Origin of the sequence: Flavobacterium limi (assembly GCF_010645075.1) — a bacterium.
Lineage (GTDB): Bacteria > Bacteroidota > Bacteroidia > Flavobacteriales > Flavobacteriaceae > Flavobacterium > Flavobacterium limi.
Map to the genome: position 1 here is coordinate 1 of NZ_JAADZV010000007.1, position 57,671 is coordinate 57,671.

Here is a 57,671-nt window from a genome sequence, read left to right on the forward strand (position 1 = left end):
GAAAATCTCTTCTCTCTCAATTCTTATCTCTTGTCAGTATTTCGATGAACGCCTTCGCTGTTGCGGGTGCAAAAGTACACAACAATTCCAGTTATGCAACACTTTTTTCAAACTATTTTTACCTTTTTTTTACCCTTTCTCTTAACTCACTGGTAACGCATTCTTTACAAAACAAAGTTTTTTTGATTCGAGTAGGGTTTTTCTTCTTTTGATCGGTTTTCCTCCAGTTTCTGCATCTATTGCACTGCTAATTTTATCGAGTTTTCATCCTGCTTAACTTTTTACAAGTGGTTTTTCTGCGCCATAATTCCGTGCTTCACCTCAAAATCCTCCTGAAAACAGCTCCAATAACCCCAATAGAAGCGCAAATCCTTTTGTTTTTTCTTTGAAAAGCAAAACATTGAAGCAAATAGCGGGAAATAGCTTCTGAATAAGGATAAAAAGGCTTCGTCTTCGCTCAACCGAACATTTATAGCATCATTTATTACTATATATATGTATATCAAAAATAAACCCGGCAGACTTTTAAATCCTGCCGGGTTAATATATAATATCCTATATTGAAATTAATCGAAACGAATCGCTTTGACTGGAGAAATCTTGGTTATGATATAGGACGGAATTAACAGAACTAAAAAGCAGATCGTGATAGTCAACAAATTTAACAAAGCAACATACACCCAATTTATATAAACCGGAGCCTGGTTCACATAATAATTTTCAGGATTCAACTGTACAATACCGAATTGTTGCTGAATAAGCAATATTGAAATTCCAATTAGGTTACCCCAAAAAAGCCCTCTCACGATAAGATAGAATGCATTGTACAAAAATATTTTTCGCACTGTCCAGTTATTACCACCTAACGCCTTTAAAATTCCTATCATTTGCGTTCGCTCTAATATAAGTACCAATAAAGCCACAACCATATTAATAGTTGCTACTAAAATCATAACTGCTAAAATGATGATGATGTTAAAATCGAAAAGCTGCAACCAATCGAAAATATAACTATATTTTTCAATTATCGTTTTTGTATCAAGGCTTGATGATGTTTGCTCGTAGATTTGATCCCCAGTTGTCTTGATGTTTTTGAAATCTTTCACAAAAACTTCAAAAGCCCCCACCTGATCCGGAGCCCATTTATTGATACGCTGAATATGACGAATATCTCCTATAATATAAGTAGCGTCAAAATTCTGAAAACCTGAATTAAAAATACCTGTAATTTTGAATCGACGACTATTTGGCAGCTTTCCCTGTTCTTCTTTAATAAAGAAAGTGTTAAAACTATCTCCTAATTTTAAATTTAACCGATTAGCCAGAAATCTGGAAATTATAACTTCTTCGTTTACAGATTTAGAAAAATTGGGTAATTTTCCTTCAACCAGGTATTCTTTAAGATTATTCCAATCATAATCAGTCCCTACTCCTTTAAAAATAATACCCTCGAAAGCATTTTCAGTTCTAATGATTCCGGCTTTTGTAGCAATTACTTGGATATGACTTACCTCTGAAACCGATTTAAAGTTTGGATAAAAATCCTGTTTTTTTGAAACCGGAATCAACGTTACTTCAGAATTATTATTGTCATAATTAGAAATAATAATCTGACCATTAAAAGCTGAAACTTTTTCACGTATTTTTTGCTGCAGGCCAATTCCGGTTGCGACAGAAACCAACATCATAATAATACCGATAGCAATAGCCGAAATAGCGATTTTTATGATAGGAGCAGAAATACTGCTTTTATAATCTTTTGCAGTAATAAGTCTTTTAGCTATGAAATATTCTAAATTCAATTTATAATTATCTTATTGATTTATTAAACATGTATAATATTCAAAAATACATTTAAAAAAACGAAAAAAATTGTTACTAAAAACAATTCGGATTATTTAAGTTTATTACAAAGGCATTTTCTTTTTCATTTCTTCCACTATATTATAAGCCGCAGGACAAATTGCGACATTCTTTAAAGTCAAGTCTGCAATTTGATAAAACTTTTTTCTATCAGTATGCGGAAATTCCCTGCATGCTTTAGGACGAACATCATAAATCATACAATAATTTTCAGCATCCAGAAAAGTGCAGGGAACACTTTTTAAAACATAATCCTTGTCTTCATCAATTCGAAGATACTGATCAATGAATTGCTGTGGTTTTTGCCTAAAAGATTTCGAAATTCTCTCAATATCGGCTAAGGTAAACAGTGGGCCTGTTGTTTTACAACAATTGGCACATTGCAGACAATCTGTTTTTTTAAATTCGGCATCATGCAAATCCTGCATCATGTAATCTAAATTTTTAGGCTGTTTCTTTTTCAGCTTATCAAAATACTTTTTGTTTTCGATATGCTTATCTTTGGCTAATTTATTTAAGCTATTTAAAATTTGTTTCAAGTTTAATTATTAAAATGATTCGCAAAATTAAACAACTTTAGACTTGAAACCTTACACTTTGAATTAAATTACCATGAAAGATCTTTTTGGAAAAGCCATGTTTGATTTTCAAACGAACAATTCACCTGAAGATATTATTACTGAAACTTCAATTTCCGAAGAAGATGAAATGAGTGCCGAATATTTATTTCGTTCCTATAATGAAATGCCAAAATTAGAGCAAAAAGCACTGCAATTGTCATTTGGAAAAACTTTGGACGTCGGCTGCGGAGCAGGAAGTCATAGTTTATCACTGCAAAACGATCGCAATTTAGATGTTACATCCATCGACATTTCAGAAAAAGCAATTGAAACCTGCAAGTTAAGAGGGGTAAAAAAAGCAAAAGTTCAAAACATATTGGATTTTGAAGAAGAAAAATTCGACACTATACTGCTATTAATGAATGGCACAGGAATCTTTGGAAAACTTAAAAATTGTAACAGCTATTTATCAAAATTAAAATCGCTATTAAATCCAGGAGGCCAGATATTAATAGATAGTTCTGACATTATATACATGTTTGACGAAGACGAAGATGGCGGAAAATGGATTCCATCTGATAAAAATTATTATGGAGAACTCGTTTTTACCATTTCCTATAAAGGAGAAAAAGAAGAACCTTTTGACTGGTTATATTTAGATTATAATACATTACAAAATGCAGCCGTTGCCAATGGATTAAAATGCGAACTTATTTTAGAAGGAGAGCATTATGATTATTTAGCCAAACTTACAATTTAATCCTAAAAAGTTTACACTTTACACAACTTGTAATAAAAACAAAAACTCTTCGGCATGAAGAGTTTTTGTTTTGTATATCCCATCCTATCTAGGGAATATTCAAATATTTATGTGTCTGTAAAGAAACTCTCCATTTTGGATTATTCATAACATAATCTACGATTAAAGGAGTCATTTCTTCCTTTTTGCTCCATTCCGGCTGTAGAAATAAAATTGCGCTGTTATTTACCAATTCCGCCTGTTCTTCAGCAAAAATAAAATCATGTTTATTATGAATAATTACTTTTAGCTCATCTGCATTCTCATAAACGGTTTGTGTTGGGAGCTTGTTTTTTTTAGGAGACAAACAAATCCAATCCCATGTACCTGATAAAGGGTAAGCACCAGATGTCTCTATATGTACTTTTAATTTTTTATCCTTCAATTTACCTGTAAGCATACTCATATCCCATGTTAAAGGTTCACCTCCTGTAATCACAACTGTATCAGCATAAGCTGATGCATTTTTTACAATTACATCAATATTTGTAGGCGGATGTAACTCTGCATTCCAGCTTTCTTTCACATCACACCAGTGGCAACCAACATCACATCCTCCAATTCTGATGAAGTAAGCAGCGGTACCAGTATGAAATCCTTCTCCCTGAATAGTATAAAACTCCTCCATCAAAGGTAACATGGCTCCTTTATTTACTTCTAATTGTATTTCTTTTGATAACATTATTTTATTTTAAAGTGCAAAGATAGTCAATTAAATACGGAACAAAAAAACCGACAGTTCATCAACGAACTGCCGGTCTAAATATTTAATTAAAAACTTTATATTATTTTAAAGCTTTTACAGATTGAGAAGCGTAGGTATTAGCTGGATCTAAAGCTAATGTTTTATTGAAATATTCAATAGCTTTAGCCTTATCTGTATTAGCATAAGCAGCTCCTATTGCGTTGTAAGACTCAATAATTTTCTTTGCAGTAGCCGGTTTTGCCATTTCTTCAGCACCTTTAGCCGTAATTTTAGTAACATACTCGGTGTAATTTTTGATAATCAAATCATCTTTATCCAACAAGCTGTTGATTCTGGCTTTATAAATATAAGCCTCATCATAAGTCGGAGAAGCTACTAAAATCTTATCAAAAGTAGCATCTGCATTTTGCAACGCAGCTACATCACGGGTTTCAGCAGTCTTACCAGCATTTCCATAATAAACAGAAATACCATAATAAACTGCATCATCTAAATAATTCTTAGATTCAGCATTATTAGCACCAAGCTGGAATATAGCAGCGGCCTGAGTATATTGTTTTTTGCTAAACAAAGCTTTTCCAAAATCAGCAAGTTCTTCTACAACTAAAGGTTCTAATTCAATTGCTTTTTTAATATCTGCAAAACCTGCATCAAAAGCAGCCTGATCTACAACACCTTCAGCATTTGTGCCCTTTTTGATTTTTGATAAGCCTAAATATAAATAATCTCTGCCAATTACTTTATTTGTCGGTACTTTCATAAAATCTTCAATAGACTTAATTGCAACATCAGGATTTCCGTTTTCATAAGCAGCATATCCTAAATATCTAAAAATTCTAGGATTTACTTTATTCTCTGCAATCATTTTATTCGCAACTTCTTCAAGTTTTTTATAATCTTTAACTAAGATTAAGAAATCAGCATGACGCATTTTAGAATCTAAAGAATAATCCGTCAGACTTAAATACTTTTCATAGTTTGTAATTGCGTTTTGCAAATTAACTTTTGCAGTAGAAGGTTTATTTCTTGCCCATTTGTAATATGTTTCAGCCAACTCTCTGTAAACAGGACCGTAATTTGCATTCAAAGCAATAACTTCATTAAATGATTTAATTGCCTCGTCGTAAGACTTAGCACCTTTTAATAAGACTCCTAATTGCATTTTTGCTCTTAAAAGTGTCGGATCAGCTGAAAATGCATCACGATATGCTTTATAAGCATCATTCTGATTATTTGCGCCGTAATAAGCATCACCAATTGCTAGAAGAGCCGTAGCATTTTGTGGTTCAATAGCCAAAGCACGCTGTAAAACAGTAATAGCATTAGTATAATCTGGATTTTCAGAATTTATATATGCTCTCCCGATGTAGATAAATTCTTCCACGTCTTTACGTTTCATATCTTTTGTTGCTAAACCGAAGTTTGCCTGAGCAGCAGCAGTATTTTTCTGATCCAGATCAAGCTGCCCCAATCCGATATAATTCAAATTCTTGTTATCTGATGCTTCTAATCCGTTTAGGTAATAAATTTTAGCTGAATCAACAACGCTTTCATTTAAGTATATATTCCCTAAAACAAAGTTAGCTTCACCATCCGAAGGTTTAGCTTTTATGATTGATTTCAGTAAAGACTTTGCCTTCTGAAATTGTTCTGCATCAATTGCTTTTTTAGCTTCTTTGATATCTTGCGCTTTTACAACAGAAGCTGAAGCAACTAAGGCAAGACTTAAAATTTTAAATTTGTTCATCTTTATTGTAATTAATTTATTCTTTATTATTTATTGTATTCCTGATCTGCAACTTTCTGCCAGGTGTTTTAACAGGCATTAAACCAGATTTTAAAACAATTCGCTGGCCTATGTCTCCGGCTATGAATGATGCAAATCCCATTCCTAAACCAGTGTATCCCTGACAATTGATGATATACAATTCACGTGCCAAAGGATATTTCTGTTCTGCGATGTCATTTTGTGTAGGACTAAAATACTCATTACTGTTTAGACCTTTAACACTCAAAACATTTAAATTATGAATTATATCCTGCATTTCCGGCGAAGGCTGTGACAGCCAATTAACTCCAACCACACCAATCATGCCGTCATTTTCAGCTACAAACTTAATTACTTCTTCATTTGTTTTGAATGAAAAAACACCATCAGCCGGTATGTCCTTAACTTTAGCTAAATCCTTCATGAATCGCACTGTACTTGAGTTTGGATTATCAAATACCAATCCTTTTATTCGGGGATTTGGTTCGCCTTTCATAAAATCAATTACAGTCTGTAACGCAATCAGGGTATCATTATTGCTTTTGTTGGAAATAAAAGCAATAGCATCTGTAGCAAATGGAGTAACTCTTGGATTAATCTTTAATTTTACAAACTTATCTTTTTCAGCCTGAGTTAAATCTCTTGCAGTAATCACAACTTTTGTTTTCTTATTCAATAAATCATTAATTAACTCCGCTTCTGACTTCGTTTTAATTGAAACTTTGGCATCATAATATGTACCTTCAAATACAGCGACCTGATCCTCAACAATTGGTTTTACAGTTTCATCAACAGTAACCTCAATCGATCCTTTTAAAATTGTTTCTTTATTTGAATCGCTTTTACTTTTTTGGTTACACATTGCAAACAACAAAATAAAAACGACTAAACCCAAACTTTTAACATTCTTTAACATGCTTACTCCGTATTAGAATTTATTAATCTTAAAAATCGTATCGCTGAGTACACTATTAATAATATACCAAAGGCATATCTATATACAGGATCCATGTTTAAGGATAATTTATCCCAAAACATAATTATCAAACCCAGTACAAGATAAATCAAAAAAAACAATATTCCTAAAACAAGAAGAAATCGCTGTTTGAGCGATTTCTTCTTAATATTATCAAGTATATTCTTCAACATTACTCTGCAGATTGAATTGTAATAGGCAGAGAGTAAAGTACTCTTACTTTTTTACCGTTTTGTTCGCCAGGAGTCCATTTCGGGCATTTTTTAAGAACCCTGATAGCTTCTGCTCCGGTTCCGTAACCGATATCTCTTAAAACTTTAATATCTGTTAATGAACCATCTTTTTCAACTACAAACGTAACATAAACTTTACCTTTTAAACCTTCTTCTTCCGGAGTTTTGTAATTGTTTCCTACGAATTTGTAGAATTTTTCCATACCACCAGGGAAATCAGGTTTTACTTCGATACCTGCTGTGTTATATACGTTGTTGTCTTCCTGTACGATTTCAGCAACCGGACCTTTACCTACTGGTTCATCTACAGTTAAAACTGCATCAGGGTCTCCTTTGATAGTTTCAGAACCGATTTTCTTTTCTTTAAGATCCACAATTTTTGGTGGCTCTTCCGTAATCTCTTCCGTTTTAGCCACTACAGGCTTCACAAACTTCACCTGATCCACTTTTGGTGGGGGAGGTGGCGGAGGTGGTAAATTAGGTTTTACCGGCTCCTTTGGCTTTGGAGGTAATTTTACCGTCGTAATTTTAATATCATTATCCACTACCTCTTCTTCAGAATTCGGCAAAAGACTCGCAATAAGAGGAGCTGCAACAGCTAAGCTAAAAACTATCGAACCAATGATAAGTGATCTTACCGTAGTTTTCGTATTTGATTTTCTTAACTCATATGCACCATATATCTTATTACGTCCTTCGAATACGATATCAAGCCATTGATTTTTTATAATATCTAATTTCATATTTCTTGATTATTAGGTTATTGACAAAATAAAATTGCTCTTATTTTTTCTCTAACAATTCTGTTTCCTTAGGTGTAAAATCATTAACAATTGCATAAGTCCCAACACCTGTAATAGCCATTTCATCTAAAATGTCTACTAAGTTTTTGTACTTAGATTTTTTACCTGGCTTGATGATTACGATAATTCCTTTATCTTTATTGCCAGTATACTCGATTACTGACTTTTTACGAGCCAATAATTCTTTACGAATACCACCCTTTCCATAATCGATATCTTTCGGGCCTGCAATAGGAGTTTCTAATAATCCCATGTAATAGACAAGTTTATTATTCTCACCCATCATAATAGTCATAGTACGTTTCTCATCAACTTTTATTCCATCGTCAGGTTTTTTTTCATCTTTATCTGGCAAACCTAAACTCATCGATTGAGGTTTTGACAACGTCGTGGTCAACATAAAGAATGTGATCAATAAGAATGCCAAATCCACCATTGCCGTTAAATCGACTTTAGAATTTTGCTTTTTACTTCTTACTTTGCCACCTTTCCCGCCGCCACCGTCGCCGGTATTTAATTCAGCCATTTTAGTGTATCTTTTTTAAATTAAAAATCTTTCCCTCTCATACCTGTAACTAAGTTAAAGGTATTGACTTTTTGATCTTGTAAGATATCCATAATCTTTTTGATTTGTGGATAATCTTCTTTCGCATCTCCTTTTATTGCAATCTGCAACTCCTTATCATCTAAATCAATAGCTGCTCGTCTTGAAACCAAAAGCCATTCTTTAAGCTGGTTGTTCAAAGAATCGATTGGAATACCCGGTTGATTTGCTTTGCTTCTGTCTGCAGCTTTCATATCAATGATTTGCTTCAAACTTGCCAATGGCACACCAAAATCGTCCATCAACGAAAATTTCGTTTTGTCCTCTTCTGAAAAAGCAACGCCTAATTTCGCACCCATTCCTTCAAGAGTTTTTTTACGTAACTCTCTTCCTTTTATATCAAAAAACACTTTGCTTTTCCCGTCTTTTCCTTTACCTATTGAAATAATAGCCAAATCAGAATCCGGCAATTTAGTTTGTACAGTAGATGAAGGTGTATCAACTGGAAGTGCTTCAGGCACTTTGGCAGTAGCGGTCAAAATAAAGAACGTAAGCAAAAGGAACGCAACATCACACATGGCAGTCATATCTGTCGATGTTGACTTTTTTTTCATTTTTATTTTAGCCATTCTCTTTTTATTTTATTTTGATAATTAATTCTAATTATTACTATCAAAAATTAATTATTGTCTTAAACTTCCTCTGAATTTTCTGTAAGTATTAACGATAGTAGTACCAGCCTCATCGATAGAGTAAGTTAAATCGTCAATTTTAGCAGTAAAGAAGTTGTAAGCAATGATCGCCAATACAGAAGTAGAGATACCTGTTGCAGTATTGATAAGAGCCTCAGAGATACCTGTTGCAAGAGCAGCCTGATCTGGAGTTCCAGCAGAAGCTAACGCACCAAACGCTTTAATCATACCTGATACAGTTCCTAATAATCCTCCTAAAGTTCCTAATGATACTAAAGTAGAGATGATAGTCATGTTTTTCTCTAACATTGGCATTTCTAATGAAGTTGCCTCTTCGATTTCTTTGTGGATTACTTCAGAAGCTTCTTCACTGTTGAAACCTTCTTTTTTAACGTCCTGATATTTAATTAAAGCTGATTTAATTGCATTTGCAACTGAACCTTGTTGTTTGTCACATGAAGCGATAGCAGCCTCAATGTTTCCTTCTTTAATGCTTCCTTGTACATTTTTCATAAAAGCATCCAGATTAGCTTTACCAGCAGCTTTTGAGATAACAAAAAATCTTTCAATAGAAAAAACAACAACCATTAAAAACATACCTAATAATATCGGTACAATGAAACCTCCTTTATATACCATCCCTAAAGTATTCAATGGATGACCTGTTTCTGCGTTTCCGCCTTCAAAGTTAGCAGGAGCTCCCATAACGAATTTCCAGATTAACCAACCAACAAAAACACATGCTACAATAATGATTCCTGAAACCATCCCTCCTCCATTTGAAGTGCTTTCTTTTTTAACTTTAACGTTTGCCATTTTTTTTAATTTTAATAGTTTTAAATAATTTTTATTTTTAGTTATATTTAACTTGTAGGGTAGCAAATTTATACGTTTAGTTTAAATAAAAAAACTTTTTTTAATTTAATTGAAGGAAATTTAACTTGATTTTAAAAAAGTTCTCATTAAATTGCTCACATCATTTTTTTAATAAAACAAAAAAAAGGTCAATTTGTGCAAAAATTACAACGTTTTAGTAAATATTCAAATATTCCTTTGTCATCTTCTTAAAATGTTGCGAAATTATTTTTTACATTATTTTCAGTAAAAAACACGCTTTTCCTGTTAAAAAAAACCAAGAAAAAGCATTATAAACCGAAGCAAAATTCTTATAATCACCTAAATTACAAACAAAAAATGAACAGAAAAGACAGTTTTATAGAGGATATAAACAAAGGATATTCCTTTAAGGGTGACAGCATTATTTTAGGTGGCGCAATTCTGGACGGAGAAGCAGTAGGCGAAACTCATGTAAAGGTACCCTTAAAAACCTTAAATCGTCACGGACTCATTGCAGGCGCTACCGGTACGGGTAAAACAAAAACTATTCAGGTTTTTTCAGAGCAGCTTTCAAATGCAGGAATTCCTGTCCTGATGATGGACATAAAAGGTGATTTTAGTGGTATTGCAAAAGAAGGAAAAGAAGAAGCTTTTATTACTGAACGCCATTCCAAAATAAATATACCTTATAATATATCTGCTTTTCCTGTAGAATTAATGTCACTATCCAAACAAAATGGTGTGCGACTACGTGCAACAGTTTCTGAATTTGGACCTGTACTGTTTTCAAGAATTTTAGACCTTAATGATACTCAGGCGGGTGTTGTAGCTGTGATCTTTAAATACTGTGATGACAAAAAAATGCCTTTGCTGGATTTAAAAGACATCAAAAAAGTCATCAACTACATTACTGAAGAAGGTAAAGAAGAAATTGAAGAAAGCTACGGCAAAATTTCTACTTCTACTACAGGAACTATTTTGAGAAAAATCATTGAACTGGAGCAGCAGGGAGGCGATTTGTTTTTTGGGGAATTGTCTTTTGAAATTGATGATTTAATGCGAATCGATGAAAACGGAAAAGGGTATGTAAACATCATCCGATTGATGGATATTCAGGATAAACCAAAGTTGTTTTCCACTTTCATGTTAAGCTTATTAGCCGAAATTTACCAGCAAATGCCCGAAAAAGGAGATGCTGACCAACCGGAATTGATTATTTTTATTGACGAAGCTCATTTAATTTTTAACGAAGCCAGCAAAGTATTGCTGGAACAAATTGAAACTATTGTAAAACTGATCCGCTCAAAGGGTATTGGCGTTTATTTCATCACTCAAAACCCAATGGATGTTCCGAGCGGTGTTTTGGCACAATTAGGATTAAAAATTCAGCACGCGCTCAGGGCTTTTACAGCAAACGACCGCCAGGCGATCAAAAAAACGGCTGATAATTACCCAACATCTGATTATTACAAAACTGATGAACTGCTTACCAGTTTAGGAATTGGAGAAGCCTTAGTTACGGCATTAAACGAAAAAGGTGTTCCAACGCCTCTTGTAGCCACTATGATGCGGGCACCTCAAAGCCGAATGGATATTTTGACTTCTGATGAAATTGAGGAAATAAACGGTAAATCCAAATTAGTTAAAAAATACAGTGAAGAAGTCGATCGTGAGAGTGCCTACGAAATTCTGAACAAAAAAATTGAAGAAGCAACTCAGGCAGCAGCCGAACAAGAAGAACAAACTCCGGCAAAATCATCAAAATCTGAACCGAGTACAACAGAAGTAGTAACAAAATCTGTTCTTAAAGTCGTTACAAGTGCTACTTTTATAAGAGGTGTTTTTGGAGTTCTGTCAAAATTCTTAAAAAAATAAATTTATCAATGCCAATATCAAAAATCAAACTCAATGTCAAAATTGAAATTGATTTTTGATATTGTAATTTGTTATTGCGATTATATATTCAGCAATTCCAATATTTTATTTTCAACTTCAGGAGTATTCCAGATATTTTCGATATTCTCCATTCGTAATACTTCTTCCATAATTCCGTTTTGAAAATCTCCGATTGCTAAAGCTTCTGCATACGGACGATCGCTAAAAGTTACCCTACTGTAAAGCGGAATCCATTTATCAGGATGTTTATCTGAAAATAGTTTTTCTATTTTCTTCTGCAGTAAAAATTTTTCATCGGCAGTTTTAGTGCTCATTTCCATGAAATTTCGGTATGAAAGTTCTGCAATTGCATCTGCATTTGGCTTACGCGAAATCTGATATTCTGAGAAAATTGTTTTCCAGTCATTTCCGTATTTTTCAATCATTTCGTTTAAAACCGTAATATCTTCAAAACCGGCATTCATTCCTTGTCCGTAAAACGGAACAATTGCGTGACAAGCATCACCAATCAAAGCAATTTTATTTTCATAAGTCCATGGAAAACATTTCATGGTAACCAAAGTACTTGTTGGATTTTTAAGGAAATCTTCTGCCAGCTTCGGAATTATCTCAATGGAATCCGGAAAGTTTTTCTCGAAGAAATCTTCCACCATTTTTCGGTCTTTTAATGAGTCAAACGAGTTTTCCCCTTCAAAAGGCATGAATAATGTACAGGTAAAACTTCCATCTAAATTAGGCAGCGCAATCAGCATATATTCACCTCTTGGCCAGATGTGAAAAGAATTCTTATCCAATTTATGCGAACCATCTGCATTTGCCGGAATATTCAGTTCCTTGTAACCCATATTCAAAAATTCCTGAGAATAATTGAACATGCTCTGACGCTGCATTCTGTGACGGATTCTCGAAAAAGCACCATCAGCACCAAAAACCATATCATATTTTTTCTCTTCCCACTCGCCTCTTTCCGTTTCTCCAATATGCAAAGTAGCATCACTTAAAGTTACATCCCATATTTTCTGGTCAAAAAGAAATTCAGCTCCAGCTTCTTCGGCAAGATCAATCATCTTTCGGTTTAAAGTTCCTCTGGAAATCGAATAAATCGACTCTCCTTCCTGCCCATAGTTCTGAAAATTGAGTTTATCGACCAAATGAATGGCGCGTTTGTCCATCGGAATAGCGATTTCACGAACCGAATCACCAACCCCAACTGCATCCAGCGCTTTCCAGCCCCGATTGGACATTGCCAGATTAATCGAACGCCCCGAAAAATTTATTTTGCGGATATCAGGACTACGATCATAAACATGAACAGTGTGACCTGCTTTTTTAAGATAAATTGCCAAAAGCGATCCGACCAATCCAGAACCTACAACGGCAATTTTTAGTGAAGTTTGCATCAAGGAAAATCTAAATATAAGTGCGTAAAAATAAGTAATAAATACACAAGACCTTACAAATAACCCAAATATTTATCTTTAAAAGTCTTTATTTATGTGGCATGACCCCGATATCCCGAAGTCTCGGGGTCGGGGTCGGGCTTTCGGCTATATCTTTTACTCCGTTTCTCTCCGTAAAAGGATACCGCCTCAATCCCTCATGCGCATTAGTTTTCATCACAGTATTTGGTTTGAACTTTGATGGAAAATATTTCGTCAAATGCAAATAAATCGTCGAACAATTTAATCACATTTTTGAATTCAATAAAAAACCGTAATTTTAAAATCAACTTACTGATTATCGATTCATTAAAAAATTCAATCAGCAATCAAAAAAACACATATCAAATTAAAAAATAAAAAAATGAAAGTCCATACTACAAATTATCAAAACACTTTTATTGAAGTTGCTGAAGACTGTCCTTCAACGACAGGAGAAATTCCGCCACTAAAAGGCAAAAATAAAACAATAGCCAATATTGAATTTGAAATGATCAGCAAAAGCCCTTACAAATACTCTTCAGACGATGTTTTGTTTCAGGTGTTTGCAGAAAAAAATGATTTGACAAAATCAGATTATAAGAACGCCAGGGAACAATTCTTCTCAAAAGGACAAGCATGCCTCAGAGCCTCACCCTTAACAAAACGTTACGGCTGGGGAATACATAATGATGAAAACGGAAAAATCGCGCTTTATGGCATGGAAACTCCGGAATATGAGAAACATTCTAAGGATGAAAATCTTAAAATCGTAAAAGCAATGCGAAGCTCAAAAAAGTAACTCCAAAACAAAGACATAACTATTGTATTGTTTATGCTACTCAATCTGACAGCACATTTTTTAATTTTGTACTGTCGGATTTTTTATTTCAAACTCATTATTCCAATTTAATTTTGCAACAAAAAAATACTATTTTAGCACGAACCGAATCAATCAAATTTGCAATTTAAATAACCTATGAAAAATTTTACAAAGCGCTCTCTTTTTATTTTATTGACACTTGTATTTATACCTTATATAGGTATTTCTCAAAAATATTCAACAGCGGTGCAAATGCCAACCCAGCAAAATGCAATTATCGTCAATGATATCATTGAAGCAGCCCATTATAAAACATATTTTGTTGATTATTGCCTAAATAAAATAAACGAAACAGCTAACAAGGAAAAATGGAATGAACAAAAAACACTGCAGATAACGGAAACCATTAACTTTAAAAACTTCAGGGATGCCGTTTATAATTTATTTGCCTTTCATGACGAGATAGAATTAGAAACACTTTTGAAAACATATAAAAAAGACAAAATATATCAGACGACGAATATTATGACTACCAATAAGGCGCTTAATATTAATCTTGATATTTATGCCAGGGATATTGTGATGGGGAAGTATATTTCAAAATAAAGCAACAAAGATAAAAAGAGACAAAGGTTCAAAGGCTTTAAAACCGTTGAACCTTTGTATTATAATCGAAACTAGTTGGCTTTTGGTTTAAAAACCAATTTTGTCGAAGTTTTTAGAATTTCATCCTTATTCAATTTCATTTTTCTGAATTTCCCGGCATTATACATTCCTGCCTGATCGTCGTAATGCTTACTGAACGGATTTCCGGATTGTCCTGTTGGAATAATACTCCAACTGTTTTCAATATCTGAAAAATCTATAATTCTCCGTGTTGACGGACCGCCTTTTACATAATATCTGCCTTCATTGTTATATCCAAAAAACAAATTATTGATTACTTCATTTGATCCGGATGATGCAAAAGGCCCAACGTTAAATAAACCCCGAAGTGCTGCTACTTTCCCCAATGGATGTTCGTGCTCAACTGTGTGTACTTCACCCCATTTCCAGTCAGAAATTGTGATCCCTAGTTGTTCCTGAAGAGATGCAATAGTTTGATGAAATGATTTTGAAACAATATCTTTTCTGGTTTCTTTTACATTTTTCGTTTTGATGTTGTCCCACCAAACTGAATTCTCATTTTTAATCTGTCTGGCAATAACCTGCTTTCCAAGTGAAATTCCTGTAAACAAATTAAAGTTATCCTCACCCATTTCGTCTTCAAACGTATTTTTAAGATAAAGATAAATCCATTTGTTGTAAATCGTTGGTGCAACATCTTCAACATTGGTGGTTCCTTTCCATGATTTCAAAACTTTAATTGCTTCTTTTTCTTCTTTCAAAACATAATTCAAATCAATATTGGCAATTAAATGTTTAAGTACGTCAACAGCGACATCAGACGTATTATCGTTGATCATTTTACTCATCGATTCTTTATCCCAATCCGATTTAGGATTTATTAATTCTGAAATTCTTTTAGCACGGTCTTCCGGCAGGTAATATCCCGGATACAGATAACCGTCAACTGCTTCCGGCTGATTATTGGCAGAATACACATACCCCCATTTTGGATTTTCAGAAGACGGGTTTTTTGAAAAATCCAAATATTCTACAATATCATCTTTTCCTGTTGAACCGTCCAAAATCAAATGTGAATTCACTCCTTGATTATGCTTATAGAGCATTCCGGATGCCCACCAGGCGACATTTCCTTTGGCATCACCATACATTACATTTAATCCGGGAGAAGCTACTAATTGTACTGATTTTTTAAAATCATCTTTATTTTTTGCATGCGAAAGTCCATAAACAGCATCCAGAATCTGGATAGGTTGTTGTGTAAAAATCCATGACATCGCTATTGGATTTTTACTTTTCAAACGTTCCAGCAAACCATTCATAATAGGTCCATGACGGCTTGATTTGACTGTCAGGAGCACATGAGAGCTATCTTTTACTTTGATTGTTTTTTTTCTGGATTCATATTTCGCAAACCCTTTAGGTGTTTGATATTGAGTTATATCTCCTTCCCTATTTTTTTCCTGATAAAAATCAATATCATCATTCATAAACATTGTCAATCCATAAGCATATTCACGATTATGAGCAAGTAAAGGAAAAGGAGTGCCAGCCAGATAACAGCCATACAATTCATGAGTGGGAGTTATCAAATGTGCTTCATACCATGTCCCTGGCTGCGAAAAGCTAATATGCGGATCATTTGCAAAAATCACTTTCCCGTTTTTGGTTTTATTAGGACCAAGAACCCAACTATTGCTTCCTACAAATGGCGGAACCGGGGACTTATCTAACAAAAGGGCAACCGATTTAGCAATAGCTGTATACTCTTCAATATTTTCTTTTGAGCTTTTAATTTGCGTGGTATTGAATTCGCCTTCAATCCCTAAGTCTTTCAAATATTCAATACCATATTTATTCCGGATTTCTGTCAGCAATGGATCAGTCTTTTGCGCCATTGCAAAACTAAAAGCCATATATCCAAAAATATTATAAACGTCCTTAATGGTGAACTTTTCTTTTTTAACTCCAACTAAAGTAAATTCAATTGGCGTAACTCCATCTTCAAGATATTGATTTATGCCATCTAAATATGCTAATGTCAATTGATAACTTGGGCTGTTTTTATCCAATTTTGCGATGGCTCTTGCCGAAGCTTCTTCGATACCTATTCCGGAAAAAAACATATCATTTTTTAAAGCTACCGATCCGAAAATTTCTGACAACCTCCCCGGAGCAATCCTCCGCATCAATTCCATCTGCCACAATCTTTCCTGCGCATGAACGTAGCCCAAAGCAGTCATGGCATCTTTTTCTGAATTGGCATAAATATGAGGAACACCAAAATCATCAAAATATACAGTAGTTTCTTTTTGAAGATTCTTTAATTTGATTTCACCTTCATACTTGGGCTTCAAATGAAAAATATAGGCCCATAAAGCGATTCCCAAAAGAACAATCACTACTAATAAAACCAAAAGGATTTTTTTAATTCTTTTCATATTTAAAAAAGATCAACAAATAAATGATTTTACAATAATATAACTTAAAGTAATAATCATATAAGAAACATTATTTTTTAAAACCTAAATTTATGCATTTAAAACCAATACGATAAATGTCAATCTACAAAAAAATAGTTATCGGCTTAATTTCTGTGCTCCTTGTTGGAATATTTCTCAACATTGGTCTTAATTACTGGATTAAAAAGCAGCTTCCAATCATTATTCATGAGAAAAACAACACACCTTATAATATCAATTATGAAAAAATTGAAGTATCATTATGGACCAGAAATATTTATGCACAGACATTATTAGTAAATCCGAAAAACGCACCGAAAGACAGTAAAAACGGGATTTTTTCAAAAATTGAATCTATTACAATTAAACATTTTAATATTTGGGATTTAGCTTTTAATGATATCATTCAGGCCAAAAGTATCATTATTAATAAGCCCCGCGTTATTTTATACAAAAAAGGTGAAAAGCTTATCAATGACCGTAAAAACATTAACAAACAAATAATTGATCCATTCAGAAAGATAGTTTCGGTTTCGAATATTTATCTGAATGACGGAACGGTTGATGTTGTGTCTCTGGACACTGAAAAACCAATTTTCAGCATTAAAAAAATCATATTAAAACTCGAAGGAATTTTAATCACTGATGCCACACTGAAAGAAAAAATCCCAATTAAATATAAAACTTATGCATTGGTTATTGATAGCTTGTTTTACAGACCGAGTGCTTTTTATCATATTAATATTGGCAAAATAAGTACTGAAAAAAACTTCTTAAAAATCAATAATTTTTCTAATCTTCCTCAATTAAACCGACGTGATTTTACAAAGCAATTAGAAAAAGAAAAAGACATTTACACCTTGAAATTTGATTCGGCACAGGTGGCAAAAATGGACTGGGGATTTAAAAATGACCGCTTTTTCTTCAAGGCAAATTCGGTTGTAATCAATCATTTTGATGCCAATATTTATCGTGGTAAAATGCCTAAAGATGATTTAAGCAAAAAATATCTTTACAATCATTTATTACGAAACATTAAGTTTCCGCTTCAAATTGACACCTTACAGGTTTTAAAATCAAAATTGGTTTATGAAGAAGAAATTGATTTCTCTAAAGGTCCAGGGATTTTAAATTTCGATAAATTTAATTTACAGGCAACAAATCTGCGAAGTGGCTTTGGGTTAAAAAAAACAAACGATGTTAAGATTAAAGTGAATTGTATTTTTATGAAAACTTCGCCGTTAAATGTCGATTGGCGTTTTAATGTTCTGGACAAAAAAGACAGCTTTCATATTCAGGGCGTTATTTCAAATTTTGATGTAAGAGCGATGGGCAGATTCAGCAAGCCTTATATGAACGCTTCATTTACCGGAGTCTTTCATAAATATCGTTTTAATTTTTACGGAAATGATAATGTATCCAAAGGTAATGCTTCATTGGATTATGACGATCTTAAAGTAAAATTATACAAAAAGAAAAAGCCTGAAAAGGAAGCAAAACTAAAATCTGCAATAGCTAATTTGCTGGTTAAAAATGATTCTAAAGACAAAACCAAAACAACTGATGTCGAAGTCGAACGCATTCAGGAAAAATCATTCTACAACTTTTTGTGGCGAAATATAGCCGAATCCTTAAAGAAAATATTGATTTAGACTAATCAATTTCGAACCTGACAATTATCAGGTTTTTAAACAAAATATTTTTTTTCATTTGCCTTTATTTTAATTGAAAACAAATGAAAAAAACACCTTTACATACTTTCCATATTCCGGTTATGGGGCTCGCTTATACTATTGATAGCCCCATTCGTGTGGCGCAATATGGTATTTCTTCTGTGATTTCGATTGCCGATGATGATTTAATTGAGAAGATGCGTCATTTTTACAGTACTAAATTCAATCTTCCGTATGAAGAAATAACCCAGAAATTCCATGATTATCGTGCCAAAAGAATTACGTCTTACCTGAATCTGGTTGATAAAATTGTAAAACAAAAATTTGAAAGTTTTAAAACCGAAATAGCAGAAAGCAAAACAGTATTAGAGAATTTCATATCGATGCTGCCTAATACTTCAGACATCAAAAAAGGTTTTCAGAATCTGCTTGAAGACGGAATTTCATTCAAGGAAAATATTCAAAATTACATCGAGTCACATCTTTTTCCCGGAGAAATTGACGTTAATATCATGACCAAACTAGACAAAGATAATTTTGTCAAAAACGAACAGCTTCCAACAGAATTTAATGATGCTCATGCTGCTTTAAGAGGTTTTGCCAACAGCAATCTTGAATCTTCTGTGGTGCTTTCTGCCGGAATGAATCCCAGACTTTATAGTTATTTTGAGAATTTCAGTGATTTTTTTCCTGATGAAAATAATCAGCTTAGAAAAAAAATCATTTTGAAAGTAAGCGATTTTCGATCAGCTATGATTCAGGGGAACTTTTTAGCAAAAAAAGGACTATGGGTTTCAGAATACCGTATCGAATCCGGTTTAAATTGTGGCGGACATGCCTTTGCTACTGAGGGGCTTTTATTGGGTGTGATTTTAGAAGAATTCAAGCAGAAGAAAGAACAATTAGTCCAATCGGCTTATGACTTAATGATTAAAGCTTTACAGCTAAAGAACCTGCCTTTTCCTAAAAATCCTTTACCTCTGAAAATTACAGTCCAGGGCGGTGTTGGAACTGCAGAAGAACATGAATTTTTATTAGAAGAATACAATGTTGATTCGGTAGGCTGGGGTTCACCCTTTTTATTGGTTCCCGAAGCCACTTCTGTAGATCAGGCGACTCGAAATTTGCTGATCAATGCCAAAGAAAATGATTTTTACCTGAGTAATATTTCACCATTAGGAGTTCCTTTTAATACTTTGAGAGGAACAACCAATGAATTTTTAAAGCAAAAACGCATTCAGGAAAATAAAGCCGGAAGTTCCTGCCCAAAGAAGTTTTTAGCCTTGAGCAAAGAATACGATCCACACGGAATTTGTACAGCATCCAAAAAATATCAGGATATAAAACTGGAAGAATTAGAAAATATAAAAAATACTTTATCGATTCAGGAAATTGAAAAAAGTAAAATTAAAATAACTGAAAAATCATGTTTATGTGTTGGTTTAGCTAATGCTTCTTATCTTGAAAATGACATCCAAATAAAAGGACAGTCACAAGGAGTTGTTATTTGCCCCGGCCCTAATATGGCTTATTATGACCATGTAGTTTCTTTAAAAGAAATGATCCAGCATATTTACGGATATAAATCTATTTTACGAACTGCAGAACGTCCTTCTATTTTCATAAAGGAATTAAAGCTCTATATCGATTATTTTAGAAATGAGATTGAAAATATTTCTGAAATGACGGCTTCACAACTTAAAAAATGGAATGCTTTTAAAGCCAATCTTTTTGATGGAATAGCTTATTACCAGAATTTATTAGACTCAACACCCTATTTTAAAACACAGATGGACATAATAAAACAACAGCTTGAATTTTATAAAACAAGATTAACTGAAATTAAAATTTAAAAATCAAAACCCCGAACTCAATTTAATTCGGGGTTTTTACATTTTGCAAATTATATCAAAAATCTATTCTTTTTTCTTTTTACTGCCGTCAATAATAGCCCCTGTTCCGGCTCCTACTCCAGCTCCGGCCAAACCACCAATAATAGCACCTTCACCTTTTTTCTTACTCACTGCAGCTCCGGTTATTGCTCCAACTCCAGCACCAATAACAGCACCTTTTGCTGTTGAACTCCAGCCTTTCTTTTTAGCAGGAGCAGCTGTAGTTGTTCCGTCTTGCTGATGTACTACCACCACTTTTTGAGCTTCTGCTTTCTGAGCCTCTGCCTTTGCTTTTTCTTTTTCTTCTTCCAGATTAGCCATTTCAGTTTTCATTGAATCAATGACTCTTTGTTTATTAATTTCAACTTTCATTGAATCAATACTGGCTTGTTTGGCTTTATCTATAGCCTCCTTATTTTGATTTTGACAAGAAGCTAAAAGTATCGTTGCTAATAAAACATATAAGCCTTTCATGATTGTAGTTTTTGAATTATACTCTACAAAGTACCGAAGATCTTGCTTGATTGTTATTACAAGATTTTTTAAAAAGTTTATAAAATTAAAAGTTTGCCATTTTAAAATTTTTATTTTCCTAAAATGCCCTTTTTCAGAATTTGTCCGAAATCATACATATCTTCAAAAGAACAATATAGTGGAACAGGTGCTAAACGAATTACATTTGGTTCACGCCAGTCCGTAATCACTCCGCTTTTCATCAAATAATCAAATAAACTTCTTCCTTCTCCGTGTAAAAAAACAGACAATTGAGAAGCTCTTTCTTCAGGATTGGATGGTGTAATAATTTCGAAAGTACTATCAACTTCTTTGTCTATTTCGTGAAGAATAAATTCTAAATAAGAGGTAATTTTATCTCTTTTGGCGATTAAAGCGTCCATTCCGACTTCAGCAAACATTTCTACCGAAGCTAAATAAGGCGCTAAAGAAAGAACCGGAAGATTACTGATTTGCCAGCCGTCTGCGCCATGAACAGGATCAAATGTCGGTTCCATTTTAAAACGGCGTTCTTTGTTGTGTCCCCACCAGCCGGCAAACCTTGGCAAATCAGCATTGTGATGTTTTTCGTGAACAAAACAGCCAGAAGCATTTCCCGGCCCTGAATTCATGTACTTATAACTACACCAGGCGGCAAAATCAACATTCCAGTCGTGAAGTTCTAATTTGATGTTTCCTGCTGCGTGTGCTAAATCCCATCCTACTTTGGCACCTGCTTTTTGTCCGGCGGCAGTAATGGTTTTAATATCAAAAACCTGCCCGGTATAATAATTTACACCTCCAATTAAAACTAAAGCCAGTTCATCACCCACTTCTTCGATTTTAGCTAAAACATCTTCCAGACGAATATTGTGTTCGCCTTCGCGGCGTTTAATTTCTACAATAGCCTCTTCGGGTTTATATCCATGAAAATGAACCTGACTCTGAAACATATACTGATCAGAAGGGAAAGCTTTTTCTTCGCATATAATTTTATAACGGGTTGCTGTAGGCTGATAAAAAGACACCATCAATAAATGAAGATTTACTGTCAAAGTATTCATCACCGTAACTTCTGAAGGACGGGCACCAACAATTTTACTCAAAGGTTCAGGAAATCTCTCCTGATAATCCCACCATGGTTTTTCAGCATAGAAATGACCTTCTACCGCAAGATCTGCCCAGTCATTCATTATTTCATCAATATAAGCTTTGGTTCTTTTGGGCTGTAATCCTAAAGAATTTCCCGTAAAATAAATAACCCGTTTGTCATTTACTTTAGGAAAAATAAACTGATCTTTATAATGATTCAGTACGTCTTCTACATCGAGTTGTTTTGCGAATTCGCGTGTATTTTGAAAAGTCATTGTTTTTTGTTTTGATTGCTAAAATAACAAATTTTGTTTGTTTTGTTTCAAGTTCAGGTTTCAAGTTGCCGGCAGCACATGAAACCTGAAACTTGAAACATTTATAAAAACAAAAACCCGACAAGTCTTGAAACTTGTCGGGTCTTTTTATATGATAAATTCTAATTATAGAATCAACATTGCATCTCCGTAAGAATAGAATTTGTATCCTTCTTTAATTGCTTCATCGTAAGCTTTTTTCATTAAATCATGTCCGCAAAAAGCAGAAATCATCATTAATAATGTTGATTTTGGAGTATGGAAGTTTGTAATCATACAGTTAGCAATACTGAAATCGTGAGGAGGGAAAATGAATTTATTTGTCCAGCCTTCGTAAGGATTCAAAGTATTTGCAGAAGAAACAGAACTTTCAATTGCACGCATAGAAGTTGTTCCTACAGCACAAATACGTTTTTTCTTTGCTTTTCCTTCGTTTACAATATCACAAGCTTCCTGAGTTATGATTAATTCCTCAGAATCCATTTTATGTTTCGATAAATCTTCAACTTCAACCGGATTAAAAGTACCAAGACCAACGTGAAGTGTTACCTCAGCAAAATTTACTCCTTTGATTTCCAGTTTTTTCAAAAGGTGTTTTGAGAAGTGTAAACCTGCAGTTGGCGCTGCTACAGCTCCTTCTTCTTTTGCATAAATAGTCTGGTATCTGTCTGCATCTTCCGGAGTTACCTCGCGGTTGATATATTTAGGAATTGGAGTTTCTCCAAGCTCTGTCAGTTTATTTCTGAATTCTTCATAAGAACCATCATATAAAAAACGTAAAGTTCTTCCGCGGGAAGTTGTGTTATCAATTACCTCAGCAACTAATGAATCGTCATCACCAAAATATAGTTTGTTACCAATTCTGATTTTACGTGCCGGATCAACCAAAACGTCCCAAAGACGTTGTTCTGAATTTAACTCTCTCAACAAGAAAACTTCAATTCTTGCTCCGGTTTTTTCTTTATTCCCGTACAAACGTGCAGGGAAAACTTTTGTATTATTAAGAATTAAAACGTCTCCGTCATCAAAATAATTGATAACATCTTTAAACATTTTATGTTCGATAGTGTTCTTTTTACGGTCAATTACCATTAAACGAGATTCATCTCTGTTTTCTGCCGGGAATTCCGCTAAAAGTTCTTTTGGTAAGTTGAAATTGAAGTGTGATAATTTCATATTGGAATATAAGATTTTAAAATATCTATTTTAGATTTATGTACCTAAAAATTTAAATCGCCTGCAAATATACGATTGTGAGATAGGCGTTGTCAAGTGTTTTGACGTTTATTTTCAAAAGTCGCTGATTTAGTGAGATTTCTGCAACATTAAATAACGTTTTTTTTACCATATAAGTTCATTTAATTTGAATTCCTGAAAATTAGCGAGTGCTTTTATTTGGCTAAAGCCGAAAAACTAATCATAAAAAAAACCTCCGGTTAAAACTGGAGGCTATTGAATTATGCTCATTTCATTTAAATGAACTTATATCACTTATATGGTTAAAATTTTTTACAATTCTGATATTTCAAAGTTTAATTCTCTTAAATCATTCCAGAAATCCGGGTATGATTTTGAAACTACTTCGGCATCATCAATAATAATTGGTACTTTTAATGCTAAAGGTGCGAATGCCATTGCCATACGATGATCGTTATAAGTAGCAATTCTCACATTATGATTAATGTTTTGAGAAGTATTTAAAGTTAAACTATCATTGGTAACAGAAATATCTGCGCCCAATTTTGTCAATTCGATTTTTAAAGCTTCCAGGCGATCTGTTTCTTTAATTTTTAAGGTATGAAGCCCTGTTAAATGGCAACCAATTCCTAGGCCTAAACAAGTTACCACAATTGTTTGTGCGATATCAGGCGTATTATTCAGATCAAAATTTACTGTCTCTAATTTAAAATCAGGCTGTTTTACCAGCATCATTTTATTTCCTTCGTAAGTAGTTTTGACACCCATTTTTTCATAAATAGAAACCAAAGCAGAATCTCCCTGCAAACTATTTTCTTTATAACTGCTCAAAGTTATGGATGCAGCGTCTGCCAAAGCAACCAGACTAAAGAAGTAAGAAGCCGAACTCCAGTCAGATTCTACGACCATTTCTTTTGAAACAACAGCTTCTTTTGGATACACTTTAATTACGTTTCCTTCAAAACTGGTTTGAATATCCAGATCATTCAGCAAAGCCAAAGTCATTTTAATATATGGAATTGATGTAATTTCTCCCTCTAAAGTTAATTCTAAACCATTCTCTAATTTTGAGGCTACTAATAAAAGAGCAGAAATATACTGACTGCTAACATTTGCCGCCAGACTTACTTTTGAAGCTGTTACTTTTTTTCCTTTAATTCTTATCGGTGGGTATCCTTCTTCTTTTTCATATGAAATTTCAACACCTAACTGCGTCAAAGCTTCAACCAAAATTTTTATTGGGCGTTCCTGCATTCTGCCTGAACCTGTCATTACAACTTCGCGTCCTTCGTTTACAGCAAAATACGCTGTTAAAAAACGCATTGCTGTCCCCGCATGATGAATGTCTACAATCTCGTCATTACCGACAAGGGCTTTTTGCATTACTTCGCTATCATCAGAGTTGGAAGTATTAGCAAGGGTTATATTTGGAAAAAGCGCTTTTAAGAGCAATAAACGATTGGTTTCGCTTTTTGATCCTGTAACAGCAATCTGACCTTGTAAATTTTTATAATTGGTTTGAAGTAATAAATTCATTTTTATAATTATAAGTTGTAATTATGAATTATGAATGATTAAAAACGTAATTCAGACGCGCAATTTACCACTCCCTATTCATAATTCAAAATTCAAAACTCATAATTCAAAACTTATGAGTGATATTTCACAATTATTTCAGTTTATCATTGTTTTTGTGACGATCTTTATCCCTAACCGATTTTAAATCCATTTTTTTATCAAAAGCTGCCTGTAAATCGATACCTGTTTGATTGGCCAGACATAAAACCACAAAAACAACATCAGCAAGTTCTTCGCCCAAATCTTTGTTTTTATCACTTTCTTTTTCAGATTGTTCTCCGTATCTGCGGGCAATAATCCGGGCCACTTCACCTACTTCTTCTGTAAGCTGGGCCATATTGGTTAACTCATTAAAATAGCGTACACCATGCTCTTTTATCCAGGTGTCAACATCCAATTGTGCATTTTTCAAATCCATCGTTAAATTTTTTTAAGAACAATTTTCTCATTTTGACTGACGATTATCTTCTGAAAAAACTCTTTCAGCATCTCATAATCTTCTGCTGCAAAAATAGGTTTGTTTATTTCTTTTATAACCTGAATCATGATTTTATTTTCATTAGAAGCTGCATTCATCAAGAAGGATGCTTCTTTATTTTCAAGCGAAATTCTTTTAGGCTTAGGTAAAGATTCTACTACATAGCCTTCCGGCATTTCAAAAGAAATATTATATACATACTGATGTGGATAGCCAAAATAAATAGATGCTTGTCTTTGCTCCTGTACAAATGGGTTCGTAGTGTCTGTATAAAAAAGTAATGGTCTTAAATATATTTTACCATTTATGATATCATATGGACTATTTAATGTAAAACTAAAGTTTTCAATAACTGGTTTTGATAAATCCTCTTTTTTGTTTTCTATTGTATACTCTTCGACTTCACTTTTATTCAAATCATTTTCTAATTTCTCAAGGTAAGAATCTTCGCTTTTGCCTGAATTTATTTCCCGAAAATTAAAAGCGGAATAATCTGATCTCTTTATTCTCAACTGACCCTCAATTTTTTTTAAAGCAGGATTTATAACTGCAGTTAAGTTATAGTTGTCTTTGGATAGCACAGAAGTAATCATTTCGACTTCTTCTGATGAACCATCTTCTTTGATAAGTCTTCCTTTCCAGTTTAAAAGATTTAACGGCAACACATTTGGCGCTGTAAGCTTATTTGTTGCATCAAGTAATATTTTCTTTCCGCCAATTTCAGCCTCGGCAATGACATAATTAAAAACAGTTCGGTTTGGAAAAACAGGCGTACCATTTTCTAGTGTACTTACTAGAACCGGATCTGCATTGATCCCGGCATTTTTGAGCATTGCAATCAGAATGAAATTTATTTCAGCAACATTACCGGTTTTGGTTTCGTAAGCTTTTTTAACGCCTTTGTCCACATAATAGCCCTTTTCCTTGTTCCAGTTCATTTTATTCTGCACAAACTTAAAAATTACATTTAGGCGTTCTTCATGAGAATCTACATTTTGTAATAGCGCTTTTAAATCATTTAAAAAATAATCCTTTAGTTTGAGCTCCTCTCCGAAATCTTTATTTTTATAAATCGTAGTTGCAACACCTTCCCATGTGTTTGTATAGTCTACAACCGGCATATCAGGAAATCTTTTTCTTTCTAACTCGTTTTGTATCGAACCCCTGTAGTTTTCTATATTATCAACAAATTTTTCATTTCTGAGTGCAGGAATACCCTGAAAGGTATAAAGACTATTAATCTCTTTATAACCACTTGCATATACCTGCCTGCTGTCAACAAGTTCAGCACTAGTATGAATTTTTGTAGATCCTATCAGTAATGTCTTATAAAGAAAGAACTCCGGAATTTCAGTTTTGTATTCAAAAAAATTAACTGGTATATCATATTGAAAATCAAAATCAGGAAGCCTGACAATATTTTCTGACCTCAGGATATATTTAAACTCTATAACGGAGCCTGCTTTTACGTTCGGCAGCGTTATCGTTTCCTGATTCCAGTATTTGTTTATTTTATTCTTAAAATGTCCTTCGCTGTCTAATTTCGTTTTTATAATTGTTCCGTTTTCCAAATTATAGGTCACAGCGTTTGAAAATTTAACGCTGTCATCACCCAGGTTTTCATATCCTACATAATAGGAAACTTTTTGATTTGCCCAGCTTAAACCTTCAGTCTTGTAAATTTTTATTCTGAATTCATATACATTATTAGCCGTAAAACCTCTCTCGGACGAATAGGTAAAAAAAGTTTTTCCCCGTTTAAATAAAATTGCTGCTGCTGCAGCAGTATCTTTTGGATGTACCTTTTCTTCTAATTCAGCAACCGTTACTTTTCCTAACTCGTAATTTTGAGCTTTGACAGCAATAGAAGTAAGAATTACAACTATTGAAATAATTGTCGTCTGCAATTTCATTTTTTAAATTTTCTTTAAAACAATTTTCTCGCTTTCTTTCGCAATCATTGCTTTATAATAATCTTTGAGCATTTCGTATTGCTGTGTTGATACAATTGCTTCATTAATCTGATGTGAAATAACCATTTGAAGCGTATTTTCGTTAGCAGCAATATTAAATTTGAAAGATCCTAAGTTATCTTGCATGGTCATTGCAGCTGGGGCAGGGAGTGTTTCGACTGCATAGCCATCAGGGATTTTAATTGTGATATTATATTTGTCCATAAATGGAAATCCAAAATCAACCGGATATTCTCTTGTTTCCTGATTAAATGGATTCTTTTCATTCGAAAAGAACAACATTGGACTAACATATATTTTACCCCCTATTATTTCACATAAATTATTTCCCGTAAAAGAATAAGTTTCTATAATAGGTTTCAAAATTTCTTTTTCGTTTGTCTTTGAATAGTCGCTAATTTCTATTTTGTTATTTTGGTTTTCCAGTTTTTCCAGATATTCATCTTCTTTTGTACTAAAAATATTCTTTCTTGTGATCATGGCATTATAATCTGTACATTGTCTTCTTGCCTGTCCTGTAACTTTGCCTTCAGGATCAATATTATAAGTCAAAAAAACAATATCATTAGACGCCTTCTTAGGCATTAGGTCAATTTCTTCAGAAGTTCCGTCCTTTCTTATTAATCTCCCCTGCCAGTTTAAAGTTCTAAGCGGTAAAACATTTGGAATAGAAAATTTTTCCGATGCATCTAATAATATATAGCCGTTTTCAGTTTCAACAGCTGCAATTACATAGTTATAAGCTGTTCTGTTAGGGAATAATGCTACCCCGTTTGATCTTGTACTAACCAAAACCGGATTTGCAGTTAAACCTGAATGACGTAACATTGCTGTAAGCATTAAATTTATCTCGGCAATATTTCCTGATTTTTCCTGATAGGCTTTACGTACTCCTTTATCGCAGCTGTAACCATAGTATTCATTCCATTTTACATTTGATTTAACATGATTTAAAATAATTAACATTTTCTCTTCAGGGCTTGTTACTCCTGCAAGTAATGCTTTCAAATCATCTTCAAAATATCCTGTCTTATTCAATTCAGGGCCAAAATCATCGTATTCATAAATGGTCTTTGCTACTGAATTCCAATCTGTAGAAAAAGTTTTAATCTGGCTATTAGGAAACTTCACCATTGAGAGTTCCTGTTCCATGCTCGAGGTATAATTATTTATATTATTAACGAAAGACTCTTCTTTCATTCCAGGCAAATCTTCTGCAATATATATCGTTTGTGTTTCAAGATAATCAACATTATCAGTAGAATATGTTGTGTGAGTACTAAGCCCGCCGGATCTTTCTTTGTTTGTAAATAAAATTGACCTTGATTGCTTATTTACTGTTACCTTGGGAAAAATATACCCCTTTTGTCTTGATGAAAAAGTATAGTATTCCGGAATATAAGTTACATACTCCGAATAATTCACCGGAATACTGGTTTGAAAAGCCCAGTCGCGCATCATTGTGATGTTAGATGTCCTGATTGTATAACTGTATTCTAATACCGAACCTTCTTTTACGTTTGGCATTGTAATTTTTTTTCTTGCCCTGTACTTATTCACTTCTTCGTTAAAAATTCCATCACTTTTTAGTTTGGTTTTTTCAATTTTTCCGTTGACTAAATTAAAAGTACACACATCCGAAAAATCAACTTTTTCTCTCGAATCATTGCTTCCATTGTAATATGTCACACTTTGGTTTGCCCAGTCATAGCCTTCTTTTTTGTACACTTTGATACGTGCTTCAACATGAGTAATTAAAACAAATCCTTCTTGCTGATTATAATCTATTGTAGCTGATCCTTTTTTATATAATATCGCTGCCGCCGCAGATGAATCTTTTGGATGCTTTTTCTGTTCTAATTCTGCAACAGATACTTTTCCTAATTTAAATTCCTGTGCAGTTGTTTGGTTAAGAATAAAAAGCACAAGTAAGAAACTGAAAAATTTAATACATTTCATTTGGTTTGTTTTGAGGAATTTGGTTATTGATTAATTCTTGGTTAGTATAATTTTGGCATTATCGTTTCTTGATATCTGCTCCATGAAAAGACGATACTCATCGTATTCCTTATTCGAGTATTTCCCCTTATTTAAAAACATAGAGCGTTTGTAAGTAAGTTTATTATTTTCCTTTCTGATGATTTCAGTCTTATATTCTCCAAATTTTCCTTTTAATTCAAAGTCTGAAGGCAAAAATTCAATTGAGAAACCCACAGGAAGATTAATCTCAATTTCATCTGTATCTAAATAACCGCGTTGAATCTGAAATGGATTTTTACGACTTCGGATACGCTTCACATTGCTTTTGCTTTGATTAAATGCGTCTACCGGAAAAATCATTTTATTGGCTGAAATCACACCATAATTCGCAGCACTTACATACACATCTTCGGTAAAACGAATATTTTGCTTATCATTTGTAAAAGTTATTTTCCCTAATTTTAAGTTATTGATATTACTCCAATATTCTTTATAATGTGCTTCTTTTTCTGTAGGCTGTAAAGTTTCAGTCCTGGACTTTGAACTGTATTGGGAACCCTCAGACGCTATTGAAAGATGACCGGAAAGATTGCCATTTTCATCAATACTATAGTTTCCTTTATCTATTTGAGTATTTCCTTTGTCCTCATATATTTTAGTTCTGACAATTACGCCTCCTTCAGGTTTAACGACCAAAACATCCCTGTCGTCTGTAAAAGTTCCCTGATAACCAAATGGATCGTCCTGACTTGTACACTCTAAAAAGGTATATTTATCATCATGTGGAATTGCCAATATCATATGATTTCCCTGCATCGAAACAAAATCAGACTGAATATTAGACTTGTAACGATCACCATATAAAATGGTATTATACGAAGGAACATCAACTGCCTGCAAAAGTGCTTTAGTATAATTGGACAATGCTTTGCAGTCTCCATATCCCAAACGGTCAACATCACTTGCCAGCATAGGTTTCCATCCCCCAATACCTATAGCAATATTCACATATCTTGATTTTTTCTGTACATAATCATATATAATTTTTGCCTTTTCGACAGGGTCTTTTTCATTTCCGACAAGTGCTTTTATTTTAGTTTTAGTTTCTTCTGGCAACTCAGTAGTTCCTGTTAGGATTTTATCGCCATACCATTTGCCAAAATCTTCCCATGTTGTTGCTGTTCCGTCTACTCCTTCTAAGTGAAATTTTTCAAGGCCCATCATTATTCTTGGATAAAGATCACGTGAAGACGGACTAAGATCTTCAGTTTTTCGGGCTAAAATATTAAAAGCCTCGTAACTTAATCCGGTATCTGTATCAATCGTTTTTTTAATATTAAATCCTGAAAAATGAAACTCCTTCTTTTTAAACCCAAGGTTGTTAGGAAAAGTAACGTTCAATACACATTTTTCTACACTTAAATAATACCCTCCTAAAAAATACCATTGTGGTATAAATGCGGTATTTGACGTTTCAGTTTCACTGTTATAAACAATAGTAAAAGGATATCCAACTGGAGTATAATCTAAATACAGGACACGATTATCTGAGAAAAGAGTACTGCCGCTTACCGCACTTTGGTCTCTGAAATCTTTTCGTTTAATCTTTTTAATTTCGGTACCAAACGCATCATAAACAATAGCTTCGATATTTTTTATTGAGGTTGTTTTATCATAGTGCTGATAAGCATCAATATCGCTTAATCCTTTTTCATTAAAAACAGATATCACTCTTTGTATTTTGATATTCATGTTTTTTTGCGAAACAATAGCAATATCCATCTGATCTAATCGCACAACCGCATCTGCATTTTCTTTAAGACTGTCTTTAATTGCAGTAATTGGGTAAGTGTTTTTCTGAGCTGAAGAAACAAGAGTAAACAAAAAGAAAAGTAAGGCGAAACAAGGTATTTTCATTAGTAGGTATTTTCGTCAAATATATATTATTTTCCGAAACACCTTAACAAATGTTTAATAATTTTATTCTCTATTTTTACTATCCATTACAATCGTTACAGGACCATCATTTAACAAACTGACTTTCATATCTGCACCAAAAATTCCGGTTTGTATTTTTTTATGAAATTCCTTTTCTACAGACCTCACGAAATTTTCATACAACGGAATTGCAAAGTCTGGTTTTGAAGCTTTTATATAAGATGGCCGGTTCCCTTTTTTAGTAGAAGCGTGAAGTGTAAACTGACTTACCACAATGATATCACCATCAATATCCTGAACCGAGCAGTTCATGATATCATTTTCGTCTCCAAAAATTCTCATTTTAATTATTTTACCAGCAAGCCAGTCGATATCTTCCTGCGTATCTGCATCTTCGATTCCAACTAAAACCAATAATCCTTTTTGGATATCTGCAATTTTTGTTCCTTCAACGGTTACTGATGCTTGTGAAACTCTTTGAATAACTACTTTCATTAAAATTGTGTACTAGATTAGATGCACTGCTGTGCATCTCTACATTTGGAATTTGGATTTTTATCGACAAAAAATATTGGAATCTATTTCCTCGTTTCATCACTTGCTGCACGGTCTTCTCCATAATTATCAGTGCGGTAATGTTCTTCGTCGCCTTCGAGGATCTTAAGATAACTGTTGTAACGTGACCAGGCTATTTCATCTTTTTCCAAGGCTGCTTTGATTGCGCAATGCGGTTCCTCTTTGTGTAAACAGTTGTTAAACTTACACTGATCTTTCAATTTGAAAAATTCAGGAAAATAGCCGCTTATTTCTGTTGGTTCCATATCCACGATTCCGAAACCTTTAATTCCCGGTGTATCAATAATTCGGGCATTAAATGACAAATCATACATTTCTGCAAAAGTAGTCGTATGCTGGCCTTGTTTGCTTTGTTCTGAAATTACTGTAGTTTTAAGATGAAGACTTGGCTCCATTGCATTAACCAAAGTTGATTTACCAACTCCGGAATGTCCGGAAAACATACTCACTTTACCAACCATCATTTCTTTTAGTTTATCAACTCCTTTATTTTCTGTAGAAGAAATTCGGAGACATTTATATCCAATTTCAGAATAAATGTGCTGTAAGTAGAGCTGGTCATCTAAAGTCTGCTCATTTAAAGTATCGATTTTATTAAATATTAGAATAGCTTCGATTCCATAGGCCTCAGCCGTAACCAGAAAACGATCTATAAAACTTGTAGTGGTTGGCGGATTATCAATTGTAATCAAAAGAAAAACCTGATCGATATTCGACGCAATAATATGAATCTGTTTTGACAAATTTACCGACTTACGTACGATATAATTCTTTCTTTCATGAATAGTATGAATGGTTCCGGTTACAGCATCTGAAGTTTCTTCCAATTCATAATCGACAATATCGCCTACAGCAATAGGATTGGTACTTTTGATTCCTTTCATCCTGAACTTCCCTTTCATACGGCATTCGATAAAATCACCTTGTTCAGATTTTACGGTATACCAGCTTCCTGTAGATTTATATACGGTTCCTGTCATTCAACTTTTAGATTACTTTTTTAGATTTAGATTCCTCTTAAAACTAAAAATTTTAAAAGGCAAAATTACGTTTTTAGAATTGAACCACGCAACTTCACCTTTTAAATTTGAAATCTATCCTTTGAATTTGATATTCTTACCAAATAATTTCAGCTAACACATCATTCTCCTTTACTTTCCCAAGTTGAATTGTTTTTAAAACTTTAGTCGTTTTTCCGGCTTTAGTTGTATAAATTTCTACCATAATTGTCGCCGGACCATTTTCTGTTAATTGTGTCTCTCCAAAATAATTGGTTTTAATTTGGTATTTCCCTTTGATTGCATTTCGAATCAAATACTGCTCTGGTCCGTAACCCTGCGTAAAATCTTTTGAAAATCTGGCACCTGCCTCAGTGCTGGTATGACTGTAATAACATTCTTCTCCATTTGGTTCAATTACATGAAGATCTAAATCTACATCCATCTGATTCCAGTTCATGATGATTCTAATATCTATTGGCATTTTATCAAGATATTTTTTATCCAGTTTTCCGGTTTTCAAACCTGTATGTTCTGTAATCATTCTGTTTATATCCATCAGAATAATATCTTCAACCCCTTGATATTGCCCACTCATTTCTCCGTAATAATTTACTTCCAAAGCTTTAATTAATTCATCAAAAGCTTCCTGGTATTTTCCGGCGTCTTCCAAAGCCAGGGCATAATCCCTTAAACTCTGTGGTTCATGAGCTCTCCATTTTACCACTTGTTTGGCAGTAAATACAGCATCATCATAATCCTGCCATTGACGTAAAGTATAAGTCAAGGTTTTGTAAAGTTGATGATTTTCCAATCCTAAATCGCCAATATTACTGATCACATGCAATGCTTTTTTGACATCGCCCTGATTGTAAAAAAAGTGTGCTACATCAAAATAAAAACTCGGGTTTCTCTCCTGTGATTTTCTTAATTCCAAATACAAATCGTATTGTTTTTCTTTTGGTGCCGATGCCAAAGCTTTTAAGTATAATCTGTCTGGATTCCAATTAGTGGAATTATTTACAGTGTCCACTCGTGAGAAAGCATTTGTAATGTTCTCCCTACCATAATTCAATTCATTACCTGATAAATTCGCACTATTTGAAAGCTTCTCAGAAGAAATAGTATCTGATGCTCCAACCGTCATTTTTGCTTTCGTAAGATACCCTTCAACAACTTCACTACCAATTTTTTTATCTTTTAAATCTACATTTTTTGGTGCATCTTCAGTAACTTCTTCCGATTTCGCCACAACAGGTGCAATAAATTTAACCATATCAACTTGTGATGGTGGCGGAGTATTATATACATTATTATCTTCTTGTACTATCTCTCTCACTGGCCCTGAGCCAACAGGCTCATCAACAGTCAAAACTGCATCCGGATCACTTTTGATTGTTTCATAAGCTGCACGTTTCTCTTTCTTAGACTTTGATAAAACTTTTGGAGGCACATATTTTTTATCTTCTTTCCACCAGGAATTTAATGCTGCAAAATAACTGTCTACATTATACCAATTATTTTTTTGCTTTGCTAAAGCCCTGTCTTGCTCCTGTTTTTTTATTCTGTCAAATTCTGCACGTAATTCTGCCGGAGGAATGATATCATACGAAATATAATCCTGAAGATTTTCTAAAACAATCAGCGATGTATTCTTGGTAATGATTCCATATTTCTTCCCTAAAGTTTCAATTTCCTGAGCATTTTTGTCGTATTGCAATTCAAGATTCGCAATCTTTTTCTGAGCCCATAATTTTTCGATATTGACTTCATTTGTATTTTGAACATCAGCGTCTAAAGTTATCTTTCTTTCTAAAACAGCATCATCTCCATTACCAAATAATAATGTAATTTCATTTTTTGGATTTAGTGAAATTCCTGCAAAACTAAAACTACCCGAAACTGAAGTTCCTTCCATTGGAAACAAATCGGTAATTAAAAAGTTCTCTTTAATTCCCAAAAACTTTAGATTTGTATTCGTCAATTTATCCACAGCATTTTCGACACTCAATTGGTTTAAATTAATGAAATTACCGCCTGCTTGCGAAGCAGTATAATTTAAAAAAGCAAAGTCTGCAGATACACAGGATGAAATCGTAAAGACCGGTTTTTTAATTTTAGGAAATGAATTTTCACTCAAAGAAGATAAACCATCACTAGAAAACAGATATTGATCATGATTTACAAAATTTAACTGTGAGTAACGCGTTCCGCCATCGTATTTTGTATTTTCTAAAACCGTTTTTAATTCACTCCAATTTCCATTAGAAACAATAAACTCTCTTTGCTTTTCAAAAGTGTAATTCAAAAAGTACAAAGTCACTTTTGTATTTTTTATCTTTTGAAAATAAGAATCCAGCAAATCAAGTTCCTTTTTCAAATCCCGCGACTGACAGCTCAAAGAATTATCCCAGATTAAACCGATTGAAGAAGGAGTTTTTCTTGCTTTAGTAATTCCTTCAATAAAAGTATTTCCATAAAAATAATACTGACCGCCGGCATCCTGGGTTAAAACACTGGATGTATTATTTTGGATCGGAACTTCAAAAACTATCTTTTCTTCAGGCTGATAATTTTCTTTCTCGAAAGAAGCTTCAAAAGACTGATTCCATTTTGAAAAAGAAATTCTGGACGATCTTTCAGTAATTTTTGGCGAAGTCGAAACGCCAAGAACAGAAAATTTCACTGAAAATTTATCTAATTTCTTAGGATAACGGCTCACCAATTGATACGCCAGATTATTTTTATCAGAGGCCGAAAGTTCTTCTTCGTAACCAATAATTACTATTCTTTCACCGTTTGGCATTAGCGGATAAATTCGGGTTCTGAAATTATTCCCATCCACTTTTTCCAGCAGGCCCGGATCGACACGACGGTGTTCAATAGCTTCAAAAACCTGTTTTCCCTTATTTTTATTCACCGGAACAGCTTCACGCATTTTTCCGTTAATATCAATGGCATATCTGGAAACCGAAACGTTTTCCGGTAACGGAAAAATAAGTTCTGCTTCCATCTGACGATTTCCCGAATTAAAAAAATGCATTTCGGCTGTAGTGTAAGCAATATTTCCAACCACCTTAACATTAACAAGGAGCTGACTCATCCTGACTTTCTCAGCTTCTGCTCCTTTTACAGTCATTTCGGGACTTTGTGCAAAAGTGTTGATTCTGAAAAGGAGTAAAACATAAAATAATAATTTCAAACGGACTTGAAAATATACTGGCATAAACATTTTTGATTTCATGACTCGAAAGTTAAGATTGTATATTCATATAGAGAACAAAAAAATCAAAAAGGTTGGAAAGAAAAAATATTTTTATTTTATCTCTTTGATCCGAAAATTCTGGCGGGTGTTTTTCCCTTAGATTTTGCAGATTTATTTTCCATTTAAAAATCAGCCCAACCCGAGAAATTTTTTGGCAATCATTTATCAAAAAAAATCCCCATCACTTCTTTCAAAGCAATAGGGATTTTAAAAACAATTTAATTTTAAACTAGTGATATAATTAAAACTATTAAGAAAGCTTTTAAAAAACTTAAATTAACTTATATCACTATATAGTTTAAAGAAAATTATGCGTTGAAAATTTTCTCCTGGTGACCAATACTTTCCTGGTGAATAGCTTTGAACATTCTCAAAACAAACTCTTCAGTAAGACCTTTTTTCTCGCCTTCCAAAATCATTTTTCCTAAGATTTCGTTCCAACGGCTGTTTTGAAGAATTGCAACATTAGCATCTTTTTTCACCTGACCAATTTCGTCAGCCACTTTCATACGTTTTCCTAATAACTCTAATAAGTTAGCATCAAGTACATCGATGTTAGCTCTTAATTTAGTCATTTTTTGGCTGTACTCATCTGTAGTATCATCCGTTTTTCTGATAGTCAAATCTTTGATTATTTGTTTCAAAGTATCCGGAGTAACCTGTTGAGCAGCATCAGACCAGGCATTGTCCGGATCGATATGAGTTTCGATAATCATACCGTCGTAGTTCAGGTCTAAAGCCTCTTGCGTTACTTCAAAAATCATTTTACGATCTCCTGTAATGTGAGATGGATCGATGATTAATGGTAAATCAGGGAATTTGTTTTGCAATTCGATAGCAATCTGCCATTCCGGAATGTTTCTGTATTTTGTTTTTTCGTAAGTAGAGAAACCTCTGTGGATTACACCTAATTTCTCGATACCAGCCATATGTAAACGCTCAACACCACCTAACCATAAAGCTAAATCCGGGTTTACAGGGTTTTTCACCAAAACAATTTTATCAGTTCCTTTTAATGTATCAGCAATTTCCTGAACTGCGAAAGGGTTTGCTGTTGTACGTGCACCAACCCATAATACGTCGATATCATATTCTAAAGCTAGTTTACAATGCGCTGCAGTTGCAACTTCAGTTCCCATTAATAAACCAGTTTCAGCTTTTGCTTTTTGTAACCATTTTAATCCAATTTCTCCAATACCTTCAAACCCTCCCGGACGCGTTCTTGGTTTCCAGATTCCCGCTCTGAATACGCTTACTTTTGAATCTTTCAATTCGTGAGCGATTTTCAAAACCTGATCTTCCGTTTCTGCACTACAAGGTCCAGCTATCACAAGTGGGTGATCTAAATTGAAATCTTCTAACCACTTTCTCATTTCTTTCTTATTTTCCATCTTTATTATAGTTTACTTTTTAATTGTTAATCCGTTTAATATCTCTTTAATTTTATTTGTGCTTTCCATTTCGTTAAAAATGGCATTGTAATCTTCTTCTTTTAACAAATCCCTAAACCGGCTCAGGTTTGAAATATATTCTTCTAAGGTTTCCAGAACGTGTTCTTTATTCTGCTTAAAAATCGGTGTCCACATGGCCGGCGAACTTTTTGCCAGACGAACGGTACTTTCAAATCCACTTCCCGCCATGTCAAAAATATCCTGCTCGTCTTTTTCCTTATTCATGACCGTTTTCCCGAGCATAAACGAACTGATGTGCGATAAATGCGAAACGTAAGCTATGTGTTTGTCGTGCGAAACCGGATCCATATATCGAATTCTCATTCCAATTTCTGCAAAAAGTTTCAAAGCTTTTTCCTGCAGTTTAAAAGTGGTTTTTTCCACTTCGCAGATAATGTTTGTTTTTCCTTTAAACAAACCTTTTATTGCTGCGGATGGTCCGGAAAACTCTGTTCCTGCAATTGGATGTGTAGCTATAAAATTTCTTCTTTTCGGGTGACTGGCAACTGCATCGCAAATTGGTTTTTTAGTCGATCCTACTTCAAAAACAATCGTTTTGTCTCCAACCGCATCCAGCACTTTTGGCAAAACAATCAATGCAACATCTACCGGAACAGAAACAATTACAAAATCAGCTTCCGCCAAATCTTCAAAGTTCCCTGCCTGATCGATAACACCCAAATTAATTGCCTCCTGCAAATGATTTTCGTTCTTATCGATCCCAAAAATAGTCGCAGTCGGATGCTTTTCTTTGATGTCCAGCACCATCGAACCGCCTATTAATCCTATTCCTATTACGTATACTTTCATATTCTTTTTTATTAGAAGCTTATTCCTGCTATCCGCTGTATCTTTTATGACTAACCCCGCCATAAAAGGATGTCGCTACTATCAGGGCTAGGGCTTCTCGTTTTTTGAAGACCTTTGTCATTGCGAGGCACGAAGCAATGACACTATGTCAAAAATCTTAATTCTTGATTCTAAAATCTTAATACTAAAAACGATCAATCGCTTCCTGTATCTTTTCCTCCTTAACACATAATGAGAACCTGATATATCCTTCACCGTTGCTTCCAAAAATGGTTCCCGGCGTAATGAAAATATGTTTCTCATATAATATTTCGTCAATGAACTTCTCTGCTGATTCGATTCCTTCCGGAAGTTTTGCCCAAACAAATAAGCCAACTCCTTCTTTATACACTTTACACCCTAGTTTCTCAGCCAGTTTTTCGGTTAATTCTCTTCTTCGTCTGTAGATTTTATTATTGTCTTCAAACCATGACTTATCACATTTCAAAGCGGCAATCGCTCCTTTCTGAATCCCGTAGAACATTCCGCTGTCCATATTGCTTTTTACTTTTAGCACTGCATCGATAATTTCAGGATTTCCTAGAACCATTCCGACTCTCCAGCCTGCCATGTTGAAAGTTTTACTAAGTGAATTCAATTCTAAAGCCACCTCTTTCGCACCTTCAACCTGCAACAAACTCATCGGATTATCATTCAGAACAAAACTATACGGATTGTCGTTGATCAATAAAATGTTGTGTTTTTTAGCAAAAGCAACCAATTTTTCAAATAACGCTAAACTTCCTCTAGCTCCTGTTGGCATGTGCGGATAACCCAGCCACATAATTTTCACTTTCGAAAGATCCAGTTTTTCTAAAGCTTCAAAATCCGGTTCCCAGGAGTTTTCTTCTTTCAAATCATAATAAACCGGAACTGCTTCTACCAAATTAGTTACCGAAGTATAAGTCGGATACCCTGGATTCGGAATCAAAACGTGATCACCTGGATTTAAAAATGCCAACGAAATATGCATAATTCCTTCTTTCGAACCCATCAATGGTAAAATCTCATTATTCGGATTCACTGCAACACCAAACTGATCTTTATAAAAATCCGCCATCGCCTGTCTCATTTCCGGTAATCCCTGATAGCTTTGATAACCATGTCCGTTTTCATCCTGAATTGCCGCACCGACTGCTTCAATGACTGCTTTTGACGGACTCAAATCAGGGCTTCCAATTCCCATACTGATGATCGGTTTTCCTTCAGACATCAGCTGTCTCACTTCTCTCAGTTTTGAGGAGAAGTAGTATTCTTCAACTGGGCCTAATCGTTTTGCTGTTGTAATCATGATTCTTATAAATTCTCTTTTAGAGTTTTCTATTTTTAATCCCGAAGGATTTGGAATTTGTTTTTTTTTTAATTTGAAATTTCCTTTACAAAGGTTTTGTATTTCTATATTCTCCCAACACCTTAAAATATTCTGCCATTATATTCAATAGCGCTTTTGCTTTTGCATAATCTTCGTATTTCTCAAAAGTTACATCTACGAAAAACGAATATTTCCATGGCGTTTCAATTTTTGGAAGCGACTGAATTTTTGTTAAATTCAATTTGCAGTCACTCATTACATTTAGAACCGCTGCCAGACTTCCTCTTTTATGATCCAGTTCAAATTTGATGGAAGCTCTGTTGATTTCGCTTTCAGGCAAAAATGAATTTTGTTTTTTAATGATTACAAAACGGGTCATATTGTTTTTGATCGTCTGAATCTCCGGGGCAATAATTTCCAGATCGTACATTTCTGAAGCTACTTTACTTCCTATTGCTGCAATTCCGGTTAATTGTTTTTCCTGAATTCTTCTTGCCGTTTCGGCCGTATCTTTATCCTCAACCAATTTGATATTTGGATATTGTTTCAGGAAATCCATGCATTGCAAAAGTGCCATCGGGTGCGAATGAACTTCTTTTATATCTTCAATCTTCTGACCTTTTAAAGCCATTAAATTTTGGTGAATGCTCAAATAATGTTCTCCAATAATGTGCAAATTATTCTTGTCTATCAAAGCATAATTCGGAATAATCGGACCTGCAATCGAGTTTTCAATCGCCATAACGGCCTGATCTGTTTTTCCGGCAATAAGGCTGTCAATCAGTTCTTCAAAAGACAGGCATTCATCAATATCTACATTTTCAGCAAAATACTCTTTCACTACCTGATGATGAAAAGAACCTTTGATACCTTGTATTGCAATTTTAGTTGTCATATAGTCAAAAAAAAATCCTGATTTTCATCAGGATTGTATATTAGTTTTATTTGTCTTAAATTTTGTTTCAAATAACCATAGCACAATCCTAACTTCTACTAAAGAAGAAATAAAAGTTGTTGCTAAAATAAAAACGGTTAGTTGCCATTTTGTTTGTGTTATTTTTTAAATTCTGTGCGAATGTATAAATTATTTTAACCGCACCAAAAAAAATAATGCATTTTATGAAACAAAAAAGGATTTCTTAACAAAATTGACTTGTTTTGTATGATATTTTAATAAATCAGGCTTAAAATGAGATTTTTACAATTGGTTTTTTGGAAGTTTTATAATTCAATTTTAGAAGATTGTCATTTAGATGAAGTTAATTAACCAAAAGTATTTTCTTAGCCCCGATGGAAGTGGAAATCCTTTTGTGCCGGGGTTCGGCACAAAAGATTTGAACGTACAGCGGGAAATAGCTCCTAAAAATTTAAAACAATCCCGCAACCGGACTATTTTTAATTCCGATTTTTGAGTAATCAAAACTCATTTTTTGCTGTAACAGTGAAGCGTACACCGATCTAAAATCAATTTGGTGTTTTAAATCGCCGTTATCCAAATCGGCTAAATTTGGATTATTGCCTAAAATTGTTCCTTTATTATTTCCTCCAATAACGAACATTGGAGCCGCTGTTCCGTGATCGGTTCCGCTTCCGTTGTCTTTTACGCGTCTTCCAAATTCAGAAAAAACAACGATTGTAACATTTTGAAGCAATTGTGCCTGCTTAAGGTCCGTATAAAAACTAAATAGCGCATCATTCAATTCTGTCAATTTGCGTTCGTGAATAGAAAGCTGATTGTCATGCGTGTCGAATCCGCCAAGGGAAGTATAATACACTTTTGAATTCAGGTTTCCTTTTACCAGTCTTGCAATCCATTCCAGATTTTTTGACAATCCGGTTTTTGGATAACTAATTTCTGTTTTTGATTGTTTGAGAGCATTCTGAATATCATCTGAACCTTCTACAACCGAATTGGCAATTTTTCGAACAAAATCCAATTGCGGATTATCGGATAGTTTTTCATTTTCCTTATTTGATTTCACCTTAAAACGATCTGGGTCTTTTACTGTGATGGTGTTCGGTTCCATTCCTTTTAATGCCAGATTATCTATAGCATCAAGATTGATACCGGCTGTTGGCTGATGATCGTGACACTGTAAATCTAAATATCTGCCTAACCAGCCTTCATTAATGTATTTATTGGAATCTGCAGCTGTCTGCCAAATTTCCTGACTGCGAAAATGTGAACGAACCGGTTCAGGATATCCTACATTCTGAATTACGGTTAAATCTCCGTTTTGCTGCATCTGTGCAAAATCTTTTAATGCAGGATGAAACGCCATTCCTTTGTTTTTACCTACCACAACATCTTTGTTCAGGGCAATTTTGGTTCTAAAATCATAATACAAAGGATCTTCGTACGGAATAAAAGTATTCAGTCCGTCGTTTCCTCCGTTGAGCTGAACAAATACCAGACATTGCTCTCCAATTACCAAATTACTTTGTTCACCAAATGCATGCAAAAAACTTGGAAGCACCAGCATTCCGCCGGTAAATGTTCCTGTTAAGCTTAGAAAATTTCTTCTGTTCATAATGATAAACTTTAAATTAATTGGTACTCCGGTAATTTAGTGATATAATTAAATAAACGAACAACTGCATTATTGGCATTAGGATTTTTAGGATCAAAATCATATTTAAGCAGGGTTTCCATATCTTTTTGCATGGATTCATTCACATTAAACAATAACCTGTTGGATAGTTCGGCTATGATGTTTTTATTATTTCCGTTGGCGTCAAATTCAACTTTTACCTCTCTTTTCTCCAATTCCATTTTAGGCTTCGGATTTTCACTAGTCATTGAATTAATTACTTTTTTTGAAAGCTTCCGTCCGCCGCAAAGTAAGTCCGAAGTATTATTTCGCTGCAGATACACCTGTGAGGTAAGCCATGAATTTCCTCCATCCCAGCCTTTCACATTGACCTGATTGTACAAATCCATCCCCTGCTGTTTTAGAAAAGCAACAATCATCGCTTCATCATAATCCTTCAGCTGCAATTCATCAATAAGCTGAAAAACATACACCAAAGGATCTTTGATTTTATTGCCTGAAATATCTTTGGTATATTCTTCGGTAAATATTTTAGTCAGTAAGGGCTTCATTTCAAAATTTACTTTTTTGAAATAATCGCCATAATATTTTATCGATTCTTCTGACGGGGCATCATAAAGAAACCATTTCAGGATCTTACGTGTAATGAGATACGGAATACTTTTTTGTTCGAAAATGATATCCACCAGATCATCCGCTTTCCAGTTTCCTGTCCGTCCAAAATAGGTTTTATTGCTGTTGTCTTCTAAATTTTTTCTGTAAACCGCTTCTTCATCACCATAATTTAATCCTGCCAACGCCCGTGCACCGTTTTTAATATCTTCTTCGGTATAATTCCCGATTCCGATAGTGAATAATTCCAGTAATTCACGGCTTAGGTTTTCGTTGATTTTGCCTTTTTTATTATCGACATTATCCAGATATTTGACCATGGCGTTGGATTTTATGATCTTCTTGGTCAGTTCCTTGAAATTTCCAAAAGCATTTTCACGCAAAATCATATTGTGCTGGTAGATCCAGTAGTTGATTTTTACTTTTTGTGAAGTGGACACAAAATGATTGTGCCAGAAACAAACCATTTTTTCGCGTAACGGAAATTCATCCGTATCCATTTTTGCAATCCACCATTTTTTAAGTTCAGCTGTAGTCTGGGTTTCTTTTTTCTGGATTTTATTTTTTTCTTCGGGATCAAGATTCTTTACGGATTGACGTAATTCTTTGTATTCAGCAATTGTTTTAGGAGTATCCTGTAAAAAAGCAGGAAGTTGTGTATCAAACTTTGAATCGTATGATCGCTTTAAAAATTTTTCTAATCCAATTTTTTCGATTTTCGCAGCTTCTTTTCCTGAGAAGCCCAATCGTAACGACCAAAGATTGCTTTTTTTCATAACAAAGAGGTTAGTTTAAAAGTAAGACTTTGTTTGTGTAAAAAGGTTTAAAAGAAAGTTCTACCCGCTTAGATTCTAAAACGAAGACTTCTTATCAAATATTATCATTTCCTAGCCCCGATTGCAGTGGAAATCCTTTTTATTTTTCCTTTAAAAATAAAAAGATTACTTCACATTATATTATTTAATTGGAGTTCAGTGAACCTTGTTTGCAACGAAAAGCGGGAAATAGCTCCTAAAAAACAAAAGCAGCTATCATTACAATAACTGCTTTCATATAAATATATTTTAAAAATCTAAAATCTTAGATCTAAACTCTAAAATTAAGACCCACACATCTCACAATCCTCAGGACCTGCTGCTTGTGCTTTTAAAAGCATCGCTTTATAATCCTCAATATCGATTTCTTCTGTTTCTGCAACTAAGCTTGGCGACTCTTGTTTTTTATCGTTGTTTAATGTGAATTTAATCGCATCAACTGCTGCTTTTGTTCTCAGGTAATACATTCCGGTTTTCAAACCTGACTGCCATGCGTAGAAGTGCATTGACGTTAGTTTAGAATAGTTGGCATCCTGCATGAACAAGTTTAGTGACTGAGACTGATCGATAAAGTATCCTCTCTGGCGGGACATATCGATAATATCTTTCATTGACATTTCCCAAACTGTTTTGTACAATTCTTTCAGATCTTGAGGAATCACATCAATATTTTGAACAGACCCGTTATGACGCATGATTTCCTGTTTCAATGATTCATTCCATAAGCCTCTTTCAACCAAGTCATGAAGCAAATGTTTGTTTACTACGATGAATTCTCCGGACAATACACGACGTGTGTAAATATTTGATGTATACGGTTCGAAAGCTTCGTTGTTTCCAAGAATCTGAGAAGTAGAAGCAGTTGGCATTGGCGCAACCAATAATGAGTTACGAACACCGTGTTCCATAACTTCTTTTCTTAAAGAAGCCCAGTCCCAACGGCCTGATAATTCCTCATCTTTCATTCCCCACATATTGTGCTGGAATTCTCCCTGAGACATTGGCGAACCTTCGAAAGTTGAATATGGACCTTCTTCTTTTGCCATTTCCATAGAAGCGGTTACGGCTGCAAAGTATAACGTTTCGAAAATTTCCTGATTCAGTTTTTTAGCTTCATCGCTTGTAAACGGCATACGCAACATGATAAAAGCATCCGCCAGACCTTGTACACCCAATCCTACCGGGCGGTGACGGAAATTAGAATTTTCAGCTTCTTTTACCGGATAATAGTTTCTGTCGATTACTTTGTTCAGGTTGCGTGTTACACGTTTTGTAACATTGTAAAGTGCTTCGTGATCAAATTTTCCGTTTTCAATAAACATTGGTAATGAGATTGAAGCCAGGTTACAAACTGCAATTTCATCTTTCGATGTAAACTCCATAATCTCTGTACACAAATTAGAAGAACGGATGGTTCCTAAATTCTTGTGGTTTGACTTACGGTTTGCCGCGTCTTTGTACAACATATATGGTGTTCCAGTCTCTATTTGAGATTCAAGGATTTTCTCCCATAATTCACGTGCACGGATTGTTTTTCTTCCTTTTCCTCTAAATTCATAATCGAGGTATAATTTCTCAAATTCTTCTCCGTAAACATCATATAATCCAGGGCATTCGTTAGGACACATTAACGTCCAGGGACCATCTTCCTGAACACGTTTCATGAATAAATCGGATGTCCACATCGCGAAGAACAAATCTCTTGCACGCATTTCTTCTTTTCCGGTATTTTTCTTTAAATCCAAAAATTCGAAGATATCAGCATGCCATGTTTCGATGTAAATCGCAAAACTTCCTTTACGTTTTCCTCCGCCCTGATCTACATAACGGGCTGTATCGTTGAATACTCTCAACATCGGAACGATTCCGTTTGAAGTTCCGTTTGTACCGCGGATGTAAGACCCTGTAGCACGAACGTTATGAATAGAAAGACCAATTCCTCCCGCTGACTGTGAAATTTTAGCCGTTTGTTTTAAGGTATCGTAAATACCGTCAATACTGTCATCCTGCATTGCTAAAAGGAAACAAGAAGACATCTGAGGTTTTGGCGTTCCGGCATTGAACAACGTTGGTGTCGCGTGTGTGAAATATTTCTTAGACATTAAATCGTAGGTTTCAATTACCGATTTCAAATCGTCTAAGTGAATACCCACAGCAACACGCATTAACATATGTTGTGGACGTTCCACAATTTTTCCGTTTATTTTAAGCAAATAAGAACGTTCTAAAGTTTTAAATCCGAAGTAATCGTAATTAAAATCTCTTGTATAAATAATGTGTGAATCTAAGAAAGCTGAATTTTCCTGAATCACTTTGAATACCTCATCCGAAAGCAATGGTGCTTCCTGACCATTTCTTGGATTTACGTAGTGATACATATCTTTCATCGTTTCTGAGAACGATTTTTTAGTATTTGAATGCAGGTTTGAAATTGCCACACGAGCTGCCAATTGTGCATAATCAGGGTGTGCAATAGTCATAGATGCCGCTGTTTCTGCCGCAAGATTATCTAATTCAGATGTAGAAACTCCGTCATACAATCCTTCGATAACCCTCATGGCTACCTTAACAGGATCTACAAGCTCATTAAGCCCGTAACACAATTTTTTGATTCTTTCTGTAATCTTATCAAACATTACAGGCTCTTTATGGCCATCTCTTTTTACTACATACATAAGCTTACTTTTTTATAGTTATTGAAAAAATGAAAGGCACCGGAAAATGAATTCCGACACTAACATTGCGTGTTTTTAAATTATTTTTTTGAGAATTGTAAAATCCCCATAGTTATCCGTTCCTCAATCTAAAATTAGACGAAAAAAACCGTAAAAATGCAACCGGATCTTCGATTTGGGAATGAGATCCAATCTGAAAATTTTGTTTAGTATAGAAACTTTCGTTTCTTGATTTTATTGTGTTTTAGTGTTCGTGGCGGACACTAAAAATGCAGTTTTTTTATGTTTCTAAAAATCTGCGTCAAACGATATTTTCTGAGCATCACTATCTGTGTTCATCACACCTGATTTTTGATACTCTGCAACACGTTTTTCAAAGAAATTAGTTTTTCCCTGAAGAGAAATCATGTCCATGAAATCAAACGGATTCGCTGATCCATAAACACGTTCGCAGCCTAACTCAACTAATAATCTGTCAGCAACAAATTCTAAATATTGTGTCATTAAAGCAGCATTCATTCCAATCAAACTCACCGGAAGAGATTCTGTTACAAATTCTCTTTCGATATCCAAAGCATCAACGATGATTTCCTTAATTCTTTCTTTTGGCACTTTATTGATCAGGTGGTGGTTGTGCAAGTGTACTGCAAAGTCACAATGTACGCCTTCGTCACGTGAAATTAATTCGTTAGAAAAAGTCAAACCTGGCATCAAACCACGTTTTTTCAACCAATAAATAGAACAGAAAGCACCTGAAAAGAAAATACCTTCAACTGCAGCAAAAGCAATCAGCCTTTCAGCAAACGAATCAGATTCGATCCATTTTAAAGCCCATTCGCCTTTTTTTGCGATTGCCGGAAAAACTTCCAAAGCATTGAACAATTCTGCTTTTTCGGTTTCATCTTTAACGTAAGTATCGATTAATAAAGAATAGGTTTCACTATGAATATTTTCCATCATAATCTGAAATCCGTAGAAAAACTTAGCTTCCGCATATTGCACTTCGTTTACAAAGTTCTCAGCAAGATTTTCATTTACGATTCCGTCAGAAGCAGCAAAGAATGCTAAAATGTGTTTGATAAAATATCTTTCGTCGTCACTTAGTTTATTGTTCCAATCTGTCAAGTCCTGATGCAAATCGATTTCTTCGGCAGTCCAGAAGCTAGCTTCCATTTTCTTATACCATTCCCAAATATCATGATGTTTAATTGGAAAAATAACAAAGCGATTCTTATTTTCTTGTAAAATTGGTTCAACTTGTGACATTGTATTTTCGTTTAATTTTTATAATGAATTTCCCCTTATTCAGAACGATTACAAAGATTGTCATTTATCGCCAAAAATGAAAGTCAAACTTATTCACAATTCGATGTAGTTTTTAACAAAGTTAAAAAATGAAACTTTTTTCAGACAATATTCAATTTACTGTAAATGAAATACTTAACATTAGAGCTCACACCCTAAACCCCTGTAAAATATAGACTTTTTAGAATAACAAGCAAGGAATTTAAGATTGTTTTAAAAACTTTTTTTTGAGTTAAAAATTTTATTTTTTGAGCTAAAAAACATCAAAATAAAACCCTAAATAATGGTATGGATTTTACACTTTTTTGTACTCTTCTGCGACCTTTTCAAGTTCGATATACCAGTCTTCACCAAAACGGCGAATAAGTGCTTCTTTGACAAATTTATAAACCGGAACTTCTAATTCTTTACCCAAAGAACAGGCATCGTCGCAAATATCCCATTTGTCATAATTCACAGCTGCGAACTCCGTAAAATCTTTCACACGAATTGGGTACAAATGACAGGAAACAGGTTTTTTCCAGTCAACGATTCCCTGATTGTAGGCTTGTTCAATTCCGCAAAGCGCGGTTTTACCGTCAAAAATAACATACGCACAATCTTTATTGTCGATTAAAGGTGTTTCAAGATCGCCGTCGGTTCCTTTTACCCAGGTTCCCTGCGCTTCGATAGCTGCAATACCTTCTTTACGCAAAAAGGGTTTTACTTTAGGATATATATCTTCCAGGATTTTGGTTTCTGCTTCACTCAAAGGTGCACCGGCATCTCCGTCAACACAGCAGGCTCCTTTACAAGCTGACAAGTTGCACACAAATTCTTTTTCAAGAATATCCTCTGAAATAATAGTTTTCCCTAATTGAAACATGATAATAAAAATACTGAAATTTATAAAGTGCAAAGATAGTCAAAGAATAGACATAAAAAATGTACCATTGAGATTCCCAGGGAGTTTCACAGATATTCACAAAAAATTATTTAATTCCTTACCTTTTTACAATTTAAACTTTGCGAATCTTTGCGAAAAATCTTTGCGAAACTCTGCGGGAAAAACAATATATGTTATAAAAACAACAATTAAAACATATTTAATGAGTTTTTATAACAAAAATGTGTTGCTTAGAAAAAACACCTAACTTTATTATATACTTTTGCAACAGTTTTTAATCCCTTAAAATCAAAGTAATATGTTAGAAATCAGTTTAAAAGAAATCGTTACCGTAAGTATGGTGTTATTTGCAGTTATTGATATCGTGGGTTCTATACCTATTATTGTAAACTTAAGAGCAAAAGTTGGACATATCGAATCTGAAAAAGCTTCACTGGTTGCAGGCACAATTATGATCGTTTTTCTTTTTGTTGGTGAAGGCTTACTTAATCTTATAGGTATTGATGTACACTCATTTGCCGTTGCCGGTTCGTTTGTATTATTCTTTCTGGCTCTGGAAATGATCTTAGGGATTCGTATTTATCGTGATGAAGAACCTGGGTCGGCTTCAATTGTTCCATTGGCTTTTCCTTTAATTGCAGGAGCAGGAACCATGACCACCTTGCTTTCGTTACGATCTCAATTTCATACCATTAATATTATTATTGCAATTTTATTGAATATCATCTTAGTTTATATTGTTTTAAAATCATCCAAAAAAATTGAAACTTTGTTAGGAGAAAATGGGCTTGGCGTAGTCCGCAAGACATTTGGAGTAATTCTCTTAGCAATAGCTGTTAAATTATTTGCAGCTAATGTTAAAGGTTTGTTCGTCTAAAGGATATTTTTTTAAATTTGCTCCATAAAATTCTAAAATACAGCTCAAAAAGCTTTGCTTTATTATTTTAGACAAACAAATATCTTATGAAAATCTTTACTTCCATCTTAGTGGTTTTGGCATTAGCTTTAATCGTCTTTAATATTACACAGCTTGACTTTCAAAATCCATTTGAAGGAGACAGTGCTGTAGCTCTTATTGGAGTCGCTGCTTCATTCTGTGCCGTTTTAATTCTTTTGATTTTTAGAATTTCAAAAAAAATAGAAGAAAAAACAAACGGAAGATAATATGTTTGACGTTTTAATTGTTGGCGGAGGCGTTTCAGGCATTTCATGCGCACTGGTTTTAGGCTCTGCTAAAAACAAAGCTTTTGTAACCGATAAAAAAATCGGGATTTTTACACACCAGAAAAGTTCTTCCCTGCAGGAAGCCGTTTTCTACAATGCTTACGGAATAACACCAGGTAAATTAGGATCTGAATTACTGACAGAAAGTACTCAGGACCTAGCCATGACTTATCCTCACATTACTCAGATTGCAAATGAAAAAGTAATTAAAATTGAGGGCGCTTATCCAGAGTTCACAGTTACCACTAACAAAAACTCATACAAAACAAAAAATATCATTATTGGGATTGGTTCTGCCAATACTTTTGACATTGAAGGTTTGATGCAATATGTTGAACCGCATAAAAAAGCTTTACCAGAAAAACAGCGTATCCAGCTTAAAAACGAAGACCATAAAGTAACCAATGGGATTTATGTTATTGGAACTTTAGCAGGCTGGAGAAGCCAATTAGCCATTGCTGCCGGAAGCGGAGCCGCTGTTGCTACAGATATTCTTACGTTGTGGAATAATGGTGTGCAGACTCATGCGCATGATAGTATTCGATAAAATCTTATAAAATTATTAAAACCATATAAGTGATATAAGTACATATATGCTTTTTGCGCATAGATTAAATGTACTTATATCACTTATATGGTTCTTTTTTATAATTTTTGCTCCTTACTTAACAGAAACGATTTCAGTAACCTTGATATGTTTTTCATCTTCAGTTTTCCAGATTTCGCCTTTTACCGAAACTTCGTCACCAATTTTCAACTGTTTGTAATTTTCGAGTCCGCCAACATTTACGATGCTGATTGTTGCAAAATAAACCTCTTTTGCATCAGTAGTAATTTTAGCTGTATAACCATCTTTTCCAGTCTCTATTAAATCTACTTTCCCTGAAACGGTATTATTTTCTTTCATCGTTGCGCATGAAATTGCAAAAATCATTAAGACGAATAGGAAGATTGTTTTTATTAGATTTTTCATGTTTTGTTTTTATTATTTTATTGTAGAACAACACAGCTTCCCGCTATTACTTTTAAACTTTCATCGAATTGTTTCCAGACCCTGATATAACGAAAAGCACCACTTATCGGATTATTATCAAATGCCCCTTTTAAAGAAACAGTTAGAGCCACCACAGCAGTATCATCAATTATATTTATGATCTGATCTGAAGCTTCAAGTGAATCAACTTTCATTTTACCTGAACGATATGAATTTAAATCAAATTCTTTCGTAATCGTATTCCCGTCAGGTAAATTGAAGAGCAAATCATCATGCAGCAGCTTTTCTAAAACCGAAACATCAGCGTTTTTAATTGCAGTCAGAAGTTCAATTTCAGCATTAACGACAGTTTCTGTTTTCATTATAAAAAAATTAAAAGATTATTTCCTTTGATTCAGAACTTTTTTAATCATCGCATCTTCTTTTAAAATCACATCGTAATAATACAATTCGCCATATAATTGTCGGGCAAATTCTGCGCTGATATAACGATTGACCAGATCTTTGGTTTTATCTAATTTAAGATCAAGACCAGTCATAAAAATGTAGTTTTTGAATTTCTTAAAATAAGTGTCTGATTTTTTCATTTTAGCTAAGAATTCGTTAAAATGAAGTCCTGTAAAAGCATTTCTGTTTTTATCTAATTCTTCAAAGACAAAATGCCCTACCACTCCTGTTTGCAGCAAATAAGCTACATTTTCATTACCATGTTCAGCTTCCATTGGCACAAAAACATCAGGCACGATTCCGCCGCCTCCGTATACTATTTTCCCTTTTGCCGTTTTAAATTTCAGGGAGTCAGCCACTTTTATACTGTCTTTTGCATATAATTCGCCTGATTTTATTCTTGCTTCCGATTCTTTATAATACTCTTCGTTTCCTTTGGTATATGGTTTTTGAATTGATCTTCCGGTAGGCGTATAATATCTTGCGACCGTCAATCGAACAGCAGATCCGTCGTTGAAATCCATTTCGCGCTGTACGAGACCTTTTCCAAAAGAACGGCGTCCAACAATAGTTCCGCGGTCATTATCCTGAATAGCACCAGCTAAGATTTCACTTGCCGAGGCACTGTTTTCATTAATCAAAACGGTTACTTTTCCCGTTTCAAAACTTCCGCTTTTTGTAGCATATGTTTTTTCAGTACTGCCGTTTTTGTTTTTAGTAAAAACAATCAGCTGTTTGTCTTTTAAAAACTCATCGGCAATACTCACAGCTTCTTCCATATAACCACCGCCATTATCACGAAGATCAATAACCAAAGACTGAATTCCTTTTTGTTTTAACCTTGTCAAGCCAACTTTGAATTCATCATAAGTTGTTTCTGCAAAACGATTTATCTTAATATAACCTGTTTTATTATCAAGCAACAAAGATGCATCTACACTTTTTAGCGGAATAACATCTCTTTTGATTTTGAACTTAAGTTTCTTTTGCTCTGATTTTCTAAAAATCGTCAATTCTATTTCAGATCCTTTTATTCCTTTTAATTTAGAGAACAAGCTATCAGAAGGCAGTTTTCTTCCATATAATTTTGTTTTTCCTGCATATAAAATTCGGTCACCTGATTTAATTCCTGCTTTCGCCGAAGGGCCGTTTTCAACAGGTTTTATAATCGCAACAGAATCTTTATACATGTAAAAATTAATTCCCACGCCTACAAAGTCACCTTTCATACTTTCAGCAACTTCTGCCTGTTCACTTGGCGGAATATAAACAGAATGCGGATCTAATTTGGACAAAATATTATCTACCGTCAAATTTACAATCGAATCGGTATTAACACTATCGACATACTCATTATTGATAAAATCAATCAGTTTATTCAGTTTCGTTTTTGAATAATTTTTAGCCAAAAAGGTATCCTCTGCCGGAGCATTCATAAGACCTCCGAGAACAGTTCCAAGAGCAAAAGCTGCTCCGATAACGATTGGCAAATATTTTGAATTGAATTTCATTATTCTTCTAAAACAGGAATATGTTCTACCTCAACACCCGCTTTTAATAAAAACTGGATTCCGGAATCATCACGATATCCATTTTGGTACACTACTCTTTTTATGCCTGACTGATGTATGAGCTTACTGCATTCCTTACATGGCGAAAGCGTAATGTATAAAGTCGCACCTTCACAGGATTGTGTTGATCTCGCTACTTTCAAAATCGCATTTGCCTCAGCATGCAAAACATCCCAACGTGTTAATCCGTTTTCATCTTCACAGCAATTTTCAAATCCGGTTGGTGTTCCATTGTATCCGTCAGAAATAATCATTCTGTCTTTTACAATTATAGCACCTACCTGTTTACGTTTACAATACGACAGCGAGCCCCATTCCCTGGCTATTCGCAAATAAGCTTTATCGTATTTGTTTAATTTTTTTATCTCCATTAATTTATCTGTTCCAAATAGGGCTTTCTACAATCATCGGAATCACAACTCCTATAACAAAAGCCGACATAACAAGCGCCCAATCGCGTTTTGAAAAACGAAATACAGTCTGCACTATATATGATATTACCAAAACCACAAAAACTACTATCAATTGCGCTGCTTCGATTCCGAGTGCAAATTCCAATAAAGGTACTAATTTTGAAGAAGCCGTGCCTCCTAAAATGGTTTTAAAATAATTTGAAAATCCTAGTCCGTGAATTATCCCAAAAAACAATGTCAGAAAGAATACCAGATTGACACTTTCATTTTTGGATGCTTTTCCGGCTGTAAAGAGATTAAAAAATGCCGTTATTAAAATGGTGACCGGAATTAAAAATTCTACCAGACTTGCTTTTACAGCTATAATTCCAAAAACAGAAAGTAAAAGGGCTAATGTATGACCAACTGTAAAAACTGTAACGAGCAACAAAATCCGTTTCCAGTCCTTAAAGGCATATGGTGTTGTTAAAGCGATTAAAAACAATACATGATCATAAGCATGAATGTCTAAAACATGCTTTAAACCTATCTGAAAATAAATCCAAAATTCTGACATGAGGCTACTTATATTAATTGATTTGGGGCTGTAAACTTACGATTTATTTTGAAAAATTAAATACAGCCCTTTATTAAAACAACGGATAAAAATAAGTTAAATTTTATGAGAACTTTAAAATTAATAATTTAAAATAAAATTTATCTTTGTTCAATAAAAACACTTTTAATTATGTCATTTTCAGAATTATTTGATAGCGAATTCAAACAAAGAAACAAAGGCCACTTTTCAGCTATTGTTCGTGTAGCATTAGCAGACGGAGTTGTATATCCTGAAGAAAAAAGCTTTTTGGACAAACTTGCTTCCCGTTTAGAAATAACAGAGTCCGAGTACGAAGAAATCCTTGAAGACCCATTGAAATATCCTATCAACCCACCTTATTCATATGTTCAGCGTTTAGAGCGTTTATATGATTTGACAAGAATGGTTCATGTTGATCATCATCTTGAGGACAAACAAGAAGTTTTATTAAAAAAGATAAGTATTGCTTTAGGTTTTACTCCAAGCAATGTAAATTATATCATTGCAAAAGCATTGTCATTAGTAGACAAAAAAGTCGATGGAGACACGTTTATTTATGAAATGCAGCATATGAATAAATAATATCTGTTTTCAGTTTATATTATACCTGAAATTAAATTATAAAACCCGACAATTTAAAACTTGTCGGGTTTTCTTTTATGATTTATTCAAAAGAATTCAGAAAATCTTAATTAGGTTCTGCCATAAACTCCTCTGCCTTTTCTACCATATTAATGCTTCCGCAGAAAAACGGAACTCGTTGATGCAGTTCTGTTGGCTGAATTTCCATTATCCTTCCAAAACCGTCTGATGCCTTTCCGCCAGCCTGTTCTGCAATGAATGCCATTGGATTGCATTCGTACATTAGGCGTAGTTTTCCTTTTGGTGCTTTCGAGCTTGTTGGATAGAGATAAATCCCTCCTTTAATCATATTTCGATGAAAATCAGAAACTAAACTTCCAATGTATCTTGAGGTGTAAGGTCTGTCCTCCTCTTCACGCTGACAATACTTAATATAATTTTTAACCCCTTGCGGAAAGTGAACATAATTCCCTTCATTTACCGAATAAATGTTTCCGTCTTTCGGAAACTGCATATTTGGATGTGACAGGTAAAATGTACCAATTGCAGGATTCAGAGTAAATCCGTTTACACCATGACCTGTTGTATAGACCAACATTGTTGAAGTTCCGTAAATTACATAACCTGCGGCAACCTGATTAATACCCGGCTGTAAAAAATCCTCGCTTGTAACCGGAGTCCCGATTGGTGTTACTCTTCTGAAAACAGAAAAAATAGTACCCAAAGAAACATTCACTTCAATGTTTGAAGATCCGTCAAGAGGGTCCATTAAGATCACGTACTTATTATTATTACTGTTGTCGCTCCCCTTGACAGTAATATATTCGTCGTTTTCTTCAGAAGCGATACCACAGACAATCTCACGGTTTATTAACGTCTGGATAAATACTTCGTTGGCATAGACATCTAATTTTTGCTGTTCTTCTCCCTGAATATTCTGCTCGCCTACTGCGCCAATTATATCCACTAATCCAGCTTTGTTTACTTTATAGTTCACGACCTTGGCCGCCAAACGTATAGAGTTGATAATCCGGGATAGCTCCCCTGATGAGTACTGAAATGCTTTTTGGTTCTCAATAATAAACTCTCCCAGTGTTTTATTGCGTTCTTCCATTTGCTATATCGTTGTAGTTTTTAGTTATAAGTCACAAATATCGCTTTTTTTGTGAGAATGATTCAAAAATTATTTCGTTAGTTTGCTACTATTGTATATTTGCTAATGAAACGCAAAAAGTTTCATTCAAAAAAATACTTAATTAGCGAATAACAGGTTAAAAATATGAATTATGAATATTAGAAAAGGAAAACCTGAAGACATGAAATCGGTTTTAGGACTGATTCAGGAGCTAGCAATATTCGAAAAAGAGCCTGGCGCCGTTTTAATAACTGATGAAGATTTGATACGTGACGGTTTTGGAGAAAATCCATTATTTCATGTTTTTGTTGCCGAAGTTGAAAAGGAAATTGTTGGCATCGCTTTATATTATTACCGATATTCTACCTGGAAAGGAAAAACAATACATCTTGAAGATTTAATTGTAAAAGAAAAAATGCGCGGTACCGGTTTAGGATCTGCTCTTTACTCTGAAATAATGAAACAAGGAAAAAAAGATAATGTTCGAAGAATCGAATGGAATGTTCTCAACTGGAATACACCTGCGGTAAATTTCTACGAAAACTCAGGCGCAAAAGTTATCGAGGAATGGCGAGTGGTACAAATGGATGAAGCAGGTATTAATTCGTACTTAGAAAAAATAAATTAATCAAACAAAAAGTGACAGGATAATTAAGGAGTGTCCCTGTCACAATATTAAACTTTAAAAAAACAGCATATACAAATTAAGATGAGAGTATTTAAATTTGGTGGTGCATCGGTAAAAGATGCAGCAGGAATTAAAAACGTGTACGACGTTTTACAAAAAGTGGGTTATGAGGATGTAATATTAGTCGTTTCGGCTATGGGGAAAACCACAAATGCATTAGAGGTTGTTATTAAAAACTATTTTGATAAATCGGAAGAACTTAATTCTTCTGTACAAGAGATAAAAAAATATCACAATCAAATATTATTAGATTTATTTGAAGACGAAAAACATGCGGTTTTTGCTGCTGTTAATGAGCAATTCTCAGAATTGGAATACTTTCTTGCACATAATAAATCCCCTAACTACAATTTCGTTTACGATCAGATTGTGAGTTTTGGTGAATTGATTTCTACTAACATCCTAAGTTATTTTATGAACTTCATGGGTATCCAGACACAATGGCTGGATGTTCGTAACTTCATTAAAACCAATGCTAATTACAGGGATGCTGAAGTTGACTGGGAAACAACAGAGCAAAACATCAGCAAAAATGTGCCTCGTAAAATATTAAACATTACACAGGGATTTTTAGGCGCTGATGAAAACAATTTCACTACTACTTTAGGTCGTGAAGGTTCTGATTATACTGCCGGAATTTTTGCTTATTGCTTAAATGCGGAAAGCGTAACGATCTGGAAGGACGTTCCGGGAGTTATGAATGCCGACCCGCGTTATTTTGAAAACGCGAGTTTATTAAACCAGATTTCATATCGTGAAGCCATTGAACTTGCTTTTTACGGGGCAACCGTTATCCACCCGAAAACTTTACAGCCATTACAGAAAAAAGAGATTCCGTTATACGTAAAATCATTTGTTAATCCGTTATTAAAAGGAACCTGTGTTTCTAAAGGAGTCGATTTAGAGCCTTATCTGCCTTGTTTTATTGTAAAAAGAGAGCAGCTTTTGATTTCGCTTTCTTCTATTGATTTCTCCTTTATCATGGAAGAAAATATCAGCGAAATTTTCGGATTATTCCATCAGTTTAAACTGAAAGTAAACTTAATTCAGAACTCAGCGATTAGTTTCTCTGTTTGTGTAGAAGATAAATTTGGAAACTTCAACGAACTCAATGCGATACTTTCTAAAAA

The 57,671-nt window shown here is 34.1% G+C and carries 49 protein-coding genes (1 of these 49 running past the window's edge); 12 read left to right on the forward strand and 37 right to left on the reverse strand.

Features of this window, described 5'->3' with window-relative positions:
* Positions 1 to 566: 566 nt before the first annotated feature.
* The gene (locus GXM16_RS14695; RefSeq protein ID WP_163395247.1) at positions 567 to 1,802 is read right to left on the reverse strand and encodes an ABC transporter permease; all 1,236 of its coding nucleotides are present in this window, start codon (positions 1,800 to 1,802) and stop codon (positions 567 to 569) included.
* A gap of 105 nt (positions 1,803 to 1,907) precedes the next feature.
* Positions 1,908 to 2,402, reverse strand: a complete 495-nt coding sequence (locus GXM16_RS14700) for a YkgJ family cysteine cluster protein (protein ID WP_163395248.1) — start codon at positions 2,400 to 2,402, stop codon at positions 1,908 to 1,910.
* A 73-nt stretch (positions 2,403 to 2,475) separates the two neighbouring features.
* Here GXM16_RS14700 and GXM16_RS14705 point away from each other — a divergent pair, with 73 nt between their 5' ends.
* The gene (locus GXM16_RS14705; protein ID WP_163395249.1) at positions 2,476 to 3,183 is read left to right on the forward strand and encodes a class I SAM-dependent methyltransferase; all 708 of its coding nucleotides are present in this window, start codon (positions 2,476 to 2,478) and stop codon (positions 3,181 to 3,183) included.
* Positions 3,184 to 3,271: 88 nt separating this feature from the next.
* Here GXM16_RS14705 and GXM16_RS14710 read toward each other — a convergent pair whose 3' ends face one another.
* From GXM16_RS14710 to GXM16_RS14745, 7 genes are all read right to left on the reverse strand, one after another.
* Positions 3,272 to 3,904, reverse strand: a complete 633-nt coding sequence (locus tag GXM16_RS14710) for a 7-carboxy-7-deazaguanine synthase QueE (protein ID WP_163395250.1) — start codon at positions 3,902 to 3,904, stop codon at positions 3,272 to 3,274.
* Between the two features lie 103 nt (positions 3,905 to 4,007).
* On the reverse strand, positions 4,008 to 5,675 hold the full coding sequence (locus tag GXM16_RS14715; RefSeq protein WP_163395251.1) for a tetratricopeptide repeat protein: 1,668 nt from the start codon (positions 5,673 to 5,675) through the stop codon (positions 4,008 to 4,010).
* 16 nt (positions 5,676 to 5,691) lie between these two features.
* Entirely contained in the window at positions 5,692 to 6,612 is a 921-nt protein-coding gene (locus GXM16_RS14720; protein WP_163395252.1) for a PstS family phosphate ABC transporter substrate-binding protein, read from the reverse strand.
* Positions 6,613 to 6,844: 232 nt separating this feature from the next.
* Positions 6,845 to 7,648 (reverse strand): energy transducer TonB, encoded by an 804-nt coding sequence (locus GXM16_RS14730; RefSeq protein ID WP_163395254.1) that lies wholly within the window; start codon positions 7,646 to 7,648, stop codon positions 6,845 to 6,847.
* A gap of 40 nt (positions 7,649 to 7,688) precedes the next feature.
* Complete coding sequence (locus GXM16_RS14735; RefSeq protein WP_163395255.1) at positions 7,689 to 8,234, reverse strand: ExbD/TolR family protein; 546 nt, start codon at positions 8,232 to 8,234, stop codon at positions 7,689 to 7,691.
* 20 nt (positions 8,235 to 8,254) lie between these two features.
* A complete protein-coding gene (locus GXM16_RS14740) occupies positions 8,255 to 8,881 on the reverse strand; it encodes an ExbD/TolR family protein (RefSeq protein ID WP_163395256.1) in 627 nt (208 codons plus the stop codon).
* A 54-nt stretch (positions 8,882 to 8,935) separates the two neighbouring features.
* Positions 8,936 to 9,760, reverse strand: coding sequence for a MotA/TolQ/ExbB proton channel family protein (locus GXM16_RS14745; RefSeq protein ID WP_163395257.1), 825 nt, complete (start codon positions 9,758 to 9,760; stop codon positions 8,936 to 8,938).
* 378 nt (positions 9,761 to 10,138) lie between these two features.
* On the opposite strand from GXM16_RS14745, the gene GXM16_RS14750 reads away from it, so the two are divergent.
* Positions 10,139 to 11,656 carry a helicase HerA-like domain-containing protein gene (locus tag GXM16_RS14750; protein ID WP_163395258.1) on the forward strand — a complete coding sequence of 506 codons (1,518 nt, stop codon included), beginning with the start codon at positions 10,139 to 10,141 and terminating at the stop codon, positions 11,654 to 11,656.
* Between the two features lie 80 nt (positions 11,657 to 11,736).
* Here GXM16_RS14750 and GXM16_RS14755 read toward each other — a convergent pair whose 3' ends face one another.
* Positions 11,737 to 13,077: an FAD-dependent oxidoreductase gene (locus tag GXM16_RS14755; protein ID WP_163395259.1), complete on the reverse strand. Its 1,341-nt coding sequence runs from the start codon at positions 13,075 to 13,077 to the stop codon at positions 11,737 to 11,739.
* Positions 13,078 to 13,480: 403 nt separating this feature from the next.
* Here GXM16_RS14755 and GXM16_RS14760 point away from each other — a divergent pair, with 403 nt between their 5' ends.
* Positions 13,481 to 13,897, forward strand: a complete 417-nt coding sequence (locus GXM16_RS14760) for a DUF6157 family protein (RefSeq protein ID WP_163395260.1) — start codon at positions 13,481 to 13,483, stop codon at positions 13,895 to 13,897.
* Between the two features lie 177 nt (positions 13,898 to 14,074).
* Positions 14,075 to 14,524, forward strand: coding sequence for a hypothetical protein (locus GXM16_RS14765; protein ID WP_163395261.1), 450 nt, complete (start codon positions 14,075 to 14,077; stop codon positions 14,522 to 14,524).
* Positions 14,525 to 14,595: 71 nt separating this feature from the next.
* Here GXM16_RS14765 and GXM16_RS14770 read toward each other — a convergent pair whose 3' ends face one another.
* Positions 14,596 to 16,986: a penicillin acylase family protein gene (locus tag GXM16_RS14770; RefSeq protein ID WP_163395262.1), complete on the reverse strand. Its 2,391-nt coding sequence runs from the start codon at positions 16,984 to 16,986 to the stop codon at positions 14,596 to 14,598.
* Between the two features lie 116 nt (positions 16,987 to 17,102).
* Here GXM16_RS14770 and GXM16_RS14775 point away from each other — a divergent pair, with 116 nt between their 5' ends.
* Positions 17,103 to 18,659 carry a hypothetical protein gene (locus GXM16_RS14775; protein WP_163395263.1) on the forward strand — a complete coding sequence of 519 codons (1,557 nt, stop codon included), beginning with the start codon at positions 17,103 to 17,105 and terminating at the stop codon, positions 18,657 to 18,659.
* An 83-nt stretch (positions 18,660 to 18,742) separates the two neighbouring features.
* Complete coding sequence (locus tag GXM16_RS14780) at positions 18,743 to 20,533, forward strand: hypothetical protein (protein ID WP_163395264.1); 1,791 nt, start codon at positions 18,743 to 18,745, stop codon at positions 20,531 to 20,533.
* Between the two features lie 63 nt (positions 20,534 to 20,596).
* On the opposite strand, the gene GXM16_RS14785 is transcribed toward GXM16_RS14780, so the two are convergent.
* The 20 genes from GXM16_RS14785 to GXM16_RS14880 form a co-directional block, all read right to left on the reverse strand.
* The gene (locus GXM16_RS14785; RefSeq protein ID WP_163395265.1) at positions 20,597 to 21,046 is read right to left on the reverse strand and encodes a YMGG-like glycine zipper-containing protein; all 450 of its coding nucleotides are present in this window, start codon (positions 21,044 to 21,046) and stop codon (positions 20,597 to 20,599) included.
* A 110-nt stretch (positions 21,047 to 21,156) separates the two neighbouring features.
* Positions 21,157 to 22,431, reverse strand: coding sequence for a kynureninase (gene kynU / locus GXM16_RS14790; protein ID WP_163395266.1), 1,275 nt, complete (start codon positions 22,429 to 22,431; stop codon positions 21,157 to 21,159).
* Positions 22,432 to 22,596: 165 nt separating this feature from the next.
* Positions 22,597 to 23,646, reverse strand: coding sequence for a tRNA preQ1(34) S-adenosylmethionine ribosyltransferase-isomerase QueA (gene queA / locus GXM16_RS14795; RefSeq protein ID WP_163395267.1), 1,050 nt, complete (start codon positions 23,644 to 23,646; stop codon positions 22,597 to 22,599).
* 333 nt (positions 23,647 to 23,979) lie between these two features.
* The gene (aroA, locus tag GXM16_RS14800; RefSeq protein ID WP_163395268.1) at positions 23,980 to 25,203 is read right to left on the reverse strand and encodes a 3-phosphoshikimate 1-carboxyvinyltransferase; all 1,224 of its coding nucleotides are present in this window, start codon (positions 25,201 to 25,203) and stop codon (positions 23,980 to 23,982) included.
* A 133-nt stretch (positions 25,204 to 25,336) separates the two neighbouring features.
* Positions 25,337 to 25,663, reverse strand: a complete 327-nt coding sequence (locus GXM16_RS14805) for a nucleotide pyrophosphohydrolase (RefSeq protein ID WP_012022600.1) — start codon at positions 25,661 to 25,663, stop codon at positions 25,337 to 25,339.
* A 2-nt stretch (positions 25,664 to 25,665) separates the two neighbouring features.
* Positions 25,666 to 27,636 (reverse strand): DUF3857 domain-containing protein, encoded by a 1,971-nt coding sequence (locus GXM16_RS14810; protein ID WP_163395269.1) that lies wholly within the window; start codon positions 27,634 to 27,636, stop codon positions 25,666 to 25,668.
* 3 nt (positions 27,637 to 27,639) lie between these two features.
* Complete coding sequence (locus tag GXM16_RS14815; protein ID WP_163395270.1) at positions 27,640 to 29,655, reverse strand: DUF3857 domain-containing protein; 2,016 nt, start codon at positions 29,653 to 29,655, stop codon at positions 27,640 to 27,642.
* A 30-nt stretch (positions 29,656 to 29,685) separates the two neighbouring features.
* Entirely contained in the window at positions 29,686 to 31,593 is a 1,908-nt protein-coding gene (locus GXM16_RS14820; RefSeq protein ID WP_163395271.1) for a DUF3857 domain-containing protein, read from the reverse strand.
* A gap of 63 nt (positions 31,594 to 31,656) precedes the next feature.
* On the reverse strand, positions 31,657 to 32,109 hold the full coding sequence (gene dtd, locus GXM16_RS14825) for a D-aminoacyl-tRNA deacylase (protein WP_163395272.1): 453 nt from the start codon (positions 32,107 to 32,109) through the stop codon (positions 31,657 to 31,659).
* An 83-nt stretch (positions 32,110 to 32,192) separates the two neighbouring features.
* Positions 32,193 to 33,170, reverse strand: a complete 978-nt coding sequence (gene rsgA / locus GXM16_RS14830) for a ribosome small subunit-dependent GTPase A (protein ID WP_163395273.1) — start codon at positions 33,168 to 33,170, stop codon at positions 32,193 to 32,195.
* 136 nt (positions 33,171 to 33,306) lie between these two features.
* Positions 33,307 to 36,432, reverse strand: coding sequence for a VIT domain-containing protein (locus tag GXM16_RS14835; RefSeq protein WP_229684359.1), 3,126 nt, complete (start codon positions 36,430 to 36,432; stop codon positions 33,307 to 33,309).
* A gap of 329 nt (positions 36,433 to 36,761) precedes the next feature.
* On the reverse strand, positions 36,762 to 37,844 hold the full coding sequence (locus GXM16_RS14840; RefSeq protein WP_163395274.1) for a bifunctional 3-deoxy-7-phosphoheptulonate synthase/chorismate mutase type II: 1,083 nt from the start codon (positions 37,842 to 37,844) through the stop codon (positions 36,762 to 36,764).
* Between the two features lie 12 nt (positions 37,845 to 37,856).
* On the reverse strand, positions 37,857 to 38,714 hold the full coding sequence (locus GXM16_RS14845) for a prephenate dehydrogenase (protein WP_163395275.1): 858 nt from the start codon (positions 38,712 to 38,714) through the stop codon (positions 37,857 to 37,859).
* 184 nt (positions 38,715 to 38,898) lie between these two features.
* Positions 38,899 to 40,044, reverse strand: a complete 1,146-nt coding sequence (locus GXM16_RS14850) for a pyridoxal phosphate-dependent aminotransferase (RefSeq protein WP_163395276.1) — start codon at positions 40,042 to 40,044, stop codon at positions 38,899 to 38,901.
* An 85-nt stretch (positions 40,045 to 40,129) separates the two neighbouring features.
* Positions 40,130 to 40,960, reverse strand: coding sequence for a prephenate dehydratase (locus GXM16_RS14855; protein WP_163395277.1), 831 nt, complete (start codon positions 40,958 to 40,960; stop codon positions 40,130 to 40,132).
* A gap of 472 nt (positions 40,961 to 41,432) precedes the next feature.
* A complete protein-coding gene (locus GXM16_RS14860; protein ID WP_163395278.1) occupies positions 41,433 to 42,596 on the reverse strand; it encodes a DUF1501 domain-containing protein in 1,164 nt (387 codons plus the stop codon).
* 11 nt (positions 42,597 to 42,607) lie between these two features.
* On the reverse strand, positions 42,608 to 44,005 hold the full coding sequence (locus tag GXM16_RS14865; protein WP_163395279.1) for a DUF1800 domain-containing protein: 1,398 nt from the start codon (positions 44,003 to 44,005) through the stop codon (positions 42,608 to 42,610).
* 323 nt (positions 44,006 to 44,328) lie between these two features.
* Complete coding sequence (locus tag GXM16_RS14870; protein WP_163395280.1) at positions 44,329 to 46,719, reverse strand: ribonucleoside-diphosphate reductase subunit alpha; 2,391 nt, start codon at positions 46,717 to 46,719, stop codon at positions 44,329 to 44,331.
* 288 nt (positions 46,720 to 47,007) lie between these two features.
* Complete coding sequence (locus GXM16_RS14875) at positions 47,008 to 47,985, reverse strand: ribonucleotide-diphosphate reductase subunit beta (protein ID WP_163395281.1); 978 nt, start codon at positions 47,983 to 47,985, stop codon at positions 47,008 to 47,010.
* Positions 47,986 to 48,319: 334 nt separating this feature from the next.
* Positions 48,320 to 48,889 carry a DUF3109 family protein gene (locus GXM16_RS14880; RefSeq protein ID WP_163395282.1) on the reverse strand — a complete coding sequence of 190 codons (570 nt, stop codon included), beginning with the start codon at positions 48,887 to 48,889 and terminating at the stop codon, positions 48,320 to 48,322.
* A 319-nt stretch (positions 48,890 to 49,208) separates the two neighbouring features.
* Between GXM16_RS14880 and GXM16_RS14885 the strand changes: the two genes are divergently transcribed.
* The 3 genes from GXM16_RS14885 to GXM16_RS14895 all read left to right on the forward strand — a co-directional run bounded on the left by GXM16_RS14885 (position 49,209) and on the right by GXM16_RS14895 (position 50,681).
* Complete coding sequence (locus GXM16_RS14885) at positions 49,209 to 49,787, forward strand: MarC family protein (RefSeq protein ID WP_163395283.1); 579 nt, start codon at positions 49,209 to 49,211, stop codon at positions 49,785 to 49,787.
* An 86-nt stretch (positions 49,788 to 49,873) separates the two neighbouring features.
* Positions 49,874 to 50,074, forward strand: a complete 201-nt coding sequence (locus GXM16_RS14890) for a hypothetical protein (protein ID WP_163395284.1) — start codon at positions 49,874 to 49,876, stop codon at positions 50,072 to 50,074.
* 1 nt (position 50,075) lies between these two features.
* Positions 50,076 to 50,681, forward strand: a complete 606-nt coding sequence (locus tag GXM16_RS14895; RefSeq protein WP_163395285.1) for an FAD-dependent oxidoreductase — start codon at positions 50,076 to 50,078, stop codon at positions 50,679 to 50,681.
* A 114-nt stretch (positions 50,682 to 50,795) separates the two neighbouring features.
* On the opposite strand, the gene GXM16_RS14900 is transcribed toward GXM16_RS14895, so the two are convergent.
* Genes GXM16_RS14900 through GXM16_RS14920 form a run of 5 tightly spaced genes read right to left on the reverse strand, consistent with a single transcriptional unit; the run spans position 50,796 to position 54,115 of the window.
* On the reverse strand, positions 50,796 to 51,107 hold the full coding sequence (locus GXM16_RS14900) for a hypothetical protein (protein ID WP_163395286.1): 312 nt from the start codon (positions 51,105 to 51,107) through the stop codon (positions 50,796 to 50,798).
* Positions 51,108 to 51,124: 17 nt separating this feature from the next.
* Positions 51,125 to 51,490 (reverse strand): nuclear transport factor 2 family protein, encoded by a 366-nt coding sequence (locus GXM16_RS14905; protein ID WP_163395287.1) that lies wholly within the window; start codon positions 51,488 to 51,490, stop codon positions 51,125 to 51,127.
* Between the two features lie 18 nt (positions 51,491 to 51,508).
* Entirely contained in the window at positions 51,509 to 53,086 is a 1,578-nt protein-coding gene (locus tag GXM16_RS14910) for a S41 family peptidase (protein WP_163395288.1), read from the reverse strand.
* Complete coding sequence (locus GXM16_RS14915) at positions 53,086 to 53,517, reverse strand: deoxycytidylate deaminase (RefSeq protein WP_163395289.1); 432 nt, start codon at positions 53,515 to 53,517, stop codon at positions 53,086 to 53,088. Before GXM16_RS14915 ends, GXM16_RS14910 begins: the two co-directional genes overlap by 1 nt.
* Positions 53,518 to 53,521: 4 nt before the next feature.
* On the reverse strand, positions 53,522 to 54,115 hold the full coding sequence (locus tag GXM16_RS14920) for a HupE/UreJ family protein (RefSeq protein ID WP_163395290.1): 594 nt from the start codon (positions 54,113 to 54,115) through the stop codon (positions 53,522 to 53,524).
* A 171-nt stretch (positions 54,116 to 54,286) separates the two neighbouring features.
* On the opposite strand from GXM16_RS14920, the gene GXM16_RS14925 reads away from it, so the two are divergent.
* On the forward strand, positions 54,287 to 54,718 hold the full coding sequence (locus tag GXM16_RS14925; protein ID WP_163395291.1) for a TerB family tellurite resistance protein: 432 nt from the start codon (positions 54,287 to 54,289) through the stop codon (positions 54,716 to 54,718).
* 106 nt (positions 54,719 to 54,824) lie between these two features.
* Here GXM16_RS14925 and fbp read toward each other — a convergent pair whose 3' ends face one another.
* Complete coding sequence (gene fbp, locus GXM16_RS14930) at positions 54,825 to 55,832, reverse strand: class 1 fructose-bisphosphatase (RefSeq protein WP_163395292.1); 1,008 nt, start codon at positions 55,830 to 55,832, stop codon at positions 54,825 to 54,827.
* 172 nt (positions 55,833 to 56,004) lie between these two features.
* Here fbp and GXM16_RS14935 point away from each other — a divergent pair, with 172 nt between their 5' ends.
* Both GXM16_RS14935 and GXM16_RS14940 read left to right on the forward strand, forming a co-directional pair.
* Complete coding sequence (locus GXM16_RS14935; RefSeq protein WP_163395293.1) at positions 56,005 to 56,481, forward strand: GNAT family N-acetyltransferase; 477 nt, start codon at positions 56,005 to 56,007, stop codon at positions 56,479 to 56,481.
* An 81-nt stretch (positions 56,482 to 56,562) separates the two neighbouring features.
* On the forward strand, positions 56,563 to 57,671 hold the 5' portion of the coding sequence (locus tag GXM16_RS14940) for an aspartate kinase (protein ID WP_163395294.1). Its footprint extends 154 nt past the window's final position; 1,109 of the gene's 1,263 nt are visible here — the first part of the coding sequence; it begins with the start codon at positions 56,563 to 56,565; the stop codon falls past the right edge of the window.

Bases quoted from the DNA above. Each gene is read 5' to 3' on its own strand.
- rsgA (WP_163395273.1), bottom strand. From the start codon at position 33,170: ATGACAGGAACCGTATATAAATCTACAGGAAGCTGGTATACCGTAAAA.
- queA (WP_163395267.1), bottom strand. From the start codon at position 23,646: ATGAAATTATCACACTTCAATTTCAACTTACCAAAAGAACTTTTAGCG.
- GXM16_RS14935 (WP_163395293.1), top strand. From the start codon at position 56,005: ATGAATATTAGAAAAGGAAAACCTGAAGACATGAAATCGGTTTTAGGA.
- GXM16_RS14720 (WP_163395252.1), bottom strand. From the start codon at position 6,612: ATGTTAAAGAATGTTAAAAGTTTGGGTTTAGTCGTTTTTATTTTGTTG.
- GXM16_RS14750 (WP_163395258.1), top strand. From the start codon at position 10,139: ATGAACAGAAAAGACAGTTTTATAGAGGATATAAACAAAGGATATTCC.
- GXM16_RS14855 (WP_163395277.1), bottom strand. From the start codon at position 40,960: ATGACAACTAAAATTGCAATACAAGGTATCAAAGGTTCTTTTCATCAT.
- GXM16_RS14865 (WP_163395279.1), bottom strand. From the start codon at position 44,005: ATGAAAAAAAGCAATCTTTGGTCGTTACGATTGGGCTTCTCAGGAAAA.
- GXM16_RS14900 (WP_163395286.1), bottom strand. From the start codon at position 51,107: ATGAAAAATCTAATAAAAACAATCTTCCTATTCGTCTTAATGATTTTT.
- GXM16_RS14905 (WP_163395287.1), bottom strand. From the start codon at position 51,490: ATGAAAACAGAAACTGTCGTTAATGCTGAAATTGAACTTCTGACTGCA.
- GXM16_RS14875 (WP_163395281.1), bottom strand. From the start codon at position 47,985: ATGTCACAAGTTGAACCAATTTTACAAGAAAATAAGAATCGCTTTGTT.
- GXM16_RS14835 (WP_229684359.1), bottom strand. From the start codon at position 36,432: ATGAAATCAAAAATGTTTATGCCAGTATATTTTCAAGTCCGTTTGAAA.
- GXM16_RS14880 (WP_163395282.1), bottom strand. From the start codon at position 48,889: ATGTTTCAATTAGGGAAAACTATTATTTCAGAGGATATTCTTGAAAAA.
- GXM16_RS14780 (WP_163395264.1), top strand. From the start codon at position 18,743: ATGAAAAAAACACCTTTACATACTTTCCATATTCCGGTTATGGGGCTC.
- GXM16_RS14730 (WP_163395254.1), bottom strand. From the start codon at position 7,648: ATGAAATTAGATATTATAAAAAATCAATGGCTTGATATCGTATTCGAA.
- GXM16_RS14920 (WP_163395290.1), bottom strand. From the start codon at position 54,115: ATGTCAGAATTTTGGATTTATTTTCAGATAGGTTTAAAGCATGTTTTA.
- GXM16_RS14915 (WP_163395289.1), bottom strand. From the start codon at position 53,517: ATGGAGATAAAAAAATTAAACAAATACGATAAAGCTTATTTGCGAATA.
- GXM16_RS14785 (WP_163395265.1), bottom strand. From the start codon at position 21,046: ATGAAAGGCTTATATGTTTTATTAGCAACGATACTTTTAGCTTCTTGT.
- GXM16_RS14815 (WP_163395270.1), bottom strand. From the start codon at position 29,655: ATGAAATGTATTAAATTTTTCAGTTTCTTACTTGTGCTTTTTATTCTT.
- GXM16_RS14710 (WP_163395250.1), bottom strand. From the start codon at position 3,904: ATGTTATCAAAAGAAATACAATTAGAAGTAAATAAAGGAGCCATGTTA.
- GXM16_RS14805 (WP_012022600.1), bottom strand. From the start codon at position 25,663: ATGGATTTGAAAAATGCACAATTGGATGTTGACACCTGGATAAAAGAG.
- GXM16_RS14770 (WP_163395262.1), bottom strand. From the start codon at position 16,986: ATGAAAAGAATTAAAAAAATCCTTTTGGTTTTATTAGTAGTGATTGTT.
- GXM16_RS14715 (WP_163395251.1), bottom strand. From the start codon at position 5,675: ATGAACAAATTTAAAATTTTAAGTCTTGCCTTAGTTGCTTCAGCTTCT.
- GXM16_RS14745 (WP_163395257.1), bottom strand. From the start codon at position 9,760: ATGGCAAACGTTAAAGTTAAAAAAGAAAGCACTTCAAATGGAGGAGGG.
- GXM16_RS14810 (WP_163395269.1), bottom strand. From the start codon at position 27,636: ATGAAATTGCAGACGACAATTATTTCAATAGTTGTAATTCTTACTTCT.
- GXM16_RS14925 (WP_163395291.1), top strand. From the start codon at position 54,287: ATGTCATTTTCAGAATTATTTGATAGCGAATTCAAACAAAGAAACAAA.
- GXM16_RS14820 (WP_163395271.1), bottom strand. From the start codon at position 31,593: ATGAAAATACCTTGTTTCGCCTTACTTTTCTTTTTGTTTACTCTTGTT.
- kynU (WP_163395266.1), bottom strand. From the start codon at position 22,431: ATGACTTTTCAAAATACACGCGAATTCGCAAAACAACTCGATGTAGAA.
- GXM16_RS14755 (WP_163395259.1), bottom strand. From the start codon at position 13,077: ATGCAAACTTCACTAAAAATTGCCGTTGTAGGTTCTGGATTGGTCGGA.
- GXM16_RS14735 (WP_163395255.1), bottom strand. From the start codon at position 8,234: ATGGCTGAATTAAATACCGGCGACGGTGGCGGCGGGAAAGGTGGCAAA.
- GXM16_RS14845 (WP_163395275.1), bottom strand. From the start codon at position 38,714: ATGAAAGTATACGTAATAGGAATAGGATTAATAGGCGGTTCGATGGTG.
- GXM16_RS14895 (WP_163395285.1), top strand. From the start codon at position 50,076: ATGTTTGACGTTTTAATTGTTGGCGGAGGCGTTTCAGGCATTTCATGC.
- GXM16_RS14910 (WP_163395288.1), bottom strand. From the start codon at position 53,086: ATGAAATTCAATTCAAAATATTTGCCAATCGTTATCGGAGCAGCTTTT.
- GXM16_RS14705 (WP_163395249.1), top strand. From the start codon at position 2,476: ATGAAAGATCTTTTTGGAAAAGCCATGTTTGATTTTCAAACGAACAAT.
- GXM16_RS14850 (WP_163395276.1), bottom strand. From the start codon at position 40,044: ATGATTACAACAGCAAAACGATTAGGCCCAGTTGAAGAATACTACTTC.
- fbp (WP_163395292.1), bottom strand. From the start codon at position 55,832: ATGGAAGAACGCAATAAAACACTGGGAGAGTTTATTATTGAGAACCAA.
- GXM16_RS14760 (WP_163395260.1), top strand. From the start codon at position 13,481: ATGAAAGTCCATACTACAAATTATCAAAACACTTTTATTGAAGTTGCT.
- GXM16_RS14885 (WP_163395283.1), top strand. From the start codon at position 49,209: ATGTTAGAAATCAGTTTAAAAGAAATCGTTACCGTAAGTATGGTGTTA.
- GXM16_RS14870 (WP_163395280.1), bottom strand. From the start codon at position 46,719: ATGTATGTAGTAAAAAGAGATGGCCATAAAGAGCCTGTAATGTTTGAT.
- GXM16_RS14860 (WP_163395278.1), bottom strand. From the start codon at position 42,596: ATGAACAGAAGAAATTTTCTAAGCTTAACAGGAACATTTACCGGCGGA.
- GXM16_RS14740 (WP_163395256.1), bottom strand. From the start codon at position 8,881: ATGGCTAAAATAAAAATGAAAAAAAAGTCAACATCGACAGATATGACT.
- dtd (WP_163395272.1), bottom strand. From the start codon at position 32,109: ATGAAAGTAGTTATTCAAAGAGTTTCACAAGCATCAGTAACCGTTGAA.
- GXM16_RS14765 (WP_163395261.1), top strand. From the start codon at position 14,075: ATGAAAAATTTTACAAAGCGCTCTCTTTTTATTTTATTGACACTTGTA.
- GXM16_RS14890 (WP_163395284.1), top strand. From the start codon at position 49,874: ATGAAAATCTTTACTTCCATCTTAGTGGTTTTGGCATTAGCTTTAATC.
- GXM16_RS14775 (WP_163395263.1), top strand. From the start codon at position 17,103: ATGTCAATCTACAAAAAAATAGTTATCGGCTTAATTTCTGTGCTCCTT.
- aroA (WP_163395268.1), bottom strand. From the start codon at position 25,203: ATGAATTTATTACTTCAAACCAATTATAAAAATTTACAAGGTCAGATT.
- GXM16_RS14840 (WP_163395274.1), bottom strand. From the start codon at position 37,844: ATGGAAAATAAGAAAGAAATGAGAAAGTGGTTAGAAGATTTCAATTTA.